General features: G+C 71.8%; 51 protein-coding genes, 2 tRNA genes, 4 pseudogenes and 1 riboswitch (2 of these 58 only partly in view). Of the genes and pseudogenes, 25 read left to right on the forward strand and 32 right to left on the reverse strand.

The window, feature by feature from the left end:
• A protein-coding gene (locus BM051_RS07250) for an MFS transporter (protein WP_092529239.1) crosses the window boundary here: on the forward strand, positions 1–1156 show its 3' portion. 335 nt of this gene lie to the left of the window's left edge; only the last 1156 of its 1491 coding nucleotides appear in the window; its start codon lies beyond the left edge, outside the window; its stop codon occupies positions 1154–1156.
• Here the strand turns inward: BM051_RS07250 and BM051_RS07255 are convergent.
• From BM051_RS07255 to metG, 5 genes are all read right to left on the reverse strand, one after another.
• Positions 1113–2126, reverse strand: coding sequence for a methionine ABC transporter ATP-binding protein (locus tag BM051_RS07255; protein ID WP_092529240.1), 1014 nt, complete (start codon positions 2124–2126; stop codon positions 1113–1115). The two genes, BM051_RS07250 and BM051_RS07255, sit on opposite strands and share 44 nt — an antisense overlap.
• A 199-nt stretch (positions 2127–2325) precedes the next feature.
• Positions 2326–2416: riboswitch (SAM riboswitch) on the reverse strand.
• A 156-nt stretch (positions 2417–2572) separates the two neighbouring features.
• The gene (gene rsmA, locus BM051_RS07260) at positions 2573–3418 is read right to left on the reverse strand and encodes a 16S rRNA (adenine(1518)-N(6)/adenine(1519)-N(6))-dimethyltransferase RsmA (RefSeq protein ID WP_092529241.1); all 846 of its coding nucleotides are present in this window, start codon (positions 3416–3418) and stop codon (positions 2573–2575) included.
• 28 nt (positions 3419–3446) lie between these two features.
• Positions 3447–4874, reverse strand: coding sequence for a resuscitation-promoting factor (locus BM051_RS07265; RefSeq protein WP_424923232.1), 1428 nt, complete (start codon positions 4872–4874; stop codon positions 3447–3449).
• 399 nt (positions 4875–5273) lie between these two features.
• Complete coding sequence (locus BM051_RS07270) at positions 5274–6104, reverse strand: TatD family hydrolase (RefSeq protein WP_092529243.1); 831 nt, start codon at positions 6102–6104, stop codon at positions 5274–5276.
• Between the two features lie 205 nt (positions 6105–6309).
• Positions 6310–8103 carry a methionine--tRNA ligase gene (gene metG, locus BM051_RS07275; RefSeq protein ID WP_092529244.1) on the reverse strand — a complete coding sequence of 598 codons (1794 nt, stop codon included), beginning with the start codon at positions 8101–8103 and terminating at the stop codon, positions 6310–6312.
• Between the two features lie 86 nt (positions 8104–8189).
• Between metG and BM051_RS07280 the strand changes: the two genes are divergently transcribed.
• The 5 genes from BM051_RS07280 to BM051_RS07300 all read left to right on the forward strand — a co-directional run bounded on the left by BM051_RS07280 (position 8190) and on the right by BM051_RS07300 (position 12808).
• On the forward strand, positions 8190–8786 hold the full coding sequence (locus BM051_RS07280) for a PadR family transcriptional regulator (RefSeq protein ID WP_092529245.1): 597 nt from the start codon (positions 8190–8192) through the stop codon (positions 8784–8786).
• A 150-nt stretch (positions 8787–8936) separates the two neighbouring features.
• Complete coding sequence (locus tag BM051_RS07285; RefSeq protein ID WP_092529246.1) at positions 8937–9929, forward strand: ATP-binding cassette domain-containing protein; 993 nt, start codon at positions 8937–8939, stop codon at positions 9927–9929.
• Positions 9919–10686: an ABC transporter permease gene (locus tag BM051_RS07290; protein ID WP_092529247.1), complete on the forward strand. Its 768-nt coding sequence runs from the start codon at positions 9919–9921 to the stop codon at positions 10684–10686. The genes BM051_RS07285 and BM051_RS07290 overlap by 11 nt, the downstream gene beginning before the upstream one ends.
• A 107-nt stretch (positions 10687–10793) precedes the next feature.
• Positions 10794–11375, forward strand: coding sequence for a GH25 family lysozyme (locus BM051_RS07295; protein WP_092529248.1), 582 nt, complete (start codon positions 10794–10796; stop codon positions 11373–11375).
• 125 nt (positions 11376–11500) lie between these two features.
• On the forward strand, positions 11501–12808 hold the full coding sequence (locus BM051_RS07300; protein WP_092529656.1) for an aminodeoxychorismate synthase component I: 1308 nt from the start codon (positions 11501–11503) through the stop codon (positions 12806–12808).
• A 133-nt stretch (positions 12809–12941) separates the two neighbouring features.
• On the opposite strand, the gene BM051_RS07305 is transcribed toward BM051_RS07300, so the two are convergent.
• Both BM051_RS07305 and rsmI read right to left on the reverse strand, forming a co-directional pair.
• On the reverse strand, positions 12942–13460 hold the full coding sequence (locus BM051_RS07305) for a hypothetical protein (protein ID WP_134045877.1): 519 nt from the start codon (positions 13458–13460) through the stop codon (positions 12942–12944).
• Between the two features lie 178 nt (positions 13461–13638).
• On the reverse strand, positions 13639–14487 hold the full coding sequence (gene rsmI / locus BM051_RS07310; protein WP_092529250.1) for a 16S rRNA (cytidine(1402)-2'-O)-methyltransferase: 849 nt from the start codon (positions 14485–14487) through the stop codon (positions 13639–13641).
• A 115-nt stretch (positions 14488–14602) separates the two neighbouring features.
• Between rsmI and BM051_RS07315 the strand changes: the two genes are divergently transcribed.
• Positions 14603–16174, forward strand: a complete 1572-nt coding sequence (locus BM051_RS07315; RefSeq protein WP_092529251.1) for a dolichyl-phosphate-mannose--protein mannosyltransferase — start codon at positions 14603–14605, stop codon at positions 16172–16174.
• 148 nt (positions 16175–16322) lie between these two features.
• Here BM051_RS07315 and BM051_RS07320 read toward each other — a convergent pair whose 3' ends face one another.
• Entirely contained in the window at positions 16323–18050 is a 1728-nt protein-coding gene (locus BM051_RS07320; RefSeq protein WP_092529252.1) for a serine/threonine-protein kinase, read from the reverse strand.
• Positions 18051–18273: 223 nt separating this feature from the next.
• Between BM051_RS07320 and BM051_RS07325 the strand changes: the two genes are divergently transcribed.
• From BM051_RS07325 to mgtE, 4 genes are all read left to right on the forward strand, one after another.
• Positions 18274–20190 (forward strand): propionyl-CoA synthetase, encoded by a 1917-nt coding sequence (locus BM051_RS07325; RefSeq protein WP_243859207.1) that lies wholly within the window; start codon positions 18274–18276, stop codon positions 20188–20190.
• A 194-nt stretch (positions 20191–20384) separates the two neighbouring features.
• Positions 20385–22013, forward strand: coding sequence for a beta-N-acetylhexosaminidase (locus tag BM051_RS07330; protein WP_243859208.1), 1629 nt, complete (start codon positions 20385–20387; stop codon positions 22011–22013).
• A 172-nt stretch (positions 22014–22185) separates the two neighbouring features.
• Complete coding sequence (locus BM051_RS07335) at positions 22186–22977, forward strand: SGNH/GDSL hydrolase family protein (RefSeq protein ID WP_092529254.1); 792 nt, start codon at positions 22186–22188, stop codon at positions 22975–22977.
• A gap of 116 nt (positions 22978–23093) precedes the next feature.
• A complete protein-coding gene (mgtE, locus tag BM051_RS07340) occupies positions 23094–24425 on the forward strand; it encodes a magnesium transporter (RefSeq protein WP_244894470.1) in 1332 nt (443 codons plus the stop codon).
• On the opposite strand, the gene BM051_RS07345 is transcribed toward mgtE, so the two are convergent.
• Together BM051_RS07345 and BM051_RS07350 are read right to left on the reverse strand one after the other, a co-directional pair.
• Entirely contained in the window at positions 24385–25863 is a 1479-nt protein-coding gene (locus BM051_RS07345) for an aminotransferase class I/II-fold pyridoxal phosphate-dependent enzyme (protein ID WP_092529255.1), read from the reverse strand. The two genes, mgtE and BM051_RS07345, sit on opposite strands and share 41 nt — an antisense overlap.
• Positions 25864–25871: 8 nt before the next feature.
• Positions 25872–26480 (reverse strand): TetR/AcrR family transcriptional regulator, encoded by a 609-nt coding sequence (locus BM051_RS07350; protein ID WP_092529256.1) that lies wholly within the window; start codon positions 26478–26480, stop codon positions 25872–25874.
• Between the two features lie 89 nt (positions 26481–26569).
• On the opposite strand from BM051_RS07350, the gene BM051_RS07355 reads away from it, so the two are divergent.
• The 3 genes from BM051_RS07355 to BM051_RS07365 all read left to right on the forward strand — a co-directional run bounded on the left by BM051_RS07355 (position 26570) and on the right by BM051_RS07365 (position 29789).
• The gene (locus tag BM051_RS07355; RefSeq protein ID WP_243859210.1) at positions 26570–27508 is read left to right on the forward strand and encodes an SDR family NAD(P)-dependent oxidoreductase; all 939 of its coding nucleotides are present in this window, start codon (positions 26570–26572) and stop codon (positions 27506–27508) included.
• Positions 27509–27530: 22 nt separating this feature from the next.
• Positions 27531–28253: a hypothetical protein gene (locus tag BM051_RS07360; protein WP_092529257.1), complete on the forward strand. Its 723-nt coding sequence runs from the start codon at positions 27531–27533 to the stop codon at positions 28251–28253.
• Between the two features lie 81 nt (positions 28254–28334).
• Positions 28335–29789, forward strand: a complete 1455-nt coding sequence (locus tag BM051_RS07365) for an alanine/glycine:cation symporter family protein (protein WP_092529258.1) — start codon at positions 28335–28337, stop codon at positions 29787–29789.
• Between the two features lie 183 nt (positions 29790–29972).
• On the opposite strand, the gene BM051_RS07370 is transcribed toward BM051_RS07365, so the two are convergent.
• Positions 29973–30713: a DUF899 domain-containing protein gene (locus BM051_RS07370; RefSeq protein WP_092529259.1), complete on the reverse strand. Its 741-nt coding sequence runs from the start codon at positions 30711–30713 to the stop codon at positions 29973–29975.
• Positions 30714–30802: 89 nt separating this feature from the next.
• Here BM051_RS07370 and BM051_RS07375 point away from each other — a divergent pair, with 89 nt between their 5' ends.
• Positions 30803–31282 carry a winged helix-turn-helix transcriptional regulator gene (locus tag BM051_RS07375; protein ID WP_092529260.1) on the forward strand — a complete coding sequence of 160 codons (480 nt, stop codon included), beginning with the start codon at positions 30803–30805 and terminating at the stop codon, positions 31280–31282.
• Between the two features lie 293 nt (positions 31283–31575).
• Here BM051_RS07375 and BM051_RS07380 read toward each other — a convergent pair whose 3' ends face one another.
• The 7 genes from BM051_RS07380 to BM051_RS07405 form a co-directional block, all read right to left on the reverse strand.
• Positions 31576–32466, reverse strand: a complete 891-nt coding sequence (locus BM051_RS07380) for a TetR/AcrR family transcriptional regulator C-terminal domain-containing protein (RefSeq protein ID WP_166677561.1) — start codon at positions 32464–32466, stop codon at positions 31576–31578.
• A gap of 296 nt (positions 32467–32762) precedes the next feature.
• Positions 32763–32906: a hypothetical protein gene (locus BM051_RS28935; RefSeq protein ID WP_166677562.1), complete on the reverse strand. Its 144-nt coding sequence runs from the start codon at positions 32904–32906 to the stop codon at positions 32763–32765.
• 456 nt (positions 32907–33362) lie between these two features.
• A tRNA-Ala gene (locus BM051_RS07385) sits at positions 33363–33435 on the reverse strand.
• A 58-nt stretch (positions 33436–33493) separates the two neighbouring features.
• Entirely contained in the window at positions 33494–34348 is an 855-nt protein-coding gene (sepX, locus tag BM051_RS07390; RefSeq protein WP_092529262.1) for a divisome protein SepX/GlpR, read from the reverse strand.
• A gap of 138 nt (positions 34349–34486) precedes the next feature.
• On the reverse strand, positions 34487–35158 hold the full coding sequence (locus tag BM051_RS07395; RefSeq protein WP_092529263.1) for a GNAT family N-acetyltransferase: 672 nt from the start codon (positions 35156–35158) through the stop codon (positions 34487–34489).
• Positions 35159–35163: 5 nt separating this feature from the next.
• Positions 35164–36432 (reverse strand): molybdotransferase-like divisome protein Glp, encoded by a 1269-nt coding sequence (glp, locus tag BM051_RS07400; RefSeq protein ID WP_092529264.1) that lies wholly within the window; start codon positions 36430–36432, stop codon positions 35164–35166.
• A complete protein-coding gene (locus tag BM051_RS07405; protein ID WP_092529265.1) occupies positions 36429–37337 on the reverse strand; it encodes a UTP--glucose-1-phosphate uridylyltransferase in 909 nt (302 codons plus the stop codon). Before BM051_RS07405 ends, glp begins: the two co-directional genes overlap by 4 nt.
• Positions 37338–37385: 48 nt before the next feature.
• Here BM051_RS07405 and BM051_RS07410 point away from each other — a divergent pair, with 48 nt between their 5' ends.
• From BM051_RS07410 to mscL, 4 genes are all read left to right on the forward strand, one after another.
• Complete coding sequence (locus BM051_RS07410) at positions 37386–37964, forward strand: 5-formyltetrahydrofolate cyclo-ligase (RefSeq protein WP_244894471.1); 579 nt, start codon at positions 37386–37388, stop codon at positions 37962–37964.
• Positions 37965–38115: 151 nt separating this feature from the next.
• Entirely contained in the window at positions 38116–38448 is a 333-nt protein-coding gene (locus BM051_RS07415) for an FmdB family zinc ribbon protein (protein ID WP_092529267.1), read from the forward strand.
• Positions 38449–38579: 131 nt separating this feature from the next.
• Entirely contained in the window at positions 38580–39233 is a 654-nt protein-coding gene (cpaB, locus tag BM051_RS07420) for a Flp pilus assembly protein CpaB (RefSeq protein ID WP_092529268.1), read from the forward strand.
• A 147-nt stretch (positions 39234–39380) separates the two neighbouring features.
• Positions 39381–39782 (forward strand): large-conductance mechanosensitive channel protein MscL, encoded by a 402-nt coding sequence (gene mscL / locus BM051_RS07425; protein WP_092529269.1) that lies wholly within the window; start codon positions 39381–39383, stop codon positions 39780–39782.
• Between the two features lie 1462 nt (positions 39783–41244).
• Here the strand turns inward: mscL and BM051_RS07430 are convergent.
• Together BM051_RS07430 and BM051_RS07435 are read right to left on the reverse strand one after the other, a co-directional pair.
• The gene (locus BM051_RS07430) at positions 41245–41751 is read right to left on the reverse strand and encodes a MogA/MoaB family molybdenum cofactor biosynthesis protein (RefSeq protein WP_092529270.1); all 507 of its coding nucleotides are present in this window, start codon (positions 41749–41751) and stop codon (positions 41245–41247) included.
• 230 nt (positions 41752–41981) lie between these two features.
• A pseudogene (locus BM051_RS07435) lies at positions 41982–42167 on the reverse strand (ATP-binding protein); the annotation flags it as partial.
• 134 nt (positions 42168–42301) lie between these two features.
• On the opposite strand from BM051_RS07435, the pseudogene BM051_RS07440 reads away from it, so the two are divergent.
• Positions 42302–42529, forward strand: a pseudogene (locus tag BM051_RS07440) (WCX domain-containing protein); the annotation flags it as partial.
• Between the two features lie 123 nt (positions 42530–42652).
• Here the strand turns inward: BM051_RS07440 and BM051_RS07445 are convergent.
• The 7 genes from BM051_RS07445 to BM051_RS07475 form a co-directional block, all read right to left on the reverse strand.
• Complete coding sequence (locus tag BM051_RS07445; protein ID WP_092529271.1) at positions 42653–44203, reverse strand: trypsin-like peptidase domain-containing protein; 1551 nt, start codon at positions 44201–44203, stop codon at positions 42653–42655.
• Between the two features lie 64 nt (positions 44204–44267).
• Positions 44268–45350, reverse strand: a complete 1083-nt coding sequence (galT, locus tag BM051_RS07450; protein ID WP_092529272.1) for a galactose-1-phosphate uridylyltransferase — start codon at positions 45348–45350, stop codon at positions 44268–44270.
• Positions 45344–46180, reverse strand: coding sequence for a DeoR/GlpR family DNA-binding transcription regulator (locus BM051_RS07455; RefSeq protein WP_092529273.1), 837 nt, complete (start codon positions 46178–46180; stop codon positions 45344–45346). The genes galT and BM051_RS07455 overlap by 7 nt, the downstream gene beginning before the upstream one ends.
• 156 nt (positions 46181–46336) lie before the next feature.
• Entirely contained in the window at positions 46337–47701 is a 1365-nt protein-coding gene (locus BM051_RS07460; RefSeq protein ID WP_243859211.1) for a sensor histidine kinase, read from the reverse strand.
• Between the two features lie 11 nt (positions 47702–47712).
• Positions 47713–48402: a response regulator transcription factor gene (locus BM051_RS07465; RefSeq protein WP_092529275.1), complete on the reverse strand. Its 690-nt coding sequence runs from the start codon at positions 48400–48402 to the stop codon at positions 47713–47715.
• Between the two features lie 52 nt (positions 48403–48454).
• Positions 48455–49075 (reverse strand): trimeric intracellular cation channel family protein, encoded by a 621-nt coding sequence (locus tag BM051_RS07470; RefSeq protein WP_092529276.1) that lies wholly within the window; start codon positions 49073–49075, stop codon positions 48455–48457.
• Positions 49076–49089: 14 nt separating this feature from the next.
• Positions 49090–49740, reverse strand: coding sequence for a response regulator (locus BM051_RS07475; protein WP_092529277.1), 651 nt, complete (start codon positions 49738–49740; stop codon positions 49090–49092).
• Positions 49741–49932: 192 nt separating this feature from the next.
• Here BM051_RS07475 and BM051_RS07480 point away from each other — a divergent pair.
• Positions 49933–50005 (forward strand) — tRNA-Arg (locus tag BM051_RS07480).
• A 298-nt stretch (positions 50006–50303) separates the two neighbouring features.
• Positions 50304–50888 (forward strand): hypothetical protein, encoded by a 585-nt coding sequence (locus tag BM051_RS07485; protein ID WP_092529278.1) that lies wholly within the window; start codon positions 50304–50306, stop codon positions 50886–50888.
• On the opposite strand, the pseudogene BM051_RS30795 reads toward BM051_RS07485, so the two are convergent.
• Both BM051_RS30795 and BM051_RS29385 read right to left on the reverse strand, forming a co-directional pair.
• Positions 50874–51887 (reverse strand): annotated as a pseudogene (locus BM051_RS30795) (recombinase family protein); the annotation flags it as partial. The gene BM051_RS07485 and the pseudogene BM051_RS30795 overlap by 15 nt on opposite strands.
• Positions 51839–52042, reverse strand: coding sequence for a hypothetical protein (locus BM051_RS29385; protein ID WP_092529279.1), 204 nt, complete (start codon positions 52040–52042; stop codon positions 51839–51841). The gene BM051_RS29385 and the pseudogene BM051_RS30795, both read right to left, overlap by 49 nt.
• Before the next feature lie 391 nt (positions 52043–52433).
• Between BM051_RS29385 and BM051_RS07500 the strand changes: the two genes are divergently transcribed.
• Both BM051_RS07500 and BM051_RS28940 read left to right on the forward strand, forming a co-directional pair.
• The gene (locus tag BM051_RS07500; protein ID WP_243859213.1) at positions 52434–52706 is read left to right on the forward strand and encodes a helix-turn-helix domain-containing protein; all 273 of its coding nucleotides are present in this window, start codon (positions 52434–52436) and stop codon (positions 52704–52706) included.
• 208 nt (positions 52707–52914) lie between these two features.
• On the forward strand, positions 52915–53490 hold the full coding sequence (locus BM051_RS28940; RefSeq protein ID WP_166677563.1) for a HEPN domain-containing protein: 576 nt from the start codon (positions 52915–52917) through the stop codon (positions 53488–53490).
• A 192-nt stretch (positions 53491–53682) separates the two neighbouring features.
• Here the strand turns inward: BM051_RS28940 and BM051_RS30630 are convergent.
• A pseudogene (locus BM051_RS30630) lies at positions 53683–54144 on the reverse strand (bifunctional nuclease family protein); the annotation flags it as partial.
• A gap of 447 nt (positions 54145–54591) precedes the next feature.
• On the opposite strand from BM051_RS30630, the gene BM051_RS07510 reads away from it, so the two are divergent.
• Positions 54592–55344, forward strand: coding sequence for an SDR family NAD(P)-dependent oxidoreductase (locus BM051_RS07510; RefSeq protein ID WP_092529280.1), 753 nt, complete (start codon positions 54592–54594; stop codon positions 55342–55344).
• A gap of 150 nt (positions 55345–55494) precedes the next feature.
• On the opposite strand, the gene BM051_RS07515 is transcribed toward BM051_RS07510, so the two are convergent.
• Positions 55495–55929 (reverse strand): SgcJ/EcaC family oxidoreductase, encoded by a 435-nt coding sequence (locus tag BM051_RS07515; protein ID WP_341770749.1) that lies wholly within the window; start codon positions 55927–55929, stop codon positions 55495–55497.
• Positions 55930–56053: 124 nt separating this feature from the next.
• Positions 56054–57171: the 3' portion of a 4-hydroxyphenylacetate 3-hydroxylase N-terminal domain-containing protein gene (locus BM051_RS07520; protein ID WP_092529281.1), read on the reverse strand. It continues 466 nt past the right edge of the window; 1118 of the gene's 1584 nt are visible here — the last part of the coding sequence; its start codon lies off the right edge, out of view — the gene reads right to left on this strand; it ends in the stop codon at positions 56054–56056.

Here is a 57171-nt window from a genome sequence, read left to right on the forward strand (position 1 = left end):
CGCCAGGGTGGGCCAGGGCGTGTTCGCCGCGCTGCTGGCCCCGTCGGCGGTGTCGCTGCTGACCATCATGTTCACCGAGCCAAGGGAGCGGGCCAGGGCGTTCGGCCTGTTCAGCGCGATCGTGCTGTCGGGCGCCGCGCTCGGTCTGGTGGTGGGCGGGGCGCTCGCCGAGTACCTCGGCTGGCGGTGGTGCATGTACGTCAACCTGCCGGTCGCGCTCGTCGCGACCGTGCTCGGCGCGGTGGTCCTTCCGCACGCCGAGGCGCACCGGGACACCCGGCTGGACTGGGTGAGCGCGCTGCTGGGCGGGGGCGGCACGGTCGCGCTGGTCACCGGGCTGACCCAGCTCGCCGAGCGGGGCACCGAGCCGGTCGGGGTGATCGGCCTGCTCGGCGCGGCGGTCGTGCTGCTCGGCGGGTTCGTGCTGCGGCAGGCCAGAGTCCGCGGCGCGCTGCTACCGCTCGCGGTGCTGGCCGACCGGGCCAGGGCGGCCGCGTTCGGCACCATCGCGATCGCCGCGTTCGGGATGTTCGGGATGCTGCTGTTCCTGACCTTCCAGATGCAGGCGGTGCTCGGCTACGGCCCGCTGGCGACCGGCGCGGCGTTCCTGCCGTTCGTGGCGGTCAACGTGCTGGTGTCCACCCAGCTCACCCGCCGGCTGGTGCCCCGGGTGGGGCCCCGACCGCTGCTGTTCACCGGCCTGCTCGTGCTGGCGGTGGGGCTGCTCGCGCTCACCCGGCTGTCCGCGACCAGCTCCTATGCCGGGGTGCTGCTGCCGGCGATGCTGCTGGTCGGTGCCGGCGCGGGGCTGGCGATGCCGACCGTGATGAACACCGCCACCGCCGGCGTCGCCCCGCGACACACCGGCGTGGCGTCGGCGTTCCTCACCACGTGCCAGCAGGTCGGCGGCTCGCTGGGCACCGCCGTGCTGAACACGGTCGCGGCCGGCGCGACGGCGGCCGTGGCCGGCGCGGGCCCGACAGCCCAGCCGCCGGCCGCGGCGACCGTGCACGGCTACGCGGTGGCCAGCGGCTGGGGCGCCGCGGTGCTCGCCGCCGGCGCCGTCGCCATGGGCCTGCTCAGCGGCTCCGGAGCCCGCGGGCGGGACGGGATCAGGCGGCGACGACGGCCTGCGGGCCGCGCACCTGGTGGGTGACCCGGCCGCCCTGCTCGACGACCCAGGCCACCGCGCCGTCGGCGCGCTCGCCGCGCAGGCCGAGCCGGAACCGGGCCACCGGGGTGTCCCCGATCCGGGTCAACCCGCCGCCGATGGTGGCCACCTCCACACCGAAGCGGGTCGCCGCCTCCGGCAGCAGCGCCCCGACCGCGGCGAACCCGACCAGCACGACGTCCACGACGCGGTCGTAACCGGCGACCTGCGCGGCGGGGGTGTCGATCGCCGGCAGCAACGCGCGGGCCGCGGCGCTGCCCGGGTCGGTCAACAGCCCGAGCACCGTCCCGCTCTCCACGAGCGTGCCCTGCTCCAACACGGCCACCCCGTCGCAGACCCGGCGCACCACCCCGGGATCCCGCGTCGCCAGCACCACGGTCACGCCGAGCTCGGCGCGGGCTCGATCGAGCACGGTCAGCACGGCACCGGCCTCCTCCGGCGACACACCGCCGGTGGGGTCGTCGGCGAGCAACACGGCCGGCGCCGCGGCCAGCGCCCGCGCCACCTCGACGCGCCGACGCTGCCCCGGCGTCAGCTCGGTCGGCTGCTGCGTGGCCCGCGCGGTCAGGCCGACCAGGTCCAGCAGCGTGCCGACCCGGCTGCGCCGCTGGGGGCCGGCCACCCCGAGCCGCTCCAGCGGGGCGGCCACGTTGCCGGCCACGGTCCGCTCGGCGTGCAGCGGGGTCCGCGGGTCGACCACGGCCAGCTGTCGGCGCACCTCGCGCAGCCGCCGCCCCTCAAGCGCGGCGGTGTTGACGCCGTCCAGCCGGACCACCCCACGGTCGGGGCGCTCCTGCAGCGCGAGGCACCGGGCGAGGGTGGACTTGCCGGACGCGGCCGGGCCGACGACACCGAACAGGGAACCGGCGTCGATGTCCAGGCTCACGTCGCGCAGTGCCACCACGGGACTGCTCTTGCCGGGGAAGGTCTTGCTCAGGTTCTCGACAGTGATCACGAATGCTCCAAAGCCAGTGGCGCGGCCGCGGTCGCCCGGGCGCGCGAGGTCGAGCGAAACCGTCCGGTGTGGACGGCGTGGCGGGTTTCGGAAGGGGCGCTGTCAGGCGGAGAAGGTCGAGCGACGACAGGCACTCACGGTGCGGCGGCACTCGTCGACTACTCGACGCCTGGTGAGCATTCGTGACCGATACACATGTCCTCCATCGGTCCTGGCGGTAGCACCTGCCCGCGAGCGGGTGGTTGCTGCGGCGTCACGGAGCCAGGTCTCTCGGCCGCTCGGGATGGATGCCTTTGCAGTACACCCGAAGCGTACCGCCCGGCGCAAGTCCCCTGACCCACGTCACACTCACGCCGTGTCCGCGCCCTGTGTACGGGCGTTCGCGTCGCAGGACGCGGACGCGCGTACAGGGAACGCGGACACGCGTGCGGGGAACGCGGACACGGTTAGCGGGCGGCGGCGATGCGGGCGAAGTCGGTGACGGTGAGCTGCTCGCCGCGGGTGCGGGGGTCGACACCGGCGCGGAGCAGCACCTCCTCGGCGTGGGCCGGCGAGCCCGCCCACCCGGCGAGCGCGGCGCGCAGCGTCTTGCGCCGCTGGGCGAAGGCCGCGTCGACCACGGCGAACACGGCGTCCCGGTCGGCGCCGGCGGGTGGCGTGCCGCGCTCGAACGCCACCAGCGCCGAGTCGACGTTGGGCACCGGCCAGAACACCGACCGCGGCACGGCGGCCACCTTGCGCGCCGTGCCGTACCACGCCAGCTTCACGCTCGGCACCCCGTACACCCGGCTGCCGGGGCCCGCGGCCATCCGATCGGCGACCTCGGTCTGCACCATGACCAGCGCGCGGACCAGCGACGGCAGCTCGGCCAGCAGGTGCAGCACCACCGGCACGGCGACGTTGTACGGCAGGTTGGCGACCAGCGCGCCGGGCGGTTCGGGCAGCTCGGCGGCCCGCACCCGCAGCGCGTCCGCGGTCAGCACGGTGAGCCGGCCGGCCGCGTCGGGCGCGTGCTCGGCGACCGTGCCGGGCAGCCGGGCGGCCAGCACGGGGTCGATCTCCACGGCGGCGACCCGCGCCCCGGCGGCGAGCAGGCCGAGGGTCAGCGAGCCGAGGCCGGGGCCGACCTCCAGCACCGCGTCGCCGGGGCCGACCCCGGCCAGCTCGACGATGCGCCGCACGGTGTTGGCGTCGTGCACGAAGTTCTGGCCGAGCTTCTTGGTCGGCCGCACGTCCAACTCCGCGGCCAGCCCGCGGATCTCGGCGGGCCCGAGCAACGCCGGTTCGGTCACCGGCCCAGCCTAGGCAGGGCCGGTCGGCTCAGCGCGGCAGGCCGAGCTTGCTCGAACAGTGCGGCCAGGCGCCGTAGCCGCCGCGGGCGTCGCGCAGCTTGGTGGCCACGGCGATCTGCTGCTCGCGGGTGGCCTGGTGCGGGTACGCGGCGTACTGCGAGCCGCCGTAGGCGTCCCAGGTGCCCTTGTTGAACTGCAGGCCGCCGTAGTAGCCGTTGCCGGTGTTGATCGACCAGTTGCCGCCGGACTCGCACTGGGCCAGCCGGTCCCACACCGCGCCGTCGGCGATCGGCGGCACCGCGGGCTTCTTGGTGCCCACCCGGACGACCTTCGGCTTGGCCTCCTTGACGACCTTCTCGGAGAGCTCCTCGCGCTTCACTTCCTGGTCGTTCTTCTTCGTGACCCGGTAGGTCACGATCTTCTCGCCGGGGGTGCCCTCCTCCTCGACGATCTGCTTGCCCTGCTCGAGGTCGGGATCCTTGATCTCCTCGACCGGCGGGTCGATGGTCTCGGTCTCGTTGACGACCGACACGCCGGTGCGGCTGATGTGCACCTCGGCGCCGTCGAGCAGCTTGAAGTCCATCCCGCCGTCGATCTCGTCCTCCGGGCCGAGGGTGAGGTGGAGCTCCTGGAGCAGCTCCCCCGCGGTGACCGCGTTGGTGGTCAGCTCGCGCGGCTCGTTGCCGCCGTCGAAGACGGTGACGTGCTTGAGTGTCTTGACCTCCAGGGTCATCCCCTCCAGCGGCACCTCGCCGTTCGGCGGGACGGAGAACCACGTGCCCTGCCGGACGAGGTCCCGCAGGCCGAGCTGGGTGAGCGCGTCGCCGACGCTGGTGGCCCGCACCCACGAATCGCGCGGCGTGCCGTCGACGATCAGGTTCAGCTTGCGGCCGCGCTCGAGCTTGATGACGCCGCCGTCGCCGACCTCCGTCTGCGGCGAGGGGGACAGCGCGTCGTGCGCGCCGACGCTGAGGCCGGCGTCCTCCAGCACCTCGCCGACCGTGTCGCCGAAGCTGCGGACGGTCTGCCGCTCGCCGTCGACCTCCACGGTGACGGTCTTGTTCATCGCCATCGCGGCGGCGCCACCGCCGGTCAGCGTGATCAGCGCGGCGAGCACGGCGCCCTTGAGGAAGCGGCGCTTCCACGTCCTGGTGGCGCTGGCCAGCTCGGGCTCGGGCTCCTCGACCGCCTCGGCCGCCGCGGTCCTGGCCACGCGGTCCTGGCTCGCCTCGTCCGGCAGCGGGAGCGCCGGGAGCATGGTGGTCTCGGCGTTGATCAGCCGGATCAGCTCGTCGACGTCGACCGAGGCCTCGGCCATGAGGTCGTCGGCGTCGGGCCCCAGCGCGGCGCGGACGTCCTGCGGGGTCACCCGCGGCTCGGGGGAGTAGTCGAAGAAGTCGAAGCCGCCGTCCGGGCGTTCCAGCGTCGCCGTACCCGCGCCGACCGCGTCCCGCACGCCGGGCTCGGAGCGCGCTCCGGCATGCCACTGACTACCAGTCACAGGGTCGATCCCTTTCCCAAGGAGGTCGTGCCTTCGCCCGGCCGCGCGGGTGCGCGCCCGCCGGGCCTTCCGGCTCCCACGGAGGACACTGCCAGCGCCCCTCGCGACCCGGGCGGGCCGCGTCCCCGACGTGCACTGACGTGACTGTGGGCGTCCCGACCGAGACCGGATGTCCGGCATCGGTCGGCACGATCACGGGACAGTAACGAAGGACGAGGGGGTTACGCAAACGCCCCAGGAGTGACGTGACCCTCGTCACACCCAATCGTCGCCCCCCGCCACCCGAACGGGCACGCTTCGCGTCGCTGTCACGTTCCGGTAGGCGGTACACGTTCCCCAGCTGTCGCAACGTGTTCACTCCGGTGTCACGCCGCGCAGCCGGAACACCTGCTCCGCGGTCGCCTCGGCCGCCGCGGCGACCTCCTCGACCGACTCGCCGCGCAACTCGGCCAGCCCGGCGACCGTGTAGGCCACGCAGTAGGGCTCGTTCGGCCGGCCGCGGAACGGGTGCGGGGTGAGGAACGGCGCGTCGGTCTCCACCAGGTACTGGCCGGCCGGCACCAGGCGGGCCGCCTCGCGCAGGGCGTGCGCGTTGCGGAAGGTCACCGTGCCGGCGAAGGAGAGCACGTACCCGGCGTCCAGGCAGCGGCGGGCGATCTCCGCGTCGCCGGAGAAGCAGTGGAAGATCACGTCGGCTGGCGCGCCCTCCTCGGCGAGGATCCGCAACACGTCCTCGTGGGCGTCCCGGTCGTGGATCATCAACGGCTTGTCCAGGCGCTTGGCGAGGTCGATGTGCCACCGGAACGCCTCCTGCTGCGCCTCGGGTGGTGAGAAGTCCCAGTAGTAGTCCAAACCGGTCTCCCCGACGGCCACCACCCGCTCCCCCGCGGCGAGGAGCTCCACTTCGGACTGTTCCGGTGGGCCGAAGTCCTTGGTGCGGGTGGGATGGATCGCCACGGCGGCGAAGACCCGAGCATCCCAGGTGGACGCCTCGGCGGCCCACCGGGCGGCGGCGAGGTCGTCGGCGACGGTGACCATCCGGGTCACCCCGGCGGCCTCGGCCCTGTCCGCGATCGCCGCGACGTCGGCCGCGGTGGCCGCGCCGCACGCGTCGAGGTGGGTGTGAGCGTCCGCCACCGGTGCCGGCAACCGCTCCGGCACCGGTGGCGGCTCACGCTTGCTCACAGTGCCGCCTCCCCGGAATTGAGCCTGTTGGTCGCATTGGAGAGTGAGCGTTCGGCTCGGTCACGTACTTGTGGCCGGGTTGTGTCACGTTCCCCTGAGGTGACGGTTCCCGAGGTTGACAGAAGGTGCCTCACGCCCCTCCTCGCTGGCGCTCGTCGGCCGCGTTCGCCCAGTCTGCCGCGTTGGTTCGCTCCGCGAGCTCCGCTCACGTCTGGATGGGGGCCCACTCGGGGCCGGTCTCGGCCAGCTCGGGATCGAGCTTGCGGAACAGTGGGGTGGGCTTGGCCAGCGGGCGGCCCACCTCGATCGGCCGCGACTCCCACCGCGCCTGCTCGGCCCCGTAGTCCCCGGTGAGGATCGGGTTCACCTGCCCGGGGACGTCGAGGTCCTCGACCTCCCTCAGCTCCGGCTGCGCGGCCCACACGCCGGTGCCGCCCAGCGCCTCGTGCACCTTCTGCGCGGAGTGCGGCAGGAACGGGGTGAGCAACGTGTTGGCGTCGGAGACCACCTGCAACGCGGTGTGCAGGACGGTGTCCCGCCGCTCCGGGTCGTCCTTGAGCTTCCACGGCTCCTGGTCGGACAGGTACTTGTTCGCCGCCGACACCACCCGCATGGCCTCGTTGACGCCGGCGCGGAACCGGGACCGGGCCAGGTGTCCGCCGACCGTGTCGAACGCCGCACGGGCCTGCTCCTTGAGCCGCTCGTCGACCTCCCTCGGCCGGGCGGGCCGGGGCACGGCGCCGTTGTTCTTGTGCGCCATCGACACCGCGCGGTTGACCAGGTTGCCCCACTCGTTGGCCAGCTCGAAGTTCACCCTGCGGACGAACTCGTCCCAGGTGAAGTCCACGTCCTGGGTCTCGGGCCCGGCGGCGGAGATGAAGTAGCGCAGGGTGTCCGGACCGAAGTCGCGCAGGAAGTCGTGCAGGTAGATGACCGTTCCCCGGGACGTGGAGAACTTCGAGCCGCTCATGGTGAGGAACTCGCTCGACGCGATCTCGGTGGGCAGGTTCAGCACGCCGTACGGGCCGGGCTCGCCGCCCTTGTCGCCCTGGCCGTTGTGGCCGAGCAACAGCGCCGGCCAGATCTGCGCGTGGAAGGTGATGTTGTCCTTGCCCATGAAGTGCACCAGCTGCGCGGCCGGGTCGTTCCACCACGCCTGCCACGCGTCCGGATCACCCGAGCGGCGAGCCCACTCGACGCTGGCCGAGAAGTAGCCGATCACCGCGTCGAACCAGACGTAGAACCGCTTGAGCGGCTGATCCCGCCAGCCGTCCAGCGGGATCTTCACCCCCCAGTCCAGGTCACGCGTGATCGGCCGGGGCCGCATGTCGTCGACCAGGTTGCGGGTGAAGTTGAGGACGTTGGGCCGCCAGTCGGTCTTGGTGGCCAGCCACTTGCCCAGCGACTCGGTGAACGCCGGGAGGTCGAGGAAGAGGTGCTCGGTCTCGACGAACCGCGGCTTCTCCCCGTTGATCCGGGAGCGCGGGTTGATCAGCTCGGCGGCGTCGAGCTGGTTGCCGCAGTTGTCGCACTGGTCGCCGCGGGCGCCGTCGTAGCCGCAGATGGGGCAGGTGCCCTCGATGTAGCGGTCAGGCAGGGTGCGCCCGGTGGACGGGCTGATCGCGCCGGTGGTCTGCTTGGGCACGACATAGCCGTTGCGGTACAGCGCGAGGAAGATCTCCTGCACCACGTGCGCGTGGTTGCCGGTGGTGGTGCGGGTGTAGAGGTCGTAGGTGACGCCCAGCCCGCGCAGGTCCTCGGCCACCACGCGGTGGTACTTGTCCGCCGTCTGCCGCGGGGTGAGCCCCTCCTTGTCGGCCTGGACCAGGATCGGCGTGCCGTGCTCGTCACTGCCGGACACCATGAGCACCCGGTTGCCCACCATTCGCTGGTAACGGGCGAACACGTCCGAGGGGACGCCGATGCCGGACACGTGACCGATGTGGCGGGGACCGTTGGCGTAGGGCCAGGCCACCGCGGTCAACACAGGGGTGCTCATGCCCGGTTAGCCTACGGATGGCGGTCCACTGCTTTGTTCGAGGGAGCCGCCTTTCGACCAGGAGTACCCCCGAGGGAGCGATCAGGGTGTCGGCGACGCGGTTGCTCGTGCTCGGCGTCGTCCGGATGTACGGCACGGCGCACGGCTACCAGGTGCGCCGCGAGCTGCTGTCGTGGTCGGCGGACAAGTGGGCCAAGGTGCAGCCGGGGTCGATCTACCACGCGCTGAAGAAGATGGCCGCCGAGGGGCTGCTCGAGCACGTGGACACCGGCAGGAAGGGTGGCGGCCCGGACCGCACCGCGTACCGGCTCACCGAGGCGGGCGAGAGCGAGTTCCAGATCGGCCTCGCCCGCATGTTGTCGACGGTCGACGAGAGCCCCAACAGCGAGGAGCTGTCCGCCGCGGTCACGTTCCTGCCGTGCCTGCCCCGCGAGCAGGCGATCGGGCTGCTCGAGTACCGGCTGACCCAGCTGGACGGGCAGGCGGCCAACGTCGGCATGGTCCTCGAGCGCGGCACCGACTGGGGCCACCCCGAGCACGTCAACGAGCTGTACCGGCTGTGGCGGCTGCACGTCGACGCGGACATCCGATGGACGAAGGATCTGCTCCGGCGGCTGTCCGCGGGCGAGTACGCGATGGCCGACGACCCGGAGCCGTCGTTCGACGAACCACCCACGCGCTGATCGCTTCGACCAGAGCGGCTCACCCGAGGCCGCGCCGAATCGGTTCGACCAGAGCCACATGGGCCGCGTTAATCGGTTTGACCGGAGCCACTCACCTGGGGCACAGTGGCGCCACTCGCTAGTCAAACTTGAATAGCAAGGAGGCGTCCCATGATCACCGCTCGCGGCCTCGCGCGGCGGTTCTCCGCCCGTGGCCGCACCGTCAACGCCGTGCGCGGCGTCGACCTCGACGTCGCCGAGGGGGAGCTCGTCGGCTTCCTCGGCCCCAACGGCGCCGGCAAGACCACCACCCTGCGCATGCTCACCACGCTGCTGCGCCCCACCGCCGGCACCGCGACGGTGGCCGGCCACGACCTGCTGCGCGACCCGCTCGGGGTCCGGACGCGGATCGGCTACGTCGCGCAGGGCGGCGGCACGCACCCGGAGTGCACCGTCGGCGAGGAGCTCGAGCTCCAGGGCCGGCTGTACGGGCTGGGCAGAGCCGAGGCCCTGCGCCGCGGCGCCGAGCTGACCGACCGGCTCGACCTCGCCGACCTCGACGCCCGGCCCACCAAGACCCTCTCCGGCGGGCAGCGGCGCCGGCTGGACATCGCGCTGGGCCTGATCCACCAGCCCGCGCTGGTCTTCCTCGACGAGCCGACCACCGGGCTCGACCCGCAGAGCCGGGCCAACCTGTGGGAGCACATCCGCCGGCTGCGCGCCGAGCACGGCGTCACCGTGTTCCTGACCACCCACTACCTCGACGAGGCCGACGCCCTGTGCGACCGGATCCTGGTGATCGACCACGGCCGGATCGTCGCCGGAGGCAGCCCGGACTCGCTCAAGGCCCAGGTCTCCGGGGACGGCATGACCGTCGACGTGGCGCGCGAGCACACCACCGCCGCCATGGACGTCGCCGGCCGGCTGCCCGGCGCGCACGAGGTGGCGGCCGAGCCCGGCACGGTCCGGCTCCGGGTGCCGCGCGGCGACCAGGCCCTGCCCGAGTTGCTGCGGGCCCTGGACGCGGCCGGCGTCCCCATGCTGGCGGTGCAGGTGCACCGGCCGACGCTGGACGACGTGTTCCTCACCCTGACCGGCCGGACCCTGCGCGACGCGGAGGGTCCGGGCCCCGAGGCTCCGGAGGAGTCCGGCCATGCCGCGTGACCTCTGGCTGATCTTCCGCCGCGACCTGCGGCTGTCGCTGCGCAACCCGGCCTGGCTGTTCATCCAGATCCTGCAACCGCTGCTGTACCTGCTGCTGTTCGGGCCGCTGCTGCAGTGGATGGTGGCCAACACGCCCGGCTTCCCTCCCGGCGACGTGTGGACGATCTTCACCCCGGCGCTGCTGGTGATGGTCGCGCTGTTCGGCACGTCGTTCGTCGGGTTCGGGCTGCTGGCCGAGTACCGCTCCGGCGTGATCGAGCGGCTTCGGGTCACCCCGGTGAGCCGGGTCGCGCTGCTGCTGGGCAAGGTGCTGAACAACGCGCTGCAGGCCGTCGTGCAGGCGATCGTGCTGATCGTGCTGGCGGTGCTCGTGTTCGGCCTGCGCGCACCGCTGGCCGGAATCCTCATCGGCCTGGTGCTCCTGGCGCTGATGGCGGTCACGATGGCGTCGTCGTCCTACGCGCTGGCGCTCACCCTGAAGAGCGAGGACGCGTTCCCGGCCACGCTCAACGTGGTGCTGCTGCCGCTGTTGCTGCTGTCCGGCATCCTGCTGCCGATCACCACCGAGCTGGCGCCGGGCTGGCTGTACGCGATCTCCCGGATCAACCCGTTCAGCCACGTGGTGGACGCCGCACGGGCCGCCTTCCGCGGGGACTTCGGCGCCGACGCCCTGCTCACCGGAAGTGTGGTGCTGGTCGCGCTGACCGCGCTGGCCGTGTTCTGGGGAGTGCGCACCTTCCAGCGCGAGAACGCGTGAGGGAGCGTGCGAACGAACCATCGCGCACGGCGCCGGCAATTCTTTCGGTGGTCCCGGGCGCGTTCCGCCGCGCCCGGGACCACCCCGCGGGTTAGTCTCGTGCGCAAATGTCCCTAGAGGATCCGGCCCGAGGAATCAACCTGGCCCACGCCGAAATCGTGGACGACTGGACCGCCGTCCGCGCCAGCGGCGCGGTCTTCGCCAGCGTGACGGTCACCGAGAGCCTCAACTGGACCGATTCCGCGGCCGTGCGTCAACTCCGCGCGGCGCAGGGGCTCGGGCTGCACTGCGGCGCCCGGCATCTCGCCCGGCCCGGCGGCGCGTCCAACCAGGCCGAGCACTTCGTCCGGACGACCGCTCCGCTCGGCACGTTCGCGCCGGGGGCACTGGCGCCGGCGCTGGACGTGCGGGTGCCCGGGGTGGACGACCGGTTCGTCCGCGGGTGGATCAAGGCGGTGCGACAGGCCGCCGGGGTCGGGACGGTGCTCGTCTACGCCGAGTACGAGGACTGGCTGCACCGGCTGCGGCCGGACAAGTGGGCCGACGCCGGCGTGGTGCTGTGGCTGGTCCGGCACAACGGCATCCCCGGCCGGCCTGGTTGGTTCCACTCCCGACTCGGCCTGCACGAGCACCACCCCGGCCACGACGCCCTGGTCTACCCCTTCACCCTCGCCGACATCCTCCTCTGACCGCCGTGTCCGCGCTCTGTGTACGCGTGTCCGCGCTCTGTGCACAGGTTTCCGCGTCGTGCGGCGTGGACGCGCGTGCATGACTCGCGGACACACGTGTGGGAGTGGTGGGTGACAATGGCGGCATGCGGGTGGCGCGCAGGCGGCTGCGCTCGGATGTGTCGGTGGAGCGCGCGCTGCTCCTGCTCGACGCGCGCGCCCGCGACCGCGGGCTGCCCCCGCCGGCCGCGCTGACCGGCCAGTGGTTCTCGGCGCGGGCGGTGCTCGTGCCGTCACTGCCCGCGCACGCCGTGACCGATCCGGACGTCGCCTTCGCCGCGGTGACCGACCTGCCCCCGATGTCCGCCACCGCGTCCAACACTGTGGACGGTGCGGTCGGTGGCGGCTGGGTCGGCTACCTCTCCTACCAGCTGACCGATCCGACCGGGCGGAAGACACCGCTGCCGAACGCGGTGTGGGGGTGGACCGACACCGTGCTGGTGCGCGACGCCGACGGCCGGTGGTGGTTCGAGGCACTGGTGCCACCGGGCTCCCCGGAGCCGGCGGAGCTCGCCGCGGAGCTGGAAGGCCTGCTCCGGCACGGCGAGCCCGACCCGAAGGGCTGGACACCGACCCGGCTGCACCGGCCGCCCGAGGCGGAGCACGCCGCCGCCGTGCGCGCGTGCGTCGACGCGATCGCGGCCGGCGAGCTGTTCCAGGCCAACGTCTGCAGCCGGTTCACCGCGCTGTTCGACGGGCAACCGGCCGAGCTGTTCGCCGAGGGAGTGCGTCGGCTGCGCCCCCGCCGTGCCGCCTACCTCGCGGGGAGCTGGGGCACGGTGGCGTCGCTGTCCCCCGAGCTGTTCCTGGCCCGGCACGGCCGGCGGGTGCGCTCCACCCCGATCAAGGGGACGCTTCCGCGCCGCGGTCCTGCCGACGCCCCGCTGGCCATCCGGCTGCGCAGGTCCACGAAGGACGTCGCGGAGAACGTGATGATCACCGACCTGGTGCGCAACGACCTCGGCCAGGTGTGCCGCACCGGCAGCGTGTGGGTGCCGGAGCTGCTCGCCGTCACCCCGGCACCGGGAGTATGGCACCTGGAGTCCACAGTGGAAGGAGAGCTGGCCGAGGGGCGCACCGACGCCGATCTGCTACGCGCCGCCTTCCCGCCCGGGTCGGTGACCGGCGCGCCGAAGCTGCGCGCGCTGGACCTCATCGCCGAGCTGGAGCACGTGCCGCGGGGTGTCTACACCGGAGCCGTCGGCATGGTCTCCCCGGTGGCCGGGCTGGAGCTGAACGTCGCCATCCGCACCTTCGAGCTGCACGGCACCAGCCTCGCGCTGGGCGTCGGCGGCGGCATCACCGCCGACTCGGACCCGGCCGCCGAATGGCGGGAGTGCCTCCACAAGTCCGCCCCACTGGACGCCCTCCTCGCCGAACCCCCCACCCCCTGAACCCCGAGATCTACGTTCAGGACCGCGAAATCTACGTGCGGGACGACGATTTCTGCGTTCGGAACGGCGCGCTCACCACGTCGGGCGTCGCGGCTCGCGGCCCGGCGCGGGAGGCGCCGGGCCGCGAGGTGCGTCAGCTGTCGAGCTGCCACTTGTAGGTCGGGCTCTTCACCGGCGCGTTGAACTTGCGGGTCCAGTCGGTCCTGACGTTGCAGGGCGCGACGATGCGGGTCTTCTTCGCGGTGAACGAGCGGCTCTCCTTGTACTGCTGCAGCCGCTTGGTCTGGCCGGCGGCCACGTTGGCCGAGTAGGACCACGAGTCCGACTTCGAGTAGCTCCCCCCGACCGTCACGCTGAGCGACACACTCGCCTTGGCGAACACGACGCCGGCCTCGGCGCTGGTGGTACCGGAGACCGACGCGTTCACCGAGGACGTGGTGGTCTTGTTGTAGGTGATGGTGCCGGGACCGCGCAGGTAGTCGCTGCGCAGGTTGGTCTTCAGCCAGCTCTTCGCCCCGTTGGAGATGGTGTAGTACACCTGGCCCACCTCGGGGCAGGCCGCTGCGGCCTGGGCGCCGATCCCCAGCGCGGCCGGCGCGATGGTGACCGAGGCGGTCATCAGGACGGCTGCCGCGGCTCGACGGATTCTCATGCGTTCGGTCCACTCTTTCGGTAATCGGTTCGTAAACCGATCGGGTGAACCGAAGACTAGCGCGCTCTGTCCACTCTGCACCCGCGATTACCGCACAATCTTCCCGCCGAAAGTCGGTACCGCCGGGCCGGGCCGTGCGGTAGTTCACCGGCCGCGTCTCGAACATCTCTCTCGTGGGTTACTCGCGGCGGGCGGTGAGCACGGCGTCGTACAGCTCCTTGGTGGACACGCCGGCGGCGGAGGCCACCTCGGCGGCGGCGGTCTTGAGCCGCTCCCCCGCGTCGACCCTGGCCCGCACCTCGCCGACCAGGTCGGCGGCGCTCACCTTCGGCGGCGCGGCGCCGGCCAGCACGACGGTGATCTCGCCGCGCACCCCGCCGGCCGCCCACTCGGCCAGCTCGGCCAGCGTGCCGCGGCGCACCTCCTCGTAGGTCTTGGTCAGCTCGCGGCACACCGCGGCGCACCGGGACCCGCCCAACGCCTCGGCCGCCTCGGCCAGGGTGCTGGCCAGCCGGTGCGGCGACTCGAAGAACACCACCGTCCGCGGCTCGGCGACCAGTTCGCGCAGCCACCGCGCCCGCTCGCCAGCCTTGCGCGGGGCGAAGCCCTCGAAGCAGAACCGGTCCGGCGGCAGCCCGGACAGCGCCAACGCCGTGGTCACCGCCGACGGCCCCGGCAGGCAGGTCACCGGCAGGTCCTCGGCCACGCACGCGGCCACCAGCCGGTAGCCGGGGTCGGACACGCTCGGCATGCCGGCGTCGGTGACCAGCAGCACGGTCCGGCCGGCGCGCAGCTCGTCGAGCAGCTTCGGCAGCCGCGCGGCCTCGACGTCGTCGTAGAAGCTCACCACCCGCCCCACCGGGGTCACCCCCAGCGCCGCGGCCAGCGTCCGCAGCCGGCGGGTGTCCTCGGCGGCGATCACGTCGGCCTCGGCCAGCGCCCGCACCAGCCGGGCCGAGGCGTCCCCGGCGTCGCCCAGCGGCGTGGCCGCCAGGACCAGCCGGCCGGCACCCGCCGTCTCGACCATGCGCACCCTCCGGACCCACGAACCCCGGCCAGGGTAGCGGCCGGCGGGGACGCCGGCCTCACACCGCTGACCTCACACCACTGACCTCACACCACTGCCCCTACGATCGATGCCCGTGACCGCAGTGCTGAACCGCCCGTTCGGGGACGGTGTGCGCCCGGGCCAGGCCCCCGCCCCGCCGCCCACCGACCGGGAGGCGACGCTGCTGGGCACCCCGATGCCGGTGGACCGGATGCGCGCGCTGCTGGTGACGGTGGTGCTGGCCCTCGCCGCGGGACTCGTCCGGCTGCAGAACCTCGGCTTCCCGACCGACCGCGGCGCGCCGGTGTTCGACGAGAAGCACTACGTGCCGCAGGCGTGGCAGATGCTGCGCAACGGCGGCTACGAGGACAACGCCGGCTACGAGCTGGTGGTGCATCCGCCGCTGGGCAAGCAGCTCATCGCGCTCGGCGAGTGGGCGTTCGGGTACAACGGCTGGGGCTGGCGGTTCAGCGCGGCGATCGCCGGCGTGCTGATCGTCGTGCTGGTGGTCCGGATCGCCCGCCGGCTCACCCGCTCCACCCTGCTCGGCGCCATCGCGGGCGTGCTGGCCATCTGCGACGGCGTGCTGCACATCCAGTCCCGGATGGGGATGCTCGACATCTTCCTCACGCTGTTCGTGCTCGCCGCGTTCGGCTGCCTGCTGATGGACCGCGAGCAGGTCCGGCAGCGGCTGGCGGCCGGCGTGCGGTTCGGTTGGGTCGACGACTCGCCGTACGGTCCGCGGCTGGGCTTCCGCTGGTGGCGGTTCGCCGCCGGGGTGCTGCTCGGCCTGGCGACCGGGGTGAAGTGGTCGGGCGTGTACTACGTCGTGGCGTTCGGCCTGCTCTGCGTGGCCTTCGACGTCGCGGCCCGGCGCGCCGCCGGGGTGCGCCGGCCGTGGGTGGGCATGCTGCGCCGCGACCTCGCGCCCGCGGTGTGGGGCATCGGCGTGGTCGCCGTGCTGGCGTACCTGAGCACGTGGTGGGCGTGGTTCGCCAGCGAGACCGCCACGGACCGGCACTACGTCGAGATCGAGAACGTCCCCGCCGGCCCGTTCGGGTTCGTGCCGGCGGCGCTGCGCTCGCTGGTCGCGTACACGGTCAACGTGCTGGAGTTCCACGAGTCGCTGGCCACCCCGAAGAACGACCCGCACCCGTGGGAGTCGAAGCCGTGGACGTGGCCGATGGGGCTGCGGCCGATGCTCTACTACCACGAGCAGGGCGCCGCGGCCGCGGGCTGCGGCGAGTCGAGCTGCGTGCGCGCCACCATGCTCATCGGCACCCCCGCGCTGTGGTGGCTGGCGCTGCCGATGCTCGCCTGGGGCGCGTGGCGCGCGGTGTTCCGCACCGACTGGCGCTACGCCGCCGTGCTCGCCGGCTACCTCGCCGGGTTGCTGCCGTGGTTCGTCAACCTCGACCGGCAGATGTACTTCTTCTACGCCACGCCAATCGCGCCGTTCCTGGTGCTCGGGCTGACGCTGGCGCTCGGGCACGTACTCGGCCGGCGGCACCACGGCCGGGAACGGCGGGGCACCGGCCTGCTCGCGGTGGCACTGTACGTCGGGCTGGTGGTGGCCAACTTCGTGTGGCTCTGGCCGATCCTCAACGGCGACTCGATCACCCAGGACCGCTGGCAGGCCGAGCTCTGGCTGCCCTCCTGGCGCTGACCGGTGACGGCCGGCGACGGCCGGGAGCGCATCCGCGCCCCTCCCGTTCTCGTCATCGATTCCGCCTATTGCTCCGTTTCGCGGATCACCTCGGCATGAGAGCGCTCTCACAGTCAACGCGTTCTGACCGCCCGGCGTCGTGGCTCGGTCAGCGCACCCGGGGCACCACGCGGGTGACCGGGCCGTCCGGCGACTTGCCCACCCTGGCCAGCCAGCCCTCGACCTCCTTGCGCACGGCGTCCAGCGTGGGCCGGTTCCGCGGCTGCGGGTCGAGGGAGGCGGCCAGCAGCCGGGCGTGCACGCTCTGCCGCGGCAGTCTGCTCGGCGGCTCGGCGCGGGCGGCGGCCATCAGCGCGGCCATCGGCGTCTCCCTGGTGCCGCGTGGTGGCGCGCCGGACAGCGCGTAGCTCACCGTCGCGGCGAGCTGCCAGGCGTCCGACGCCGGGCTGGCCGGCGCCCCGGTCGCGGCCTCCGGGGCCACGTAGTCCGGCGTGCCGATCATCATCCCGGTCGCGGTCATCGTGGAGTCGCCCTTGCTGCGGGCGATGCCGAAGTCGATCAGGTGCGCCAATCCGCCGGGGTCGAGGATGACGTTCGACGGCTTCACGTCGCGGTGCAGCACGCCACGCGCGTGCGCCGCCGCCAGCGCGCTCGCCATGGTGGCCCACAACCGGCCGGCGGCGATGTCGTCCAGCGGCCCCACGGTGTCCACCACGGTGGCCAGCGCCTGCCCCTCGAGGTACTCCATGACCAGCGCGAGGCCGTCCGGCTCCTCGACCAGGTCGTACACCCGCACGCAGTTGGGGTGGTTCAGCGCGGCCAACGCCCGCGCCTCGCGGGCCATGCGCTCCTCGGTGTCCCGGTCCGGGGCGTGCGCGATCTTCAGTGCGACCGTGCGGCCGAGCTGGTTGTCCACCGCCTCCCACACGGTGCCGAACCCGCCGTGGCCGAGCCGCCGCACCCGGCGGTAACGGCTGCCGCCGGCCGCGCTCGACCCCGGCGGCAGCGGCACCGGGCCCGGCGCGGCGGCCAGCGCGGGCGCGGGCTCGGGGGGCGGCTCCGGCGCGGGGGCGACCGAGGTGGGCGGGTACTGCCGCGGAGGAGGGGGCGGCGGCTCCTCCTGCCGGGGCGGGACGTAGGGCGGCGGCTTCTCCGGCGGCGGTGGCGGCCGCTCGGGTTCCTGCTGGGAGCGCTTGATGGCGGCCCAACTCGGCGGGCCGACCAGCGACACCGGCACGAGCCCGAGCACCGCGGCCGGCAGGTAGCCCAGCCACAGGTGCACGGCGGTGTTGGCCTCGACGCCCACGGAGAACACCACGAACGCCACGAAGGACAGCCAGAAGAACCGGCCCGGCCACGCGGGCCCGCGCCGGAAGGCCGCCCTGGCCTGCAGCATCACGAACAGCAGGGACAGCGCGGGCAGGCCGACCAGCGCGCCGAGGTAGTAGCCGTAGGCCAGCGCGTCGCCCGAGTAGTAGAACAGCGTCTCGAAGACGTTGCGGCCGCCGCCGAGGTAGTCCGACTGCTGGCCGATGAAGCAGTACTCGACCCGCATCCGCTCGGCCTCGGCCGAGGTGAGCCCGCCCCTGTTGCCGTTGAACACCGCGCGGTAGACGCTGGAGATGCCGGTGAAGGCCAGCCAGGGCAGCACCAGCACGAACAGCACGCCGAGCCCGCCGAACACGGACACGGTCGCGGTGTTGTAGCGGTTGCCGGTGCCCTTGCGGACGATCGCGGCGATCACCGCGCCGAGCACCGGGAACAGCGCGACCAGCACGCCGGCGGCGCTGGTGGCCCACACCCAGTCGCCAGGGCAGAGCCCCGGGCTGAACAGCTGGTAGGCCAGGGACAGCAGAGAGCTCGCGAACGACTCCACCCCTCGCTCCTTCGCTGTCCGTGATCACCGGTGCGCGCCGGGTCCTCCACCGCCCGGCGCGTCCTCCCAGTATGTCGTTTCGCACCGGGGCGGGGTTGCCCGGCCGGTCCTTCGCCACTGGTCGCCACACCCACCGGCACGGTCCATCATGGGACTCCCGTCCCGCCGGGCGGTGGAGTTCGGTGGAGGTCGGTCGAGGCCAGTGGAGAACGAGGAGGTACCCGTGGGTGCGTATGCCGAGGAGTACCGGCGCAGCCTGGAGGACCCGGAGGGGTTCTGGCTCGCGGCGGCCGAGCGGATCGAGTGGACCCGCCGGCCCACCCGCGCGCTGGACGCCGGCGCCGCACCGCTGTACCGGTGGTTCCCGGACGGCGAGCTCAACACCACGGTCAACGCGCTCGACTGGCACGTCCGGGACGGCCGGGGCGGGCAGCCGGCGCTGATCCACGACTCGCCGGTGACCGGGACGAAGCGGACGTACACCTACGCGGAGCTGCTCGCCGAGGTGGCCCGGTTCGCCGGCGCGCTGCGCGGGCTCGGCGTCGGCAGGGGTGACCGGGTGATCATCTACATGCCGATGGTGCCCGAGGCGGTGATCGCGATGCTGGGCTGCGCGCGGATCGGGGCGGTGCACTCGGTGGTGTTCGGCGGGTTCGCGCCGCGCGAGCTGGCGGCGCGGATCGAGGACGCCGAGCCGAAGGTGATCCTCGCGGCCTCGTGCGGCATCGAGCCGAACCGGGTGGTCGAGTACAAGCCGATCGTGGACGAGGCGCTGGCCGGCACCCGGCACCAGCCGGACCGGGTGGTGGTGCTGCAGCGCGCGGCCGCGCGCGCCGAGCTGGGCGAGCGCGACCTCGACTGGGCCGAGCTGGTGGTCGGCGCCGAGCCGGCCGACCCGGTGCCGGTCGCGGCCACCGATCCGCTCTACATCCTCTACACCTCCGGCACCACCGGGCGACCCAAGGGCGTGGTGCGCGACACCGGCGGACACGCGGTGGCGCTGGCCTGGTCGCTGGAGAAGGTGTACGACATCCACCCCGGCGACGTCTGGTGGACCGCCTCCGACGTCGGCTGGGTGGTCGGCCACTCCTACATCGTGTACGCGCCGCTGCTGGTGGGCGCGACCACGATCCTCTACGAGGGCAAGCCGGTCGGGACCCCGGACGCCGGCGCGTTCTGGCGGGTGATCGCCGAGCACGGGGTGCGCGCGCTGTTCACCGCGCCCACGGCGTTGCGGGCGGTGAAGAAGGTCGACCCGGACGCCGCGGAGACCGCGAAGTACGACCTGTCCGCGTTCCGCACCCTGTTCCTGGCCGGCGAGCGGCTGGACCCGGAGACCCACACGTGGGCGCACCGCACGCTCGGCGTGCCGGTGGTCGACCACTGGTGGCAGACCGAGACCGGGTGGCCGATCGCCGCCAACCCGCGCGGCATCGAGCCGCTGCCGGTCAAGCCCGGCTCGGCGACCGTGCCGATGCCCGGCTGGGACGTGCGGATCCTGGGCCCCGCCGGCGAGGAGCTGCCGCCCGGCACCGAGGGGGCGATCGCCATCCGGCTGCCGCTGCCGCCGGGGTCGCTGCCCACGCTGTGGCGCGACGACGAGCGCTACGTGGAGTCCTACCTGTCCCGCTACCCCGGCCACTACCTCACCGGCGACTCCGGGTACCGGGACGAGGACGGCTACCTGTTCGTGATGGGCCGCACCGATGACGTGATCAACGTGGCGGGACACCGGCTGTCCACCGGTGCGATGGAGGCGGTGCTGGCCGCGCATCCCGCGGTGGCCGAGTGCGCGGTGATCGGCGTGCGGGACACGCTGAAGGGGCAGCTGCCGCGCGGCCTCGTGGTGCTGAAGTCCGGTGTGGACATCGCGGAGGAGGAGCTGCGGGCGGAGCTGGTGGCGGCGGTGCGCAGGGAGATCGGCCCGGTGGCGGCGTTCCGGGACGTGTCGGTGGTGGAGGCGCTGCCCAAGACGCGCTCGGGCAAGATCCTCCGCAGGACGATGCGTGGCATCGCCGACGGCCGGGACGAGCCGGTGCCCTCGACGATCGAGGACCTGGCCGTCCTCGACGCGCTGCGGCCCGTCCTGCGCGGGACGAGGAGCCGACCGGGCGCGGGAGGAAATGGCGTGGCGGGGTGAACCGACGCCGTTTCTTCACCGATTCGCTTCACCCGTCATTGCATTCCGCGCAACAGGGCAACGTTCGCGGAACGCCGACAGGGGGAAACTCGCCGGAAACCGACGCTCGTCGTACTCCGAACGGTGGATGTGACGGCCGGCACATTGGTCTATACCTTTACGGGTTGCTGCCCTTCCCCAACGGAGGTGCCCCAGTGCAAAGGAGTCCCGCGCGCAAGCGCAAGCCCCTGACCAGGCTGCTGGCCGCGGTCGCCCTGTGTCTGCCCGCGCTGGCCCTGCCGGTCACCGCGGGCCCGGCGGCGGCCGAGCCCGCCGTCGAACACTCCGCAGGGCGGTTCGCGACGGTCATCCCCGCGCCCGTCGAGGCGGAACCGAACCCCGGGGTTGACTTCTGGCTCAGCCCGTTCACCGTCATCCGCACCCAGCCGGGCTCGACCGAGGCCGCCCAGGTCGGGAACTACCTCGCCGAGCTGCTCCGCCCGGCCACCGGCTACCCGCTGCCGGTGCTCTCGTCCGGCCGGCATCCGCTGCCCGGCGGCATCTCCCTGCTGCTCGGCCGCACCGATCCGCGGGTCGGTGACCAGGGCTACCAGCTCGAGGTCACCAGGACCGGCGTGACGATCCGGGCCGACACCGGCGCCGGACTGTTCGCCGGCGTGCAGACCCTGCGTCAGTTGCTGCCCGCCCAGATCGAGGCGGACCGGCCGCAGCCACGGCTGTGGACCGTCCCCGGCGGCCGGATCGTCGACCACCCCCGGTTCGCCTACCGCGGAACGATGCTCGACCTCGCCCGGCACTTCCACACCCCGGACGAGGTCAAGGCCTACATCGACCACATCGCGGCCTACAAGATCAACTACCTGCACCTGCACCTCACCGACGACCAGGGCTGGCGGATCCAGATCGACAGCTGGCCGCGGCTGGCGCCCGAGGGCGGCGGCCCCGGCACCGGCGTGCACGGCGTTGGCGGCGGCTACCTGACCAAGGCCGAGTACCGCGACCTGGTGGCGTACGCGGCGTCCCGGCACATCACCGTGGTGCCGGAGATCGACATGCCGGGGCACACGAACTCGGCGCTGGCCACCTACGCCGAGCTCAACTGCGACGGCGTCGCGCCGCCGCCGCGGACCGACATGGAGGTCGGCTACAGCTCGCTGTGCATCGACAAGGAGATCACCTACCGGTTCGTCGAGGACGTCATCCGCGAGGTCGCCGAGCTGACCCCCGGACCGTACCTGCACATCGGCGGCGACGAGGCGCACGCCACCAGCGACGAGGACTACCGCAAGTTCATGGACCGCGTCATGCCGCTGGTCGGCAAGTACGGCAAGCGGATCATGGGCTGGGACGAGATCGCCACGGTGGACCCGCCGGGCTCGGCCGTGCCGCAGTTCTGGGACACCGACGCCGAGGACGCCGACGTGGCCCGGTTCGCCGCGCAGGGCGGCAAGGTGCTGCTGTCCCCGGCGAACAAGGCGTACCTGGACATGAAGTACAACGAGCACACCCGGCTGGGCCTGCGGTGGGCCGGCTTCATCGAGGTGCGGGACGCCTACGAGTGGAACCCGGGCACCTTCGTGCAGGGCGTGCCGGAGCGCGCGGTGCTCGGCGTCGAGGCTCCACTGTGGTCGGAGACGCTGCGCACGCTCGACGACATCGAGTACATGGCGTTCCCACGGCTGCCGGCGCTCGCCGAGCTGGGTTGGTCGGCCTGGTCGACGCACGACTGGGAGTCGTTCCGGCAGCGGCTGGCCGAGCACGGCCCGCGGCTGACGCTGCGGGACATCGACTTCTACCGCTCGCCGCAGGTTCCCTGGCGCTGACCGGGTGAGGTCGACACGGGCGGGGTCGCCGGGAGCGGCCCCGCCCGTTCCCGTTTCCGCCACCGTGCGCTTCTCCATCTCCGGCTCTGCTTTCTCCCGCCCGCCCTGGGCAACACCCTCCGTTCTTTGGTACACAGATCCTTCGGGTGAACGCGTGGTGAAAGAGAGCCGAATGGGATACGAACGGTTCGTCGTGGTGGGGGACAGCTGCGCCGAGGGGCTGGACGACCCCTATCCGGACGGCAGCCGGTACCGCGGTTGGGCCGACCTGGTGGCGAGCCGGCTGGCGGTGGACACGCCGGGGCTGCGGTACGCCAACCTCGCGGTCCGTGGGCGCCGGCTGGAGCAGATCATCACCGAACAGCTGCCGACCGCCGTGCGGTTGCGGCCCGACCTCGCGGTGCTGTTCGGCGGCGGGAACGACATCCTCTCCGGTGGGTTCGACCCCGCCACCGTGTCCCGGCGGATGGACACCGCGATCCGGACGCTGACCGAGGCCGCGCCGACCGTGCTGGTGTTCACCCTGGGCGACTTCTCCGCGCGGCTGCGGCTGGCCCGTCGGCTGCTGCCGCGGATCGCCACGCTCAACGCCGCGGTGCATCGCTCCGCGCTGGCGCACGGCGCGCACGTGGTGGACCTGTGGCCGGACCCGGCGGCGCACGACCTGCGGTACTTCGGCCGCGACCGGCTGCACCTGAGCGCGCACGGGCACCGGCGGTTGGCCGGGCACGTGCTGGCGACGCTCGGGGTGCCGTTCGACCGCCGCTGGTCGGAGCTGCTGCCCGGTGAGCCGGTCCGGCCGGGGTGGCGGGACCAGGCCGAGTGGTTGTACCGGGAGGTCCTGCCGGTGGCGGTCACCCGGTTCCGCAACCGGATCGTCGGCCGCTCGCCCGGTGACGGCTTCCGGCCCAAGCGGCCGGAGCTGGAGCCGTGGCCGGCCGGCATGCTCCAGGAGAGCGTCTGAGCGAGGCTCGTCGACGGCGTCGGCTCCGCCTCGCCGGTCCGCGCTGACCCCGCCTCCCGCCGGGCGCGGGCTCGCTCCGGTGATCGCTGCCGATCACGCTCTGAGATGCTGCGGGGGTGGACGGAGCACGCTTGGCGGACCTGCTGGACGACAACGACGTGGCCGGCCTGCAGCAGTGGCTGGCCACCCATCCCCCGTACGAGATCGCCGACGAGATGGCCAGGGCCGAGCCGGTGCACGCGGCACTGCTGCTGCGGCTGCTCGACAAGGACCGCGCGCTGGTGGCCTTCGAGGAGCTGGACCCGCCGACCCAGCAGAAGCTGCTGTCCGGCCTGCGCGACCAGGCCTTCCGCGACCTGGTCGAGGGCATGGACCCCGACGACAGGGCCCGCCTGCTCGGCGAGGCGCCGGCGAAGTTCGCGCACCGGGTGCTGGCCGGGCTGAGCCCGTACGAGCGGGCGATGACCGCGGAGCTGCTGGGCTACCCGGAGGGCTCCGTCGGCCGGTACACCAGTCCGGAGACGGTGACCGTGCGCCGGCACCTGACCGCGGGGCAGGCCCTGGAGGTGGTGCGGGCCAGGGGCGCGGCCGCCGAGACGGTCTACACGCTGCCGGTGGTCGACGACGAGCGCCGCTTCCTGGGCACGGTGAGCCTGCGCGACCTGGTGCTCAGCCGGCCGGACCGGCCGGTCGCCGAGCTGGTCGTCGACGACGCCCCGCGGGCGCACACGATGGACGACGCCGAGCGGGCCGCGCGGCTGATGCAGGAGGCCAACCTGCTCGCGCTGACCGTGGTCGACAACGAGGACCGCGTGGTCGGCCTGCTCACCATCGACGACGCGGTCGAGGTGATCGAGGCCGCCGACACCGAGGACATCGCGCGGCAGTCCGCGGCGCAGCCGTGGAGCGGGCACTACATGTCGGTCGGTGTCACCCAGCTCGCCCGCTCCCGGGCGACGTGGCTGCTGCTGCTCATCGTGGCCGCGACGCTCACCGTCAACGTGCTGCAGTACTTCGAGGCCGAGCTCGCGGAGGTCACCGCGCTCGCACTGTTCATCCCGCTGCTGGTGGGCACCGGCGGCAACGCGGGCGCGCAGGCCGCCACGTCGGTGGTGCGCGCGCTGGCGGTCGGCGAGGTGCGCACCGGCGACGTGCTGCGGGTGGCGTGGCGGGAGTGCCGGGTGGGGCTGCTGCTCGGCGTGATGCTGGCCGTGGTCGGCTTCGTCATCGGCGCGGTGCTGGTGACCGTGCCGGTGGCCGTCACGGTCTCGCTGGCGATCGTGCTGGTCTGCTGCTGGGCGGCCATCATCGGCTCCGTCATGCCGCTGCTGGCCAAGCGCCTGCACATCGACCCCGCGGTGATCTCCGCCCCGTTGGTCACCACGCTCGTCGACGCCACCGGGCTGATCATCTACTTCGGACTGGCACGCCTCGTTCTCGGGCTGTGAGGGCGTACCCGGCACGGATCCGCTCCCAGGCGGCGAGGACGTGTCGCCGCTCGGTGGCCGGCGCGCCGATCGCCATCCGCAGCAGCACCCTCTCGTGTCCGACCGGGACCTTGGTGTGGCTGAGGTACAGGTCGCCGGAGTCGTTGAGCCACTCCAGCAGTGCCATGGTCGCCGCGTCGGCCTCGGCGTCCGGCAACCCGGGCCACAGTGGACGGAAGCAGACCAGCCCGAACCGTTGCGGCCGCCACAGCTCGAACGCCGGGTCGGCCGCCACCAGCTCGGCGAGCTCCGCGGCGAGCGCGACGCCGGTGCGGATGTGCGCGCGCAGCCCCTCGGCGCCGTACCAGCGCAGCACCGCCCAGAGCTTGAGTGCGCGGAACCGCCGGCCGAGCGGGACCTGCCAGTCCCGGTAGTCGATCACCTCGCCGCTGGTGGTGGCCGGGTTGCGCAGGTACTCGGGCAGGATCGACAGCGCGTCGATCATCGGCGCGCGGTCGGCGAGCCAGAGCACGGTGCAGTCGAAGTTGGTGAGCAGCCACTTGTGCGGGTTGGTCGCGTAGGAGTCGGCGTACTCGGCCACCCCGTCGTCGATCCACCGCAGCTCGGGGCACACCGCCGCGACACCGGCGTAGGCGGCGTCGACGTGCAGCCACACGCCGTGCTCCCGGCACACCGCGCCGATCTCGGGCACCGGGTCGACGGCCGCGGTGGAGGTGGTGCCCACGGTGGCGCACACCATCGCCGGCACCGCGCCGGCCGCCCTGTCCTCGGCGAGCAGCCGGCGCAGGTGTGCCGAATCCATCGCCAGGGTGTCCGGGTCGACGTCGACCAGCCGCACGTTCGCGGCGCCGATGCCGGTGACCCGCGCGGCCTTCTCCAGGGACGAGTGGGTCTGCGACGACACGTACAGCCGGTAGTGGCCGGCGATCCCGCGGTCGGCCACCACGCCCCCGCCGGCCCGCCGCAGCGCGGCGATGAGGGCCACCAGGCTCGCGCTCGACGCGGAGTCCTGGATCACCCCGCCGCCGGCGGCGTCGGTGCGGAACGCCTTCGGCAGGCCGAGCAGCTCGGCCAGCCAGTCCACCACCACGGTCTCCAGCTCGGTGCAGGCCGGGCTGGTCGCCCACACCATGCCCTGCACGCCGAGCCCGGCGGAGAGCAGGTCGCCGAGGATCCCCGGCCCGCTCGCGTTGGCCGGGAAGTAGGCGAAGAAGCTGGGGTGCTGCCAGTGCGTGACGCCGGGCAGCAGCACCCGGTCGAGGTCGGCCAGCACGGCGTCGAACGGCTCACCCCGCTCGGGCGGGTGCTCCGGCAGGGCGGAGCGCACCTCGCCGGGCCGGACGCGCGAGCGCACCGGGTGGGACTCGATGCCGGCGAGGTAGTCGGCGATCCAGTCCACCGCCCGGTGGCCGTGCGCCCGGAACTCCTCCGGCGTCATGTGTCCGGTCACCGCGTCCCTCCCCGCTGGTGGGCGAACGTCAGCACCGAGCGCACCAGCCCGACGATGCCGCCGACCGACACCTTCGGGTCGATCATCCGCTGGATGGCCATGCCGACACTCAGGCTGACCACGGCCGCGGCCAGCGACCTCGCCGACACCACGCCGCCGAGGCCGAGGTCGGCGAGCTGGCGGTCGAGCCCGGCGGTGATCACGTCGACGGCGGCCCGCTCGCGCTCCGCCAGCGCGCCCACCAGCGCCGGGTCCTGCCGGGCCTCGAGCGCGAACTCCAGCTCCAGCCGGGGCCACCCGCCGGTCATCGCCTCGTCGGCCCACTTCTCGAACGTGTCGAGCTTGTCGTCCAGGGTTCCCGGCCCGGTGAAGATCTCGCCGACCCGGCCCAGCTGCTCGGCGTGGATGCGGTCGAGCACGACCAGCGCGAGTTCGCTCTTGCCGTGGAAGTTGGAGTACACCGCGCCGGTGGAGAAGCCGGCCTCCTCGGCGACCCTGGCCAGCGACGTCGCGGAGTAGCCGTCGCGCAGGAAGAGCTCGCGCGCGGTGGCGACCAACCGCTCCCTGGTACGCGCCTGGCTCTCGGCGCGGGTCAGTCGGGCCATGGCAGCGATCGTAATCATTGACACCAGTCGACCAGGGGCATAGCTTTCGCACTCAGATTACGGCGTTATCCCGGATTGGGGGCGGTCTGGTGGCGGACGGGCTGGACGGCCTGGTGACGGGTGTGGCCGCGCGGTACGACGCGGCGGCGGCCGGGGCGTGGCGCACGCTCGGCCGCGCGATCAACGGCTTCGGCCGCACGAGCACCGCCGAGCTGCGGCGGGCGGTGGCCGGCAGGACGGTGCTGGTCACCGGGGCCTCGTTCGGCATCGGGGAGGCCACCGCGCGCCGGCTGGCCCGCGCCGGAGCGACCGTGCTGCTCGCCGCGCGCACCGCGGACCGGCTGCACCAGGTGACCGACGGGATCACCGCCGCGGGCGGCCGCGCGTTCGCCTACCCCACCGACCTGACCGACGGCGGCGAGGTCGACACGCTGGTGAAGCGGGTGCTGGACGAGCACGACCACGTGGACGTGCTGGTCAACAACGCCGGCAAGTCGATCCGCCGGTCGCTGGAGCTGTCCTACGACCGGCCGCGGGACTTCGAGCGCACCATCAACGTCAACTACCTCGGCCCGGTGCGGCTCACTCTGGGGCTGCTGCCGTCGATGCGGGCGCGCCGGTCCGGGCACGTGGTGAGCGTGTCCACCTGGGGCGTGCGGCCGCTGCCGATCGCCCCGCGGTGGAGCGCGTACCTGGCGTCGAAGGCGGCGTTCGACGTGTGGATGCGCAGCATGGCGCTGGAGGTGCGGGGCGACGGGGTGACCGCGAGCACGGTGTACATGGGTTTGGTGCACACCAGGATGAGCGCGCCGACCCCGGCACTGCGCCGGCTGCCGGGGCTGACCCCCGAGGACGCGGCCAGGGTGGTGTGTGACGCGATCGTGCGCCGGCCGGCCACCGTGGCGCCGTGGTGGGCGCCCGCCGTCAGCGCCGCCACGTCCGTCCTGGCTGGACCCATCGACCGGGCGTTGGGCCTGGCCTACGAGCTCACCCGCGGTTCCGAGCGCCCGCCGCCACCACGGGACTGACGACGGCGGCAGAATTCGAGCGGTGAACACCGTCTCGCTGGTCGCCGCCACCGTGTCGTTCTCCTCCGCCGTGGTCACCGTGCTGCTGGGCGCGCTGTTCGAGAGCCGCCGCCGGCGCGGGGAACGGGACGAGGAGCGCCGGCACCTGGTCAGGCGATTCCGTGACCCGCTGCTGCAGGCCGCGTCGGGCCTGTTGTGGAGGGCGAGCAACGTGATCAAGGACGGCGACAACCGGTTCCTGCTGGAGGACACCGCGCGGCACCGGGACTACGTGCGCTACGAGAGCGCCTACCGGTTGGCCGCCTACCTGGGCTGGGTCGAGCTGCTGTTCCGCGAGGTGCGGTTCGTGGACCTGGGCAACGCGCGGCGCAACCGGCGGCTGGTGGAGTTGCTGGCCCGGGTGCAGAACGCGTTGAGCGAGCCGATTCCCGGCGACCAGGCGTTCCGCCTGCTCGGTGGCGAGCAGCGGGCGCTGGGCGAGCTGATGGTCCGGCCGCCGATCGAGGGCGAGGACGCACCACGCTGCCTCGGGTTCGTCGAGTTCCACCACCGGATCACCACCGAGGAGAGGTTCGCCCACTGGTTCGCGCCGCTGCTGACCGACATCGACCGGTTCGCCGCGGGCCGTCGCTCCGGTCTGGCGCGGCTGACGAACTTGCACAACGCGCTGGTGGAGCTGGTGGACTTCCTCGACCCCAAACAGGTCTGGATCCTCGGACCCCGTGAGCGGCTGCCCGCGCCCTGACCGTGTCGTTCACCCTGGCGGGTGGCAGGATGGGCCGCCGGTTCACGAGACCGACCCGACTGACCCACGAAGGAGTGCGGCATGGACGCCCTGAACGAGGCCATCGGCAACGTCAACGACGTCTTCTGGACCTACCTGGTCATTCCGCTGCTCGCGCTGGTCGGCATCTACTTCACCGTGCGGTCCCGGGCGGTGCAGGTACGGCTGCTGCCCGACATGATCCGGAACTTCGGCAGCTCGCCGGAGCGAGCGCCGGACGGCAAGAAGGCCATCTCGTCGTTCCAGGCGTTCGCGATCTCGGCCGCGGCGCGGGTCGGGACCGGCAACATCGCCGGGGTGGCGATCGCGATCGCGATCGGCGGGCCCGGCGCGGTGTTCTGGATGTGGTTGATGGGCATGGTCATGGGCTCGGCCGCGTTCGTGGAGTCCACGCTGGCCCAGCTGTACAAGGTCCAGGACAAGACCGGCTACCGGGGCGGTCCGGCGTACTACATGCAGCACGGGCTGCGGGCCCGCTGGATGGGCGTCATCTTCGCCGTGGTGATCATCTTCACCTTCGGCTTCTCGTTCATCATGGTGCAGTCGCACAGCATCACCGCCGCGATCAGGAACTCGGTGAGCACGGCGACCGGGCAGCCGGCCGCCGGCTGGGTGGCGCCGCTGGTCGGTGGCGCGCTGGTCGTGCTGGTCGCCGTCGTGATCTTCGGCGGGGTGCGGCGAATCGCGCACGTGGCGCAGATGACCGTGCCGTTCATGGCGCTGATCTACCTGATCCTGGGGATCGTGGTCGTCGTGCTGAACATCGAGCAGGTGCCGACCGTGCTGGGCGACATCGTGGGCGCGGCGTTCGGGCTGCGGGAGATCGGCGCGGCCGGCGTGGGCACCGCGATCATGATGGGGATCCGGCGCGGCCTGTTCTCCAACGAGGCCGGCATGGGGTCGGCGCCCAACGCGGGCGCGACGGCATCGGTGAGCCACCCGGTGAAGCAGGGGCTCGTGCAGACCTTCGGCGTCTACTTCGACACGCTGATCGTGTGCTCGATCACGGCGTTCATCATCCTGGTGTCGAACCCGGTGTACGGCGAGGAGATGGGGGCGCGGCTCACCCAGAACGCGCTGGAGGCCAATCTGGGGTCGTGGTCGCTGCACCTGCTGACGCTGATCATCTTCCTGCTGGCGTTCACCTCGGTGCTCGGCAACTTCTACTACAGCGAGGCGAACCTGTACTTCCTGACCGGCAGCCGCAAGGCGCTCACCGCGCTGCGCCTGGTGATCACCGGGATGCTGTTCCTCGGCGCGGTGGCCTCGCTCGATGTGGTGTGGAGCGTCGCCGACGTCACCATGGGCGTGATGGCGGTGGTCAACATGGTCGCGATCGCGCCGCTGGGCGCGCTCACACTGCGGTTGCTGAAGGACTACCAGGAACAGCGCCGGCAGGGCCTGGACCCGGTGTTCACCCGCGACCGGATGCCCGACCTGCGGGGCGTGCAGTGCTGGGAGAGCGACCGCACGCAGGACGTCGCCGCGAGGCCCTGAGGCCCTGGCCCTGACTCAGGGCGGCCCCTGGTCGACCGTGACGCAGGCTGTGGTGGGCGCCGAACGGGTCATCGGTCGCGGCATCGCGAGCAACGCGGCTGGGACGAGTTGATCGAGAACTACGGCAGCCTCGCCGGAAAGCTCGGGCCGGGAACCTGCCGCCGTCAGTCGGTGAAGCTGTCGTCAGTCGGTGAAGCTGGGGTCGGCGGAGTGCAGGTTCGATACTCGCCCCTTCGGCTCCTCCCACTCCTCCTGGCGCCCCAGCACGGTGACGTCGAGCAGCCGGTAGGCGTGCATCATCACCTCGACCCCGCGTCCATAGGTGGCGTACGTGTGGAAGACCTCGTCGCCGTCGCGCAGGAAGGCGCTGATGCCGGGCTGCTCGCCGACGTAGTCGACCAGCCAGGCCTGCCCGGCAGCGACCAGTTCGTCCGCGCCCCGGAAGTTGTAGGTGTTCGGCCTGACCGCCGGGTTCAGCGAGAAGTGGAAGTCGTAGTTGAAGTCGCTGCCGAACGAGGAGTACCAGGGGAAGGTCCAGCCTCGGGCCTGCTTCTCGGCGGCCAGCTTCGCGTACGGGGCGCGCGAGACGGCGGCGAACGTGGTGTCACGGGCGGAGAGGTGGGCGCGGGCCCCCTCGCTGAGGTCGTCCGCCATCGCGCTGCAGCTGCCACAGCCCCGGTCCCAGGACGGGTCGAACATGAAATGCTGCAAAACGAGCTGGCGTCGCCCATCGAACAGGTCCAACAGCCCGACCTCGCCGTCCGGGCCGCTGAACCGGTAGTCCTTCTCGACCCGCACCATCGGCAGTCGCCGCCGGTCGGCGTTGAGCCCGTCCAGGGCCCAAGTCAGCTCCTTCTCCCTGGCCAGCAACTCTCGGCGGGCGGTCAGCCACTCGTCCCGGCTGACGACCTTCGGTCGGTCCATGTCCCCTCCAGAACACTCTAACTTGTGTGATGCAAGCACTCTAGGGGGCGGACTTGTATCACGCAAGCGGAAGGCGGAACATCGACCTCGTGCTCGGCAAGACGTACGAACGAGAGAACTGCTCGGCGGCTCGCGCACTGGAACTGGTCGGCGAGCGCTGGAGCCTATTGATCATCCGCAATGCCGTGTTCGCCGGCATGACCCGGTTCTCCGACTTTGAACGCAGGCTCGGGGTCGCGCCGAACATCCTGGCCAAGCGGTTGGACGGGTTCGTCGCCGACGGGCTGATGGAGCGGCGCGATGGGCGGGAGTACGTGCTCACGGAGAAGGGCCACGAGCTTGGCACGGTGATCGTGGCGCTGACTGAGTGGGGCGACCGCTGGGCCGCGCCGCAGGGCCCGCCGATCTTGTTCGAGCACGAGGACTGTGGCGGGCCGGTCCACGTGCACGCTCGCTGTGACGACTGTGGACGGGAGATCGCCGCGGCCGACGTAGTCGCCGTCGCCGGTCCCGGGGCCGACCCGCAGCGCCGCCCACCCCGCGACCCGAGCCGCCCTCGCACCGCCTGAGTCCCCACGCGCCGCCCGAGCTGCCGGATTGGCTACCAGGCCGTGCGGCCGCGCCGCACTCACCATCCGAACCTTGCGGGTCTGGGAACACCAACAGCGGGGACCTCCCGATCAGGAGGTGCCCGCCGCGTCCGTCGCGATTGGCGCTCGGAACTGGGGCCAAAACCAGCCGGTGGTCACGCCGCCACAGTTGACCTTGATCCGGATTCTCCCGTTGGTGGGAAGCGCGCAGGCGTAGCCTCAGCGTGGACGTTGGGGAAGCTTACTCGAACACAGAGGACCAGGTCAGCGCGCTACAAACGCTGTGGAGGAAGCTGCCGGACCTCGATGCGCCACCGCGACCGACGCCGAAGCAGGACAAGCCGTAACGCGCTCGGCAACTCAACCACCAAGTCCAGCAACTCATCGAGAGCTACCGATCCGGTTCCACCGTCTACCGCCGTGTGCAGGAGATGGTCGATTTCTACGCCTTCCTCCACCGCAGGTTCCCCGAGCTCTTCGATGAACGGAACACACGATGAGGGCGATCGATCGTCAGCCGGCGGATCGTTCCGCTGCGCGGGCCGCCAAGTCGTTGAGGTAGCTTTCGAGAGGTGATGGAACGCCTCGTCGAGGCTGTCCAAGCCGGTTGCGGGGACCAGGTCGGCGATCTCGGAGAGGCGCGGGTACGCGCCGGTCGCCAAGACCGTCGCCGCCTCCGCGTCGCTCGTCAGCCACCATTGGCTGTTGCGCAGGCGGGACTCATCCTCCGCCCGGAGCTCACCGATCGCACCCAGGGCAAGCCCTTTGGTCAGCCCGGCCAGTGCGATCGTGGCGTGCACCCGCTCGGCCGGTTTCAAGCCGACCTCGGCGAGCGCTTCGAGGGTCCATTCGCTGTACCTCATGGCCTCGGGCGCCAGGGGAGGCCGGGTCACCGACAGCACTTCGGCGAGCCATCGGTGTGTGCGGTAGAGCTGCCACTGCAGCCGGTAGACGACCTCGATCGTCGTGCGCCATCCCATGGGCCGAGCATCGGGGAGGGGATTGGCCGCGAAGGCTGCTCGCATCATCAACATCTCCAGCTCGTCCCGGCCGGCGACGTAGTTGTACAGCGACATCGGAGCCACGCCCAGAACGCCGGCGAGACGCCTCATCGACAGGGCTTCGAGGCCTTCGCGCTGGGCGAGGTCAATTGCCGCAGCCACGATCCGTCTCCGAGGGAGTCCGTGGCCGACAGTCGACCGTGTGCGCCGCCTGGGTTCCTGCGTCTCACGAACGGTCGTCCCGGATCCTTGGCGCGTCTGCACTAGCCCTTCGTCAAGCAGGGTCGCGATGGCGCGGGCGGCAGTCGCCATCGCGACGCCCATCGTCGATGCGACCGCAACCGGCAGGACGCAACGGACGGTGCAAGAGCAAACCGTTACCCTTCAGGCGTACACAACCGCCATCCTGACCCGCTGAGGGGCGGCCATCCTCGGATCGCGTCACCTCGACAATCTCTCTACACGTTCTTCGTCAGCGGCATGCCTCGCGAGAGGAAGTCGAGAGCGCGGTCGATGGCGGCGAGGTAGGTATCGACGGTGAGCTCGCCGTCGATGATCGCGGACCCGAAGACGCCGAGGACCGCGCCGGTGAAGGCCCTCACCTCGCGATCGTCGCGTTCCCTCCCCACGAGCGTGGCGATGAGGTCGGCGAAGACGAAAGGGCGACGATCCGACTCGCCGAGCCGTTCACCGCCCTGGCACCTGAACCAGCATCAACCGATGCCAGGTGTTCGAGTATGTCGTCTTGGGTGGAGGTTGGAGGGGCTTACTCGAACAACGCAACCACCGATGGGGGTTCGGGGGCTTGCCCTCGACTGGGGTGTGGGGGCTTGGCTTGGCCCCCACAGGCCACGCGGAACAGAAAAGGCTCGCGCTCTCCGCGAGCACAAGCCTGCCATCTGTGGGCCTGACGCGTCAGCATGCGAACCATGCCAGCGCAACCGCAGTGGGGGTCCGGGGGCGTGTCCCCGGGCGGGGTCTGGGGGTTGCACCCCCAGACGACACGACGAGCGAGCGAGGCGAGCGCTCTCCGCGAGCACACCTCGCCCGCTCGCGAGTGGAGCTGAGGGGAATCGAACCCCTGACCTTCTCGATGCGAACGAGACGCGCTACCAACTGCGCTACAGCCCCTGGGTGAAGCGCGATCAGCATAGCAACCGCGCTCCCGGGTCCACCGGGGTGGGGGTCCCTACTCGCCCGCGGCCCGCCGGTACGGCTGGTAGTTCGGCTCGGCGAGCTCGTGGAAGGCGGGGTCCTCGTCGTCGATGTCGACGACGACGGCCTGGCGCCGCACGCGGGAGGTCGGGACGGGCTTGCGTTCGCTGCCCACGACCGCGCGTCGTCGCTCGGCGATCTCGACCTCCTCGGCCCGGCGGGGTTCGCGGGCGGGCCGCCGGGCGGCGGTGTTGAGCCGGGCGAGCCGCCGCTGCCGGATCTCGTCCTCGATGCGCACCTGCCGGCGGAGGTAGATCAGGTAGCCGACCAGCACGACGTCGGCGGCGCCGTTGGCCCACCACAGCGCCGACCACAGGAACCCGGCGAGGACGGCGGTGACGATGACCAGCGCGAGCAGGACCAGCACGACCCGCTGCCGGTAGGCGTACTTGGCGCGGGCGGCCATCTCGGCGGCCTCCGGGTCGAAGCCGCCGCGGCCGGGTCGGTACCGGCGCCCCGAGCCGGACACGGCCGCGGGCACGGTGGTCGGTCGCGCGCGCGGGGTCTCGTCGACCGGCCGTTCGGCGGGTTCCTCGTCGAGGTCGTCGACGTCGTCGTCGAAGCCGTCGTCGAACTCGTCGGCTTCGAACGGCTCGGCCGCGCTCATGTCCTCGTCGGCGCCGGCGGGCTCGTCCGGCTTCGGTTTCTCGGGCACTGCGTACTCCTCCCGCCCCCCGAGCTGGATGTCCGCGCCTCCGCTGCGCACGACCCTGGCGGCCAACGCGGAATCGTTCGTGGGCACGATCTCCTGCCGCTTCCGCGCGATCATCGGAACGAGGACGACAAGCCACGCGGCGGCCAGCGCCACGATGATCAACGAGCTCGGCATCTCCCGTCACCTCCCCCGACCGTTGGCTCCCTGCAGTCACGCTAGTCACAGGAGTAACAGATGGGGCGCAGGCACGCCGGGCGAGATCGGAAAAGTCCTCGCTGAACTAGGTGAAAATCACCGCGTGTGGTATTGGCGTCACGGAGCTTCGGCGCGCCCCTCCGCGACCAACCGGGCGACCAGGCCGTCCCACGCCTCCTCGGCCGTGATCGCGAAGCACAGGTGGTCCCGCCAGTCCCCGGCGACCTGGAGGTAGCGCCGGAAGCGCCCTTCCTGCCGGAACCCGGCCTTCGCCAGCACCCGCAGGCTCGCCGCGTTCTCGGGGCGGACGGTCGCCTCGAGCCGGTGCAGCGATGCCGCGCCGAAGGTGTGGTCCACCGCCAGCGCGACCGCCGCGGTCGCCACACCGCGCCCGGACAGCGTGGCGGACACCCAATACCCGACCCACGCCGAGCGCAGGGCCCCCCTGACCACGTTGCTGAGGGTGATCTGCCCGGCGAACTCGCCGTCGACGGTGATCGCGAACGGCAGGCACTGTCCGCGGCGGGCGAGCGTCCGCAGCGCCGACCACTGCGACACCCAGGCCAGCCGGCCGTTGCGCTCCTCCCAGGAGCCTGGCCCGTTCGGCTCCCACTCCTCGAGGTAGGCGCGGTCGCGCAGGCGGATGCGGCTCCACGCGCCCGCGTCCCGCAGCCGCACCGGCCGCAACGCCACCTCACCCGCGGCGACCCGCAACGGACCGAGCCGGGCTGGCCACCCAGGGTGACGAGGCTCGACGTCGTGCGCCGAGCGGTGCGGCGGTGTCGACATGGGCGTTACGCGCGTTGGGCCAGGAAGGTCACCTTCACCTGCTCGCCCGCGGCCACCTCGGTGAGGTCCTCGTCGACGTTGATCAGGCAGTTCGCCTCGGCCAGGGAGGCCAGCAGGTGAGTGCCGGACGTGCCGAGCGGCTGCACGAGGTACTCGCCGTTGGACTCGTCACGCAGCAGCTGGCCGCGCAGGAACCCGCGCCGGCCCTTGGTCGAGGTCACCGGGGAGAGCAGCCGGGCGTCGACCATCCGCCGGTGCGGGTTGCGGGTGCCGCGGGCGGCCCGGATCAGTGGCCGGACCAGCACCTCGAACACCACCAGCGCGCTCATCGGGTTGGCCGGGATGAGGAACGTCGGCACCGAGTCCGGGCCGAGCCGGCCGAAGCCCTGCACCGAGCCGGGGTGCATGGCGACCCTGGTCATGTCGATCTCGCCGAGATCGGACAGCGCCGCCTGCACCTCGTCGCCCGCGGTGCCGCCCGCCCCGCCGGCGACCACGACCACCTCGGACATGAGCAGCCGGCCCTCGACGATCTCGCGCAGCCGCTTCGGCTCACTGGACACGATGCCGACCCTGCTCACCTCGGCCCCGGCGTCCCGGGCCGCGGCGGCGAGCGCGTAGGAGTTCACGTCGTAGACCTGGCCGACCGACGGGGTGCGGTCGACGTCCACCAGCTCGTCGCCCACCGAGATGATCGACACCCGCGGCCGCGGATACACCAGGACCTTCGACCGGCCGACCGCCGCGAGCAGGCCGACCTGGGCGGAGCCGATCGTGTCGCCCCGGCGCACCGCGACGTCACCGATCTGCACGTCCTCACCGGTGCGCCGGACGTAGCCCGCCGACGGCACCCGCCGGTGCACGGTCACCTTGGCCTGGTGGCCGTCGGTGTAGGCCAGCGGCACCACGGCGTCGGCCAAGGTCGGCAGCGGCGCGCCGGTGGCCACCCGCACGGCCTGGCCCGGCTGCAGCCGGCGGGGCTGGCGCGACCCGGCGGCGATCTCCCCCACCACCGGCAGCTGTACCGGCTCCTCGCCGGCGGTGCGGACGTCGACGCTGCGCACCGCGTAGCCGTCCACCGCCGCCTGGTCGAAGCCGGGCAGGGCGTGCTCGGCCACGACCTCCTCGGCACACAGCAGCCCCTGCGCCTCGGAGATGGCGACGCGCACCGGCCGGGGGCGCACGGCCGCGCCCAGCGCGAGGGCGATCTGCTCGTCCACGGCCCGGAACTCGACGGGCTCAGGGGCGACGGTGGGGCTCGCGGTCTCGGTCATGCGCGGGACGTCCCCCCGAGCCGTTCGGCCAACCACGCGCGCAGGCCGGGGCCGTAGTCGGGGTGCTCGAGCGCGAAGTCGACCGCGGCCTTCAGGAACCCGGCCGGGTTGCCCAGGTCGTGCCGGCCCCCCCGGTGCACCACGACGTGCACCGGATGGCCCTCCTCGATCAACAACGCGACCGCGTCGGTGAGCTGCAGCTCGCCGCCGGAACCCGGAGTGATCCTGCGCAACGCGTCGAAAATCACCCGATCGAGCAGGTAGCGGCCGGCGGCGGCGAAGGTGGACGGGGCGTCCTCGGGCGCCGGCTTCTCCACCATCCCGTGGACGCGCTTGACGTCCTCGTCGTCGGTGTCGGCCACGTCGAACACACCGTAGGCGGAGATGTCCCGCTTGGGGATGTCGAACGCGCAGAGCACGCTGCCGCCGTACCTGGCGCGGACCTGGGCCATCCGGTCGAGCACGCCGGTGGGCAGCACGAGGTCGTCGGGCAGGAGCACGGCGACGCTGGTGTCCTCGTCGGTCAGGTTCGGCTCGGCCTGTGCGACGGCGTGGCCGAGACCGAGCGCCTGGTGCTGGATGGCCACCTCGACGTCGAGCAGTCCGGGTCCGCGGCGGACCTTGTCGAGCAGGTCGGTCTTGCCCTTGCGTTCGAGGGTCTGCTCCAGCTCCGGCGCGCTGCGGAAGTAGTCGACGACCGACTCCTTGCCCGGCGAGGTCACGATCACCAGGCGTTTGGCGCCCGACTGCGCCGCCTCGGCGGCGACGAGTTCGATGCCCGGTGTGTCCACCACCGGGAGGAGCTCCTTCGGCACGGCTTTGGTGGTCGGCAGGAACCTCGTTCCCAGGCCGGCGGCCGGCACGATCGCGGTTCGGAACGTCTGGTTGGTCACGGCGCCCGTCATGGCAGCAAAGCCTAACCTGGTGAGGTGCACCCCGGCGGCAATGAGCGGTTGAGCAAGGCGGAGTGGCGCACCCGACTGCTGGCCAACCGGGCCGCGGTGTCGGTGCAGCAGCGGGTGGCGGAGGCGTTGGCGCTGACCGAGGCCGCGGCGGCCGTCGCGGGCCGCACGGTGTGCGCCTACGTGCCGTTCGGCGCGGAGCCGGGCTCGATCGGCCTGCTCGACGTGTTGCGCGACCGCGGCTCCCGGGTGCTGCTACCCGTGGTGCCGCCCGCGCCGGGACCACTGGACTGGGCGGAGTACACCGGCACGTCCGGCCTGGTCAACAGCCGATTCCCCGGCGTGCTGGAACCCGCGGGGCCCCGGTTGGGGCCGGCCGCGCTGGGCCTGGCGGAGCTGGTCCTGCTGCCGGCACTGGCGGTGGACCGGACCGGAATCCGGTTGGGTCGCGGTGTCGGGTACTACGACCGGTCGCTGCCGCATGCGGCAGCGGACGCACGGGTGGTGGCGGTGGTCCGGGACGCCGAGCTGGTGCCACGGCTGCCGGCGGAACCGCACGACGCCAGGGTGACCGCCGCCCTCACCCCGGGCCGCGGTCTGGTGGCGCTGCCGCGCCCGGGGATGGACTGATCCTTCGACTGTGGGTTCGGTCACATCGGCCACCGGCTTCGCCGCGTCCACGACACCTGTGACCAATCCACGATTGCGTTCGAGGAATGCGATCCCGCAGAATTGCGTTAGCACTCTCGCAGTCGGAGTGCCAACGCGTGAAGGAGCACCAGTGCCCACCTACCAGTACGCCTGCAAGGAGTGCGGCCACCAGTTCGAGGCCGTGCAGTCGTTCTCCGACGCGAGCCTGACCGAGTGCCCGGAGTGCACGGGCCCGCTGCGCAAGCTGTTCGGTGCCGTCGGCGTGATCTTCAAGGGCAGCGGCTTCTACCGCACCGACGCCCGGTCCGACACCAAGTCGGGCAAGTCCACCACCTCCACGTCCGCGTCGGGTGAGAGCAAGAGCTCGGACAGTTCGTCCAGCTCGTCGAGCTCGTCGAGCTCGTCGAGCAAGTCCGACAGTACGTCGTCGAGCAAGCCGGCGGCGTCCGCGGCGGCCTCCTGACCGGGAGTTGTCCACAACCACCCACTTGTCCACAGCCCGCTGATTTTCCTGTTCCCCCACCCGCCCACCCCTCCTAGCGTCGATCCCATCGAGGGCGGACCACCCGCCCGCACGGGAAGCGGAGGGCAACGATGTCGGAGACGCGGAGCACGACGGAGACGGCACGGCGGTGGTGGCGGCGACTCCGCACGCTGGTTCGAGGACGGCCGCTCACCGTGGTCCGGCGCGGGGCGGCCGTCGTGCTCCTTCTGCTCGCCGCCCTTCTCGCCATCCGGCCGCCGCCGGTCGGCACGCCAACCCTCGTCGCGGCGCGTGACCTGGCGCCAGGGCGCCCCCTGACGGCCGCCGACCTGCGGGTCGTCGAGCTCCCCGAGAGCATGCGTCCGGCCGGCGCGCTCGACTCGCCCGACCCGGCGAGAGGCCGGCTGCTCGCCGGCCCTGCCCGGACCGGCGAACCCATCACCGACGTCAGGCTGGTGGACCCCCATGCGGCGCCTCCCGGCGCGGCCGTCGTCCCGGTCCGGCTCGCCGACGGCGGAGTGGCGGGATTGCTGCACCCGGGCACCACGGTCGACGTTGTGGCCGGTGGTCCCGACGAACGCACCCGAGACCCGATCGCGTCCCTGGCCACCGTGCTGACCGTGGTTCACCCGGACGCTCAACCTCGGGAAGGCCCGCTGGGCGCGACGGCCGGCCCGCTGGTGCTGCTCGCGGTTCCGACCGAGGCGGCGAGCCGGCTGGCAGCGGCGTCCCTGCATCGACCGGTGGCCGTCACCCTCCGCTGAGCCGGACCGGAGTGGCGCCGGCGCGATGAGGGACGCCGGCCGGGGGCCCGGCTGCCGGCCGCGGGGCCCGCCGGGTGAGGATGTCCAGCCGAAGGCACGGTTCTACAAAGGACGTCGGTACGGGTTCGCCACGGATCAGGAGGCACGGTGCTGAAAGGCTTCAAGGACTTCATCATGCGCGGCAACGTCGTCGACCTCGCGGTCGCCGTCGTCATCGGAACCGCGTTCACGGCGATCGTCACCGCATTCACCGACGGGTTGATCCGACCGTTGATCAACGCCCTCGGCGGCACCGACGCCGCGAGGGGACTGGGCTTCAACATCCTGGCCGGCAACGACGCCACCTTCGTCGACATCGGCGGCGTGATCAACGCGGCGATCAACTTCCTGCTCATCGCCGCGGTGGTGTACTTCGTGATCGTGCTGCCGGTGAAGAAGCTGCAGCAGCGCCGCAAGCGAGGGCAGGAACCGGGGCCGGCCGAGCCCACCGACATCGAGCTCCTGACCGAGATCCGCGACCTGCTCCGGGAGCAGCAGGGCCAGCGGTAGACCACGCTCCGTTCTGTTCCACTGCCCGACGAGCCGAACACCGACAACAGGACCCATTGGCCGAACACCACGCCGGCGAACCCGGCACGGCAAAGATCCGGGCAACCGCGACATCGGCGATCCCGACAGGCACGAACCGGACTACCGCAATGCCGACAAACCGACACAGCGACGACCTGGAGCGTCACAGGGCGACCACGCTCTCGTAGGTGCTCTGCCGCGCCGGGACACCGCCGGAGCGGCCGAGACCCTGGAACGGGCGGCGGTCAGCACGATCGGCGTGGTGGAGGAGCCGGTCGGCCCCGGCCGGTACCGCTACGTCGCCACCCGCGGGTCGCGGACCGCCGCGCTCGAGGAGGACATCCGCGCTCCGCCGGGACGACGTGACCGTGCTGACCGCTGGGTGGCATGGGTCGTCGAGCGGCTGGGTGCGGTATGGGCCTGCACCCGTGTCACCGCACGGGCCGGCGCCGGGACACCCGTCCCAGCGCCGAAGCCGCGATCGCAGGAGTTGGGGAGGGGTGGGGGTGGGGCCCCTTCCGGCGCCGCCGTCAGCGGTCGTGGTGGGGCGGGCGGTTCTCCAGGTGCCAGGAGTCAGTGTCGTCGCGGGGGCCGCGCTCGTCCGAGGTGGTCTCGGGCAGCACGTCGCCGAACACCGCGGCCAGCCGGCGATCATCCGGGCGGCGATCGGCCGGGCGGCGATCGGCCGGGCGGACCGCGCGGCGACGACCCGCCCGCGCGATCGGCGGAGCCGATGCCTCTGACCTCTCGGTCCTGGCCGACGGACCGACCGCACCCGGTGCGCCGCCCTCGTGCGGGGAACCAGCAGCCCGCCGCGGGACACCACCGCCGCTGGACGCATCAGCCCCACTCGACGCGCCACTCCTGCTCAATGCGCCGGACGCACTCAGGGAATCGGCGGCGCTCGGCGCGCCACCGGAGAGCGAGGAACCAGCAGGCTTCCGCGCGGCACCACCGTCGCCGGGCCCACCAGGCCCACTCGACGGATCGGCCTTACCCGGCGCACCCTCTCCGCTCACCGCACCCGACTCGACCGGCGAATCGGCCGCACCCGGCACGGAAGCCCCGCTCGGAGCATCAGCACCCCTCCGCGAACCACCCCCGCTCGACGCGCCACCCCCGCTCGACGCACCACCCCCGCTCGACGCACCACCCCTGCTCGACGCGCCGGACGCACTCGGTGGATCGGCGGCACTCGGCTTGCCACCCCTACACGGGGACTCAGCCTTCCGGGAAACGGGCCCGCTGGGCACACGACCCCCTTGCGCCGCGCCGGCGGTGTTCGGTGTGCCGGACGTGCCCGCGGTGGTGTCCCCGTCCGGCCGGTGGCTCTCGGGCGGCGCGCCGGTGGTGCCCGGGGCGTCCGAGCCACCGGGCTCGTCGGAGGCGTTCGGCTGGTCGCGGCGCCGCCGGTCGGCCACGGATGGGTCCCCGCCGAGGGTCAGGCCTGGGCCTCGGCCAGGCCGGACAGCTCGCCGATCACGTACGGCACCAGACCGGACAAGGTGGCCATCCCGTCGCGGACGGCCGAGCGTGACCCGGCCAGGTTGACCACCAGGGTGCTGCCCGACACGCCGACCAGGCCGCGGGAGATCCCGGCGTCCACCGCGCCCGCCGCGAGGCCCGACGAGCGCAGCGCCTCGGCGATGCCGGGAATCGGGCGGTCCAGCACGCCGGCGGTGGCGTCCGGTGTCACGTCCCGGGGCGACACGCCGGTGCCGCCGACCGTGATGACGAGGTCGGCACCCCCGATCACCGCCGTGTTGAGTGCGTTGCGGATGGCGACCGTCTCCGCGTGCACGACGACCGTGCCGTCGACGATGAAGCCGGCCTCCTCGAGGAGCTCGGTCATCAGCGGACCCAACGTCTCCTCGTTCTCACCGTGCGCCGCACGGTCGTCGACGATCACCACAAGGGCGCGGCCGAGCCGCTGTGCACTCCGTTCCATGGTCACCACCGTAGTCAATCGGGCCGCGCCCGCCAGAACGAGCCGGCGATCGTCGGGAGAACGCGACGACCGGCGAGGGCCCGGGTGGGACTGTCACCCGCCCGGCGGGCGTCCACCGCCCCGACACTTTCCAACCGGAAACCCGGGCGCCGCCCCGCGGGCGTGCCGCGCCCGACACCGGGAGCCCGGCGCCCGCCCGGCCGGGCGCCCGGCGGCCAGCGTCGAGAGGGTCAGCCGGTGGCCAGCGGGAGGCGCACCTCGAACCGGCACCCCGGCCCGTGGTTGCGCACCCTGATCCGTCCCCGGTGCGCCTCCACCAGGCCTTTCGCGATCGCCAGGCCGAGCCCGCCACCGGCGGACCCCCCGACCCGCTCCGGCGTGCGCGCCTGGGTACCCCGGAACGCCACGTCGAACATGGAAGGTCTACGCCCTCGATCGGGTCGATGGCGTCCAACCGCTCGGCACCCGCTTCCCGGTTCCCGAGCCGCCGCCCGACGCCGCCGCGTTCGTCGCCGACACGCTCGCGCACGGGCCGTGGCGGCACCGCGTCCGCGTGCGGGTGCACACGTCGGCCGACCTCGCCCGCGAGCTCGTCGACCCCAGCGTCGCCACCGTCGTCGACCACGGCGACGAGTGCGAGCTCCGCTTCGGCACGGACGACCTCGACTGGGCGGCCCGCTGGCTCGCCTACCTGGATCTCGACCTCGACGTCATCGAACCGGCCGCGCTCGTCGACCGGCTGCGTGCCCTGGGCCGATGGCTACTCGAGCGGTACTGACCACGCGGAACACGACGCACCGGGTGCGGCCGTTCCAGGGGGTGCCGGCCGCACCCGGTGCGCTGTCCGGCCCGCGGCGAGCGGAACCGGGGCTTGGTCTCGGCCGCGAGGCGGCCGAGCGTCCTACCTGGTCTCGACGTCCTGCCCGCCCAACGTCACCTCGATGGTGCGCGAGCCGTCGACGGTGAGGGTGACCCGCTCGTCGGGCGCCCGGGTACGGATCGCGGCGACCAGGGTGTTCGCCCCGTCCACCGGGCGGTCGTCGATCTTGGTGATCACGTCGCCGGCCTTGAGCCCGGCCTGCTCGGCGGGGCTGCCCGGCTCGACGGCCATCACCACCGCGCCGCCGTTGGGGCTGTTGCCCACCTGCGCGCCGATGTAGGTCTGCTTCGCCTTGCCGGTGTTGATGATGTCGTCGGCGGTCCGGCGCGCCTGGTCGATCGGGATGGCGAACCCGATGCCGACGTTGCCCCCCTCCGACTGCGCCCCCGGCAGCCCGGACTGCGGGCTGTAGATCGCCGAGTTGATCCCGATGACCTGCCCGGCCATGTTCACCAGCGGCCCGCCGGAGTTGCCCGGGTTGATCGCCGCGTCGGTCTGGATGGCGTCCATCACCGTGGTCTGGTCGCCCTGCCCCCCGCCGGCGCTCACCGGGCGGTGCAGCGAGCTCACGATGCCCGCGGTGACCGTGCCGGCCAGCTCGAACGGCGAGCCGATGGCCACCACGCTCTGCCCGACCCGCAGGTCGTCGGAGCGGCCCAGCTCGACCGGCTTGAGGTTGCCGACCCCGTCGACCTTGACCACGGCGATGTCGGTCGTCGGATCCCGGCCGATGATCTTCGCCGGCACCTTCTTCCCGTCCTGGAACACCGCCTGGATCTGCCCGGCACCGCCGGACGCGGACTCCACGACGTGGTTGTTGGTGAGGATGTAGCCGTCCTCGCTGAGCACGAAGCCGGAGCCCTCGCCGGCACCGGCGCGTCCCACCACCTGCAGCTGCACCACGCTGGGCAGCACCTTCGTGGCCACCGCCTCGACGGTGCCCTCCGGGGGCGCGGCGGTCTGCTTGGCCGTCGGCTGCTGGTGCAGCGCGTTGACCACCGACCCGCCGCCGCTGTTGTTGTCGGCCACCAGGTAGCCCGCGATGCCACCGGCGCCGCCACCGACGAGCAGTGCCAGCACGGCCGCACCGGCCACCACACGACTCCCGCCGCGTGCCCGGCTCCGGTTCGGCGCCGGGGGCGCGGGGAACATCGTGGTGGACCCGGCGGGTGGGTAGCTCGAGCCCTGCTCGCCGTGCTCGGAGCGGGCACCGTGGGACTCCCCCTCGGGCGCTCGCTCACCGTGCTCGCCGCCGGCGCTCCCCGCCGGGAAACCCCCACCGGCGGGCTGTCCGCTGTGGCCGGTCACGGCGCTGCCGTAGAGCGGCCCGGACGGGTCGCCGGGGCCCGGCTGGGCCGGCGAGCCCGGCCGGGCCTCCGAATACCCCGAGCCTGGCTGGGGTGGCGAGCCGGACTGGGCCTGTGCCGACCACGGGTTCGGGGCGGGCTGCCCGCCCACCGCCGGCGTGCCGTGCGGCGGGGTCCTGGGCTCGTCGTGGCTCGCGGGCCAGCCGCCGTGTTCCGGTGTGCCGGGCGTGTCCGATGCGGCCCGGCGGTCCTCGTTCTCGGTCATGCCTTCACCATGCGCCTCGGTCCTGAGAGCGGGCTGAGTCGAACCTGTGGGTAACTGGGTGATTTCACCGAGTGTCCCGCAGCCGCCGCGCGATCTGCTCCGGTGTCGCGTCGTTCACCCACACCGCCATACCCGACTCCGAACCCGCAAGATACTTCAGCTTGTCCGGGGCTCGCAGCACGGAGAACAGCTCCAGGTGCAGCCAGCAGAGGTCGCGGTCGCGCCGGACCGGCGCCTGGTGCCACCCGGCGACGTAGGGCAGCGGGCGGTCGTAGAGCGCGTCGCAGCGACGCAGCACCTCGAGGTAGACCTCGGCGAAGTCGGCCCGCTCCCACTCGGTCAGCTCGGCGAGATCGGCCACCCGGCGGTGCGGCACCAGCTGCACCTGCACCGGCCAGCGCGCGGCCGGCGGCACGAACGCCGTCCAGCACTCGCCGGCGGCGACCACGCGCTCACCCGACGCCCGCTCGGCGGCCAACACGTCGCCCAGGACGTGCCGACCGTGCTCGGCCCGGTAAGCGCGGGCGACCTCGATCATCCGCTCGGTGCGCGGCGTGACGAACGGGTAGGCGTAGATCTGGCCGTGCGGGTGATGCAGGGTGACCCCGATCTCCTCGCCCCGGTTCTCGAAGGGGAAGACCTGTTCCACCCCCGCCAGCCGGGACAGCTCGGCGGTCCGATCGGCCCACGCGGCGAGCACGGTCCGCACCCGCCGGGGGCTCAGCTCGGCGAACGAGCGGTCGTGCTCGCTGGTGAAGCAGACCACCTCGCAGCGGCCCCGGCCCGGCTCGACCGGCACCAGCCCCGACCCGTCCACCGTGGGTCCGGGGCCGGCGGCGTCCTCGGCGAAGGACGGGAAGCGGTTCTCGAACACCACCACCTGGTAGTCGGGCTCTGGGATCTCGCTGGGCTTGCCGGGACGGGTGGGGCAGAGCGGGCACAGGTCGGCCGGCGGCTTGTAGGTGCGGGTCTGCCGGTGCGCGGCCATCGCGACCCACTCGCCGGTGAGCGGGTCGCGGCGGATCTCGGAGCGCGCGGTCACCGGCGGCAGGTCCCGGGTGTCCTCGGCCGTGCGCGGCGGCGCGCCCGGCTCGTCGTAGTAGACGATCTCCCGCCCGTCGGCGAGCCGGCGCACGGTCCTCAGCACGCGTCCTCCGTGTTCCCGGCGTCGCCGGCGCACCGCGGAGTCGACCGGGCGGCCCCGCGCGCCGGCGCGACCATCAGCTCACCCACGTGCTCGGCGAGCACCTTCCTGGCGTGGTCGGGCAGGCCGTCGTCGGTCACCACCACGTGTGCCTCAGCCAGCTCGGCGATGGTGGAGATCCCGATCGTGGCCCACTTGGTGGAGTCGGCGAGCACCACCAGCGTGCGGCCGGCCTCGACCAGCGCCCGGTCGGTCTCGCTCTCGGTGAGGTTCGGCGTGGTGAACCCGGGCCCCTCCGCCATGCCGTGGACGCCGAGGAAGACCATGTCCAGGTGCAGGGTGCGCAGGCTGTGCACGGCGACCGGACCGACCAGCGCGTCGGACGGGGTGCGCACGCCGCCGGTCAGCACGACCGTGCGGTCCGGCTGGTTGGCCGCCCGCAACACGTCGGCGACCCGGATCGAGTTGGTGACGACGGTGAGCCCCGGAACGTGGTCGAGCGCTCTGGCCAGGGTCCAGGTGGTGGTGCCCGCGGAGAGGCCGATCGCGGTGCCGGGCCGGACGAGGGTCGCGGCCAGCTCGGCGATGGCCTCCTTCTGCGCGCGCTGGCGCACCGACTTGGCCTCGAACCCCGGCTCGTCGATGCTCGTGCCGCCCACCGAGGTGGCGCCGCCGTAGACTTTCTCGACCAGGCCCCGGCTGGCGAGGACGTCCAGGTCGCGGCGCACGGTCATGTCGGAGACGCCCAACCTGGCCACCAGGTCGCTCACCCGCACGGCCCCGGTTCGCCGCGTCTCCTCCAGGATGATCGCTTGCCGCTGCCGCGCCAGCACCGCCCACTCCGTCCCCGCAGAACAGTCTCAACTGCACAAAATCCTACACGAGTAAACATCGATCCTGTTCACCCTTATGATATACGAAGGGTGAAAAGTTGGTGACTAACCGTGTTCATCCGGTAGTTCGTCACCCGGGTACAACGCATGTTCCCCTCATCCGGGTATGCCGGGCAGCCGCATCGTCAGCAACGCGCCGCCCTCCGGCGCGTTGCCGGCGTACACGACCCCGCCGTGCCGCTCCGCCGCCTGCTTCACAATCGCCAGCCCCAGGCCGGAGCCGGGCAGGGTGCGGGCCTCCGACGAGCGGTAGAAGCGGTCGAAGACCTTGGGCAGGTCGGCGGGCGCGATGCCCGGCCCGAAGTCGGCGACCTCCACGACCGCGGTCCCGTCGCCCAGCGGGCGCAGCCGCACCCGGACGGACGAGCCGTCCGGCGCGAACTTCACCGCGTTGTCTAGCAGGTTCAGCACCGCGCGCTCCAACGCGCTGGAGTCACCGCTGAGCACCCACGGCTCGAGCCGCACGTCGAACCGGATCTCGCCGGCCCGCCGCCGCGCCCGGTCCAGCGCGCGCTCCACGACCTCGACCAGGTCCACCCGCTCGAACTCGGCGCGCGGCTCGTCCTGCCGGGCCAGCTCCACCAGGTCGCCGATCAGCTGGGTGAGCTCGTCGAGCTGGCCGCGGATGTCGGCCTCGATGTCGGCCCGGTCCCGCTCGGACAGCCGGGGGCCGGCGGACCGGCTGGCCGAGAGCAGCAGCTCCAGGTTGGTGCGCAGCGACGTCAACGGGGTGCGCAGCTCGTGGCCGGCGTCGGCGACCAGCTGGCGCTGCCGCTCCCGGGACTCGGCGACCGTGCCGAGCATGGTGTTGAAGCTGTGCGTGAGTCGGGCCAGCTCGTCGTCACCGCTGACCGGGATCGGCCGCAGGTCGCCGGTGCGGGCGATCCGCTCGGTGGCCGAGGTGAGCCGCTCCACCGGCCGAAGCCCGGCACGGGCCACCGCGGTGCCGGCGAGCGCAGCCACGACGATCCCCGCGCCACTGATCAGGAACAGCACCACGGACAGCTGGTTCAAGGTGCGCTTGGTCGGGCCGAGCGGCTGGGCCAGCACCATGGCCTGCCCGGCACCGGAGGGCAGTGCCACCACCCTGCTGTCGGTCGCCGGGTCGGTGCGCAGGGAGATCGACGCGTTGCCCCTGGCGACGGCCAGCTCCTGCGGCCCCCACGGCGGCTGGCCGCCCTCCCCTGGGTAGGTGATGGTCCCCTGCGCGCTCAGCAGCCCGATCTGGATGTCGGAGCTGGCCAGGAAGGCACCGGGAATCTGCTGCAGCCGGCTCTGCACCGGCGGGGTCTCCACCGCGGCGGCGGCGCGCTGGACGAGGCTGTCGTCGAGCTGCTGGTAGAGGTTGGTGCGGACGGTGTGGTAGGCGCCCAACGACACCAGGCCGACCGCGCCGGCCACGCAGATCGCCGCCAGCAGCGTGACACGACTGCGCAGCGAGAACCGCCGGGAACGTCCCACGGCGGGAACGGTCACGGCGGGGTGTCCCGCAACACGTAGCCGACGCCGCGCACGGTGTGGATGAGCCGGGGCTCGCCGCCGGCCTCGGTCTTGCGCCGCAGGTACCCGACGTAGACCTCGAGCGCGTTGCCCGAGGTCGGGAAGTCGTAGCCCCACACCTCCTCGAGGATGCGGCCACGGGTGAGCACGTGCTTCGGGTAGGAGAGGAACAGCTCGAGCAGCGCGAACTCGGTGCGGGTCAGGCTGATCGGCCGGTCGCCGCGGCGCACCTCCCGGGTGCCGGGGTCGAGGCTGAGGTCGGCGAAGGAGAGCACCTCGGCCTGCTCGGCCTGGCTCTCCGGGCCCGCCCTGCGCAGCAGCGCGCGCAGCCGGGCCAGCAGCTCCTCCAGGGCGAACGGCTTGGGCAGGTAGTCGTCGGCGCCGGCGTCGAGCCCGGCCACCCGGTCGGAGACGGTGTCCCGCGCGGTGAGCACCAAGATGGGCAGGTCGTCGCCGGTGCTACGGAGCCGGCGCGCCACCTCGAGGCCGTCCAGCCGGGGCATCATGACGTCGAGGACCATGGCGTCGGGGCGGTGGGCGACGATCGCGTCGAGCGCCTGCGCCCCGTCACCGGCCAACTCGACGTCGTAGCCGTTGAACTCCAGCGAGCGGCGCAGGGACTCCCGGACCGCCCTGTCGTCGTCGACCACCAGAATGCGCATGCGCACAGTGTTACCCGCCCGGCTGAGACCGCGCTGAGAGCCACGCGGCGGTTCACTCGGCGGGCGCGCCGGTGCCGCGGGCGACCGGGGCGTTCCAGCGCCGCCACAGCGCCACCACCCGCACGGTGACCACGACGGCCGCCGCGACCACGGTCACCGGCCCCGGCGGGAGCCGCAGCAGGTGGCCGGCGCCGACCAGCACCGCGCCGGCCAGCGCGGCGAGGGCGTAGATCTCCCTGCGCAGCACCAGCGGGATCTCCCGGAGCAGGACGTCACGCAGGGCGCCGCCGCCGATGCCGGTGGTCCTGCCCACCAGGCACGCGGTGTAGACCGGGGCGCTGGCGCCCAGGGCGATGGCGGTGCCGGTGGTGGCGAAGACGCCGAGGCCCACCGCGTCGGCGAGCAGCACGGCCTTGCGCAGCCGGGCGAACACCGGGTGGAAGGCGAACACCGCCAGCGCGGTGGCCGCGGCGACCGCGAGGTAGGGCCAGGTGCGCAGGGTGGTGGGCGGGGTGATGCCGAGCAGGACGTCCCGGATGATCCCGCCGCCGAGCGCCGTGGTGAGGCCGAGCACGACGACGCCGAAGACGTCGAGCCGGGCCCATACCGCGGCGAACGCGCCCGAGGCGGCGAAGGCCACGAGGCCGAGCATCTCGAACGCGGCGAGCAGCATGGCGCTGTTCGGTGCTATTCGATCAGCCCGCCTCGGTAGGCGAGCAATGCCGCCTGGACCCGGTTGGCGGCGCCGATCTTGGACAGCACCGCGGAGACGTAGCCCTTGACCGTGGCCTCCGAGAGGTGCAGCTTGCCGCCGATCTCGGCGTTGGAAAGGCCCTGTCCGATGAGACCGACCACCTCGCGCTCCCGGTCGGAGAGGGAGGCCAGCAGCTTGCGCGCGGGTTGCGCGGCGCGCTGCTCGTCGCGGTGGGCGGAGACCATCCTGGCGGCGACGCCGGGGTCCAGCACGGCGCCGCCGCGGGCGAGGTCGCGCACGGCGCGGAGCAGCGCGGCGGGCTCGATGTCCTTGAGCAGGAAGCCGTTGGCCCCCAGCCGCAGGGCGGCGCTCACGTACTCGTCGATGTCGAACGTGGTGAGCATGGCGACCACCGGGGGCTCCGGCAGGGCCTGGATGGCGCGCAGCGCGCGGATGCCGTCGTCGGCGGAGCGCATCTTGATGTCGAGCAGGGCCACGTCCGGGTGGAAGCGTCTCGCGGTCTCGACCGCCGACCTGCCATCGCTGGCCTCGCCCACGACCTCGATGTCCGGTGCGCCCGACAACATGGCACGCAGGCCCGATCGGACCAGCTCCTCGTCGTCGGCAAACATGACCTTGATCAACGATGCCTCCGGAGCGTGCGGCGGGGTTCACCCGCTAGTGGTTAACGAAGGCTACCCACAGCATGCCGGTTCACGGCAACCACACACCCACACGAGGGACAGCGGCGCTTGTCCCCACCCGTTCGGCCGTGTCCCCCGCGGGCCGCCCGCCGCATTCGACCACGCCGACTAGCGGTACCCTGAGCACGACCGGCCCTCGTAGCTCAGGGGATAGAGCGTCCGCCTCCTAAGCGGTAGGTCGCAGGTTCGAATCCTGCCGAGGGCACTACACAGAAGGATGACGCAGGGGTGGTACGCGGTGCCGTGTCCACCTCGCGCTCCTTTCGGTGTTGATCTTTGTGTCCGCGTTGCACCGGGACGACCGTGTCGTTCGTTGCTCGGCTGACGGCGTGGATGGTTTCGCCGGTCAGGGTCACCCGGCACGTCGCCACTCGGGTGGTGTGGTCGTATCGGATCTCCAGTCTGAGTACCTCGAACAGCCGACGTGACAGGTCGTCGGGCATCTCGGTCAGGTCGACCTGGGTGACGGGCAGTTGGTCGAGCAGGGCAGGGTTGGGCGCCTTGTGGATCTCGTCTTCCAGCTCGGCGAGTCGCTGAGCGAGCTCGTCGCGTTCGGCGCGCAGCTCGGCCCGGCGTTCGTTGATGTCCCGGATGAGGTGCTGGTCGACGTCATCGGCGAGTTCGAGGCTGCGGACCAACCGCTTGCTCTTGGCCTCGTTCTCGCTGATGGTTCGGCGCATCGCAGCGATCCGGTTGGCGCGTTTGCGCTGGGCGGTCTCGTCCAGGACCTTCAGGTTGGCGTCCAGGAGCTGGTGTCGGTACTGGCCGAAGACCTGGGCGGCCAGGAAGCTGGTCACCCCGTCGATGAGCGTGTCTTCGCGGACCCAGATGCTGGGCGGGTGTCCGCCGGGTCGGTACGCCTTCTTCGGCGCGCACACCATGTAGCCGTGGCCCTTGGCGGTCTTGCCAGAGAAGCGACGACCGCACTCGATGCACCACATGTAGCTGCGAAGGCGGTAGATCCGCGCCGTGCGCGGATGCTTGTTCGTCCCGCCTCCCGGTCGCGACCGTTCGCGCTGCTCGGCGACCTGTTGGGCCTGCACGAAGGTTTCCAGATCGATGAGGGCTTCGTGCACCGGTTCGGGTGACCAGACCCGTTCCGACACCGGATTCATCCGGTTCTTGCCGGCCCCCTTGCGGGCGCGCCGGTTCCACACCATGTGCCCGGTGTGCTTCGGGTTGGTGAGCATGTCGCGAACGTTGGAGTAGGTCCACAACCCCACGGCCCGGTCCGCCTCGACCGGAGTCGGCGGCGGATTCGTGGCGAGGTCTTGGTTGAGACGATCCGCGATGGTCTGGTAACCGAGCCGTTCGACCACGCGCCAGCGGAACGCTGCGCGGACCACGGCACCCTCGACGGGGTGGACCTCCAGGAGGGTCTTCTTGATGCCCTTGGCGCGCTTGGCCGGAACGGGGTGCGGAACCTTCTTCGCCCGGTAGCCGTAGCAGGGTTTGCCGACGTTGTAGCCCTGCTCGGTGTGGGTCTCGAAGCCGTCCCAGCTCTTTTCGAGCATCTCGGTGACATACCACTCGGCCACCCCTTGCTTGACCCGCCGAGTCAGCACCTGGATTGCGGTCTTGACCCGGCGGCCGGATTCGCCAAGCCGGAAGGGCTCGTCGGCCGCGACGAGCAGCACGCCGGCCTTCTCTAGGCGGTGCTCGATCTCGGTGGAGATGTACGAGCGGCGGCCGATCCGGGAGATGTCCTCGCAGATGACGACGTCGAAGCGGCGATCGGGCCGTTCGGCTTCCTCTAGGAGGTCCTGAATGCCGCCATCGCGCGGAATGGGAATCTGGAGCAACTCGTGGGCGTGTCCTTGGCCCCGCGCCGTCAGCTCCATACGGCCAGACTCGATGTCGTAGAAGTGCACCACGATGACGGCGTTCTCGGGCAATGCGTGGTGGCAGTTGCGCAGCTGGCGCGGCAGTGACAGCGTCGGGTCCTGCTGGTCGTAGGTCGACGTGCGACCGGCGAAGGCGACGCGGATGACCGAGGACGCGGCCAGCACGGCCGGTCCCGCTAGCGGATGCGTGCGATCTATGCGGCGTGGTCCTGCCCATGCATGGATCGCCTCTGGGCCACCCATTCCATCACCTCCCACAACACTCGTGCTTGCTCCACCCTCAACCGCTCGGCTTCAGCTCCTTCGGCGATCCGGACTTCGAACACCACGTCCGGCGGCTCGTCCGGAACGAGACGGCCCGAGCGTTCGTTCCGCCGCAGTCGTTCAGCCACCATCACGCCGCACCTCCACGCCAGCCAGCAGACCGCTGGCCATGGCGGAGCAGTCCTCACCCAACGACTTTCTGGCGCCGTGCTCGGACACGTCCCCCTCTCGTTCCCTTCGGCGGCGCAGACCCCGCACGCGCGACTCCAGACCATCGGAGGGCGCCGCATTGGCCGGGAGCGTCGACCGCTCTGGCTCGGAGTGACGGGCAGTCGCCTGCCATTGGACTAAGGCAGTCTCTAATTTCCGTAGGCGCAACCTAAGACGCGTGGGCGCTTCGCGCGTTGCGTAGTCGCAGCGGCCGGAACACACCGCGAGGTCCGTCGGGTCCCCGGCGTCCATACGGGAGACTGAGCGACGACCAGCGCCCAGGCAGGGCGCCGATGACAGGCGAATGCGGGAGGCGTGGCGGTGCAGCTTCGGTGGCGGCTAAGGCAGGTGATGGCCTCCCGCGACGTGTGGAAGGGCACAGAGTTGCGCGGACTTCTCGCCCGACGTGCCAACTTCAACCTGTCCCTGCCGTCGATCTCCGCGTTGATGAACAACCAGCCGGTCCAGATGAAGACCGAGACTCTGCAGGCGTTGTGTACCGCGCTGAAATGCACGCCGGACGAGCTGTACGGGGTCGTTCCTCCGCGCGAGGTCTCGCTCGACGACGACCCGAGGACCTCGCGCTGACGACCCCCTGCGGAGCACGGAGCGATGGCGGCCATGCAGCCGCGACAAACTCGCCACAGTGCTCGGCGAACCCCGCCAGAACCGATAACACGTGCGAGCTGATTGCCTAACGGCCCCAGCCCTCTGGCGATGTCAAGGTCAGCAGACGCGACGTCACCGACGGAGGACACACCCCACGGCGAAGATGACTCGAACAACGGCACACAAGGTGTTTGAGGCAAACGTTGAACGATCGCAGGCGTTCCTTCGCATCTTCGACAAGGACAGAGGCCGAGGACAACCCGCCAACGACGAGAAGGAACTCCTGCGCCGGTGCCTCGTGTTCGCAGTGGGCGCGCTGGATGCCTACCTCAGCGACCTGATCCTCGAGATCGTGCCGGAGCACGCTCCGAAGTCGACAAGCCTCAAGGATGCGCTTGCCCAGATCGCCAAGGCCGACCCTGGCCTCGTCCTGCGAGTCAGCCTGGCCGCAACCACCCAGGACAAGCACGACGAGTTCCGCACCGCATTGTCCGAATGGCTTGAAACGAAGTCCTTCCAAGGCCCGGAGAAGGTCGTTAACGCGCTCGGCTACCTCGGCTGCCCGATCAGTTGGCAGGACTTCGACGAGAGTAGTGGGGTGGCAACCGCAACCGAACTGCGCCGGATCACCGACGGACGCCACAAGATCGTCCACAGAGGCCAGAAGCCCTACATCAAGAGGGCTCTCGCCAAAGAAGCGGTAACGCTGATCTCTAACATGGCCGATCTGATCGACAGCAGAGTCTGCGCGCGCTACCGCTGACCGCTCGCTCAGGCGGTCAGGGACCGCTTTCGACCCGCCCGAGCGGGCGTCCGCGAATAACGATCTCGCAACACCGGAAGCCTGCACCGACCGTCGCCGGCGACGGCTTCTGGACGCTTCATGGACAGCGCAACGCCCGTGCAGGTGCAGTTCGGTGAACCCGCCGGAGTCGAGCACCCAGTCGGTGATGGCCTTGGGCAGAGGGCGGCGGTGGCCGAGCCTCCGGTGCGACACCAGGAGCGGGATGTAGGGCACGCGGGTCAGCCAGATGGGCTGGTGGACTCCGAGGTAGAACTTCACGCCGGCACCGCCGCCCTCCGGCGGGCGGGGGTGCCGGCGAGCACGGCGAGCGCGAAGACGGTGGTGGCGCACCCCGGCACGAACACCGATGGCGACGGCGTCACTCGGCCGCGCGGAGATGCGCGCGCCGTCGGTGAGGATCAGGTCGGCGATGAACACGCCCTCGTGCAGGGCCGTCACCGCCACCCGCTGGACCCGGTGCCCCAACGCCTCGATGACGTGCCCGATCAGCTCGATCGTGTCCGGGCGGGCGTGCTCGATCCGCTGCTGGGCCGCGATCAGGGCCTTGGCCTCGGGCGCGCCGATCGAGATCGGCAACCAGCGCTGCTCGCCGTCGGTCTCCCGGAGCAACATCACCGGTGTCTCATCCGGCGGCAGGAGAGCCACCCCGTGCACCCGCACTGGAACCACACCACTCAACCCACTTTCGCCATCGTCCCTCTCCACATACACACCCAATCGGCTCGTCACTCCGATGCAGCGAACTCGCGCCGTCGACAGTGGGGCCGCACCGCCGTGCGGGCCGAGCCCGGCGGGGTCGGCGGCGGGGTCGGGCAGCCACGGCCGAGGGACGGGAGCAGGCGCTGCGCATCAAGCGTTGGTGGCGGGACACCGGCCTTCTTCGGGTTCGCTCCGGATGCGGTGTCTCGCGCCGCGTCGGTGATCGCATCCGGCCGGACCGGCGCTGCGCTCCTTCTTCTCGGTTGCCGACTCAGCGAAAGCCAAGCGGTGCTACGTGGAACTGGGAAAACGTCGCAGCAGAGGAGATGCCTCTCGATGAGCGCTGGTGACAATTATCGCATGAGAGAATTCGATGGTAAGACCGTACTGATCACCGGCGGCGGCAGCGGGATCGGCCTGGGCGCTGCCCGCCGGCTCATCGAGGCCGGCGCGAACGTGGCACTGGCCGGCCGGAGCACGGAGCGGCTGGAGCAGGCCGCCAAAGAGCTCGGCGGGAAGGACCACGTCCTGACCGCGCCCACCGACGTGTCCGACCTCGGCGACCTGGACCGGCTCATCGCCGCGATCCGGGACCGCTTCGGGACACTGGACGGCGTGTTCGCCAACGCAGGCACCGGTGTCGCCGCGCGCACCGCGGAACTCTCCGAGGCCGACTTCGACCGAGTTATCGGCACCAACCTCAAGGGCGTGTTCTTCACCGTCCAGAAAGCGTTGCCATTGCTGGCGGACGGCAGCTCCGTGGTGCTCAACTCCTCGTGGACGGCACACCGCGGGATGGCCGCCGGCTCACTGTACGGCGCGAGCAAAGCCGGGCTGCCGAGCCTCACCCGCTCGCTCGCCAGCGACCTGGCCGAGCGCGGCATCCGGGTCAACACGGTCACTCCCGGGCACATCCACACCGAGATGCTCGAGGCCATCACCGGCAGCGACGAGGTTCGGGAGATCTTCCGGAGCCAGGTGGCACTCGGCCGCCTCGGCCGCCCCGACGACGTCGCCGACGCCGTGCTCTTCCTCCTCTCCTCCCGTTCCAGCTACATCACCGGGCAGGAACTGGTCATCGACGGTGGGCTGGTCAGCTGCGTTCCCAGCTGAACCACGTGCGCCACGACTGCCCGAACCTTCGGGCGCACGAAACATTCCGCAGGCCGGTCACGGAACCGGCCTGCGGTTCTGTTCGGCAGCTGAAAGCCGACGGCGGTCCCTCCTCAACGAGGGTGGACCGCCGTCGGCTCCGTCGGTGCGTCAGCGCTTCTCGCGCGGACTGTTCTGATAAGCGGCCAGGAGCCACTGGCCGTTCTCCTTGACGACCACCCAGGAAGCCCGGATGGCGCGCTCGGCGGCCACCTCGCTTTCGCCCTGGTGCAGCACGCCGCCCTCGGTGATCAACACCGCGGTCGCGTCGCTGAAGAACTCGACGCTGACGGGTGTTCCGGTCACCCGGGTGTTCTGGTAAGGCCCGGCGAACGCGCCCGTCATGAACGAGCGGATCTCGTCGCGGCCCTTCTGAAACACTCCGGGGAGGACCATGCTCCCCTGTTCGGTGAACAGTTCGGCGAAGGCCGCCGCGTCGTGCGCCGCCCACGCCGCGACGACCCGACGCGGGATGGACGCGACGGCGTCCTGGTCGCCGGCGGACGGGGAGATCGCTGCGGAGCCGATCGTGGTCTCTGTCATCATTCATCCTCCATCGTGGTCAAAGATAGATCTTGGCGAACATCAGTTCCGCGGACATTCGCGCGACCCTTCCTGTGTTTACCGTTCCTGCCCATGGCCACCAGGACGCCTTGTGCCCTTGCCGGCCTCACCCGTTGAGCATCCCGTCGCGGAACTGCCTGAGATCGTCGTGCGAGGACAGGTCCGGCACCGTCCAGCCGTCCAGGTCGTACTCGCCGAGACACTCGTCCGCGAAGGCCTTGTACTTGTCCACCTGCCCGCTGACGAGCTGCGAGGAATACAGTTCGATCCTGGTGTTCTCATGGCTACCGGCGTAGTTGCGCTCGTACAGCTCGTGACGGCCACCGAACTCGGTGCCGACCGCATCCCACAACAGCTTCATCACCTTGACCCGCGCGACCGCATCATGTCCGTTCGAACCGCGCAGGTACTTGTCCAGATACGGCCGCACGTCGGGGTTGCGAAAGTCCTCCGCGGCGGAGTTGACGTAGATCAGCCCGCTCGCGACATCCTGTTCGATGATCTCCTTGATGCGCGGGTATCCGATCTGCATGAACCAGCGGTACGCCATCCCGTAGTCGGCGTTGGGCAGCAGCGCACCCGCCACCCAGCGCGACGGGTTGCGTGCCGCGGCGTCGGACAAGCCCCAGAACAGGTTGCGCCAGGCCAGCACCTCGCCCAGCCGGCTCTGCACCCCGCGGAAGTCGCCGGCGCCGGTGACCTCCAGCGCTTTGGCCAGCAGTCCCGCGATGAACTCCAGTTTCACGGCAAGGCGCGTGCAGCCGTGGAAGGTGAACCGCTCCGGGAACCCCGATCGCCCGGTGAACAACTGGACCTTTCCGAGATTCCCGTAGATGAACACGTTCTCCCACGGGATCAGCACCTTGTCCAGCACCAGGATGGTGTCGTTCTCGTCCAGCCGGGAGGACAGCGGATAGTCGAACGGGCTGCCCATCACCGCGGCCGTGGCACTGTAGGACGGGCGGCAGATCAACTTGAGCCCCGGCGCCGACATCGGCACCGTCGCGACGAGGGCGAACTCCTTGTCCTTGATCGGCAGCCCGTAGTGGGCGATGAAGTTGTAGTGCGTCAGTGCCGACCCGGTGGCGACCACCTTGGCCCCGCTGACGACGAGCCCGCTGTCGGTCTCCTTCTCCACGTGGACGAACACGTCGGCGACCTCGTCCGCAGGCCGGTTCCGATCGACCGGCGGATGCACGATCGCATGGTTCCAGTACAGGACCT

Source organism: Amycolatopsis arida (assembly GCF_900115565.1).
In the GTDB taxonomy this organism is placed as follows: Bacteria; Actinomycetota; Actinomycetes; order Mycobacteriales; family Pseudonocardiaceae; genus Yuhushiella; species Yuhushiella arida.

What these genes read in the sequence shown, in the direction of transcription:
- metG (WP_092529244.1), bottom strand. Translation starts at nt 8,103, where the DNA reads ATGAGCACCCCTGTGTTGACCGCGGTGGCCTGGCCCTACGCCAACGGT.
- BM051_RS07285 (WP_092529246.1), top strand. Translation starts at nt 8,937, where the DNA reads ATGATCACCGCTCGCGGCCTCGCGCGGCGGTTCTCCGCCCGTGGCCGC.
- BM051_RS07290 (WP_092529247.1), top strand. Translation starts at nt 9,919, where the DNA reads ATGCCGCGTGACCTCTGGCTGATCTTCCGCCGCGACCTGCGGCTGTCG.
- BM051_RS07295 (WP_092529248.1), top strand. Translation starts at nt 10,794, where the DNA reads ATGTCCCTAGAGGATCCGGCCCGAGGAATCAACCTGGCCCACGCCGAA.
- BM051_RS07300 (WP_092529656.1), top strand. Translation starts at nt 11,501, where the DNA reads ATGCGGGTGGCGCGCAGGCGGCTGCGCTCGGATGTGTCGGTGGAGCGC.
- BM051_RS07305 (WP_134045877.1), bottom strand. Translation starts at nt 13,460, where the DNA reads ATGAGAATCCGTCGAGCCGCGGCAGCCGTCCTGATGACCGCCTCGGTC.
- rsmI (WP_092529250.1), bottom strand. Translation starts at nt 14,487, where the DNA reads ATGGTCGAGACGGCGGGTGCCGGCCGGCTGGTCCTGGCGGCCACGCCG.
- BM051_RS07335 (WP_092529254.1), top strand. Translation starts at nt 22,186, where the DNA reads ATGGGATACGAACGGTTCGTCGTGGTGGGGGACAGCTGCGCCGAGGGG.
- BM051_RS07345 (WP_092529255.1), bottom strand. Translation starts at nt 25,863, where the DNA reads ATGACGCCGGAGGAGTTCCGGGCGCACGGCCACCGGGCGGTGGACTGG.
- BM051_RS07350 (WP_092529256.1), bottom strand. Translation starts at nt 26,480, where the DNA reads ATGGCCCGACTGACCCGCGCCGAGAGCCAGGCGCGTACCAGGGAGCGG.
- BM051_RS07365 (WP_092529258.1), top strand. Translation starts at nt 28,335, where the DNA reads ATGGACGCCCTGAACGAGGCCATCGGCAACGTCAACGACGTCTTCTGG.
- BM051_RS07370 (WP_092529259.1), bottom strand. Translation starts at nt 30,713, where the DNA reads ATGGACCGACCGAAGGTCGTCAGCCGGGACGAGTGGCTGACCGCCCGC.
- sepX (WP_092529262.1), bottom strand. Translation starts at nt 34,348, where the DNA reads ATGCCGAGCTCGTTGATCATCGTGGCGCTGGCCGCCGCGTGGCTTGTC.
- BM051_RS07395 (WP_092529263.1), bottom strand. Translation starts at nt 35,158, where the DNA reads ATGTCGACACCGCCGCACCGCTCGGCGCACGACGTCGAGCCTCGTCAC.
- glp (WP_092529264.1), bottom strand. Translation starts at nt 36,432, where the DNA reads ATGACCGAGACCGCGAGCCCCACCGTCGCCCCTGAGCCCGTCGAGTTC.
- BM051_RS07405 (WP_092529265.1), bottom strand. Translation starts at nt 37,337, where the DNA reads ATGACGGGCGCCGTGACCAACCAGACGTTCCGAACCGCGATCGTGCCG.
- cpaB (WP_092529268.1), top strand. Translation starts at nt 38,580, where the DNA reads ATGTCGGAGACGCGGAGCACGACGGAGACGGCACGGCGGTGGTGGCGG.
- BM051_RS07430 (WP_092529270.1), bottom strand. Translation starts at nt 41,751, where the DNA reads ATGGAACGGAGTGCACAGCGGCTCGGCCGCGCCCTTGTGGTGATCGTC.
- BM051_RS07445 (WP_092529271.1), bottom strand. Translation starts at nt 44,203, where the DNA reads ATGACCGAGAACGAGGACCGCCGGGCCGCATCGGACACGCCCGGCACA.
- BM051_RS07465 (WP_092529275.1), bottom strand. Translation starts at nt 48,402, where the DNA reads ATGCGCATTCTGGTGGTCGACGACGACAGGGCGGTCCGGGAGTCCCTG.
- BM051_RS07470 (WP_092529276.1), bottom strand. Translation starts at nt 49,075, where the DNA reads ATGCTGCTCGCCGCGTTCGAGATGCTCGGCCTCGTGGCCTTCGCCGCC.
- BM051_RS07510 (WP_092529280.1), top strand. Translation starts at nt 54,592, where the DNA reads ATGAGAGAATTCGATGGTAAGACCGTACTGATCACCGGCGGCGGCAGC.
- BM051_RS07515 (WP_341770749.1), bottom strand. Translation starts at nt 55,929, where the DNA reads ATGATGACAGAGACCACGATCGGCTCCGCAGCGATCTCCCCGTCCGCC.